Source organism: Amycolatopsis pigmentata (assembly GCF_042684065.1).
In the GTDB taxonomy this organism is placed as follows: Bacteria; Actinomycetota; Actinomycetes; order Mycobacteriales; family Pseudonocardiaceae; genus Amycolatopsis_E; species Amycolatopsis_E pigmentata.
In genome coordinates this window covers 1-56,991 of record NZ_JBHUKR010000011.1, presented here as the reverse complement: position 1 = coordinate 56,991, position 56,991 = coordinate 1, and the positions used below count along the sequence as shown (strand labels likewise).

52 protein-coding genes and 1 pseudogene (1 of these 53 only partly in view) are annotated in these 56,991 nt (G+C 67.9%); 30 read left to right on the top strand and 23 right to left on the bottom strand.

The window, feature by feature from the left end; all coding sequences use genetic code 11:
- Positions 1 to 565 carry the end of a dolichyl-phosphate-mannose--protein mannosyltransferase gene (locus tag ACFSXZ_RS22365; RefSeq protein WP_378267097.1) on the top strand. It extends 989 nt beyond the left edge of the window, so the window shows 565 of its 1,554 coding nt (coding positions 990–1,554); its start codon lies off the left edge, out of view; its stop codon occupies positions 563 to 565.
- A gap of 105 nt (positions 566 to 670) precedes the next feature.
- Here ACFSXZ_RS22365 and ACFSXZ_RS22360 read toward each other — a convergent pair whose 3' ends face one another.
- Positions 671 to 2,404: a serine/threonine-protein kinase gene (locus ACFSXZ_RS22360; protein ID WP_378267095.1), complete on the bottom strand. Its 1,734-nt coding sequence runs from the start codon at positions 2,402 to 2,404 to the stop codon at positions 671 to 673.
- Positions 2,405 to 2,591: 187 nt separating this feature from the next.
- Here ACFSXZ_RS22360 and ACFSXZ_RS22355 point away from each other — a divergent pair, with 187 nt between their 5' ends.
- Positions 2,592 to 4,208 carry a hypothetical protein gene (locus tag ACFSXZ_RS22355; protein ID WP_378267094.1) on the top strand — a complete coding sequence of 539 codons (1,617 nt, stop codon included), beginning with the start codon at positions 2,592 to 2,594 and terminating at the stop codon, positions 4,206 to 4,208.
- 50 nt (positions 4,209 to 4,258) lie between these two features.
- Positions 4,259 to 6,133 (top strand): propionyl-CoA synthetase, encoded by a 1,875-nt coding sequence (locus ACFSXZ_RS22350; protein ID WP_378267093.1) that lies wholly within the window; start codon positions 4,259 to 4,261, stop codon positions 6,131 to 6,133.
- A 16-nt stretch (positions 6,134 to 6,149) separates the two neighbouring features.
- Here the strand turns inward: ACFSXZ_RS22350 and ACFSXZ_RS22345 are convergent, their stop codons facing one another.
- Entirely contained in the window at positions 6,150 to 6,419 is a 270-nt protein-coding gene (locus ACFSXZ_RS22345) for a GntR family transcriptional regulator (RefSeq protein ID WP_378267568.1), read from the bottom strand.
- Positions 6,420 to 6,784: 365 nt separating this feature from the next.
- On the opposite strand from ACFSXZ_RS22345, the gene ACFSXZ_RS22340 reads away from it, so the two are divergent.
- From ACFSXZ_RS22340 to ACFSXZ_RS22325, 4 genes are all read left to right on the top strand, one after another.
- Entirely contained in the window at positions 6,785 to 7,381 is a 597-nt protein-coding gene (locus ACFSXZ_RS22340) for an HAD family hydrolase (protein ID WP_378267092.1), read from the top strand.
- On the top strand, positions 7,324 to 7,512 hold the full coding sequence (locus tag ACFSXZ_RS22335) for an HAD family hydrolase (protein ID WP_378267091.1): 189 nt from the start codon (positions 7,324 to 7,326) through the stop codon (positions 7,510 to 7,512). Before ACFSXZ_RS22340 ends, ACFSXZ_RS22335 begins: the two co-directional genes overlap by 58 nt.
- A 100-nt stretch (positions 7,513 to 7,612) precedes the next feature.
- Positions 7,613 to 8,422, top strand: a complete 810-nt coding sequence (locus ACFSXZ_RS22330; RefSeq protein WP_378267090.1) for an SGNH/GDSL hydrolase family protein — start codon at positions 7,613 to 7,615, stop codon at positions 8,420 to 8,422.
- Positions 8,395 to 8,946, top strand: coding sequence for a TetR/AcrR family transcriptional regulator (locus ACFSXZ_RS22325; RefSeq protein ID WP_378267089.1), 552 nt, complete (start codon positions 8,395 to 8,397; stop codon positions 8,944 to 8,946). The genes ACFSXZ_RS22330 and ACFSXZ_RS22325 overlap by 28 nt, the downstream gene beginning before the upstream one ends.
- On the opposite strand, the gene ACFSXZ_RS22320 is transcribed toward ACFSXZ_RS22325, so the two are convergent.
- The gene (locus tag ACFSXZ_RS22320) at positions 8,921 to 10,345 is read right to left on the bottom strand and encodes a pyridoxal-dependent decarboxylase (RefSeq protein WP_378267567.1); all 1,425 of its coding nucleotides are present in this window, start codon (positions 10,343 to 10,345) and stop codon (positions 8,921 to 8,923) included. The two genes, ACFSXZ_RS22325 and ACFSXZ_RS22320, sit on opposite strands and share 26 nt — an antisense overlap.
- A 207-nt stretch (positions 10,346 to 10,552) precedes the next feature.
- On the opposite strand from ACFSXZ_RS22320, the gene ACFSXZ_RS22315 reads away from it, so the two are divergent.
- Both ACFSXZ_RS22315 and ACFSXZ_RS22310 read left to right on the top strand, forming a co-directional pair.
- Positions 10,553 to 11,038, top strand: coding sequence for a PH domain-containing protein (locus ACFSXZ_RS22315; protein ID WP_378267088.1), 486 nt, complete (start codon positions 10,553 to 10,555; stop codon positions 11,036 to 11,038).
- A complete protein-coding gene (locus ACFSXZ_RS22310; RefSeq protein WP_378267087.1) occupies positions 11,035 to 12,534 on the top strand; it encodes a PH domain-containing protein in 1,500 nt (499 codons plus the stop codon). Before ACFSXZ_RS22315 ends, ACFSXZ_RS22310 begins: the two co-directional genes overlap by 4 nt.
- Here the strand turns inward: ACFSXZ_RS22310 and ACFSXZ_RS22305 are convergent.
- Positions 12,521 to 13,975, bottom strand: coding sequence for a phytoene desaturase family protein (locus ACFSXZ_RS22305; RefSeq protein ID WP_378267086.1), 1,455 nt, complete (start codon positions 13,973 to 13,975; stop codon positions 12,521 to 12,523). The genes ACFSXZ_RS22310 and ACFSXZ_RS22305 overlap by 14 nt on opposite strands.
- A 70-nt stretch (positions 13,976 to 14,045) precedes the next feature.
- Between ACFSXZ_RS22305 and ACFSXZ_RS22300 the strand changes: the two genes are divergently transcribed.
- Positions 14,046 to 15,437 (top strand): NAD(P)/FAD-dependent oxidoreductase, encoded by a 1,392-nt coding sequence (locus ACFSXZ_RS22300; protein ID WP_378267085.1) that lies wholly within the window; start codon positions 14,046 to 14,048, stop codon positions 15,435 to 15,437.
- Here the strand turns inward: ACFSXZ_RS22300 and ACFSXZ_RS22295 are convergent.
- Complete coding sequence (locus tag ACFSXZ_RS22295) at positions 15,404 to 16,477, bottom strand: hypothetical protein (RefSeq protein WP_378267084.1); 1,074 nt, start codon at positions 16,475 to 16,477, stop codon at positions 15,404 to 15,406. The genes ACFSXZ_RS22300 and ACFSXZ_RS22295 overlap by 34 nt on opposite strands.
- A gap of 152 nt (positions 16,478 to 16,629) precedes the next feature.
- Here ACFSXZ_RS22295 and ACFSXZ_RS22290 point away from each other — a divergent pair, with 152 nt between their 5' ends.
- Positions 16,630 to 17,319 (top strand): Crp/Fnr family transcriptional regulator, encoded by a 690-nt coding sequence (locus ACFSXZ_RS22290; RefSeq protein ID WP_378267083.1) that lies wholly within the window; start codon positions 16,630 to 16,632, stop codon positions 17,317 to 17,319.
- Positions 17,320 to 17,378: 59 nt separating this feature from the next.
- On the top strand, positions 17,379 to 18,098 hold the full coding sequence (locus ACFSXZ_RS22285; RefSeq protein WP_378267082.1) for a Crp/Fnr family transcriptional regulator: 720 nt from the start codon (positions 17,379 to 17,381) through the stop codon (positions 18,096 to 18,098).
- Here ACFSXZ_RS22285 and ACFSXZ_RS22280 read toward each other — a convergent pair.
- Positions 18,088 to 19,116, bottom strand: a complete 1,029-nt coding sequence (locus ACFSXZ_RS22280) for a hypothetical protein (RefSeq protein WP_378267081.1) — start codon at positions 19,114 to 19,116, stop codon at positions 18,088 to 18,090. The two genes, ACFSXZ_RS22285 and ACFSXZ_RS22280, sit on opposite strands and share 11 nt — an antisense overlap.
- Positions 19,116 to 19,778 carry an SMODS-associated NUDIX domain-containing protein gene (locus ACFSXZ_RS22275; protein ID WP_378267080.1) on the bottom strand — a complete coding sequence of 221 codons (663 nt, stop codon included), beginning with the start codon at positions 19,776 to 19,778 and terminating at the stop codon, positions 19,116 to 19,118. The genes ACFSXZ_RS22280 and ACFSXZ_RS22275 overlap by 1 nt, the downstream gene beginning before the upstream one ends.
- A 190-nt stretch (positions 19,779 to 19,968) precedes the next feature.
- On the opposite strand from ACFSXZ_RS22275, the gene ACFSXZ_RS22270 reads away from it, so the two are divergent.
- Positions 19,969 to 20,586, top strand: a complete 618-nt coding sequence (locus ACFSXZ_RS22270) for a transglycosylase SLT domain-containing protein (RefSeq protein WP_378267079.1) — start codon at positions 19,969 to 19,971, stop codon at positions 20,584 to 20,586.
- 286 nt (positions 20,587 to 20,872) lie between these two features.
- Positions 20,873 to 21,490, top strand: a complete 618-nt coding sequence (locus ACFSXZ_RS22265) for an NYN domain-containing protein (RefSeq protein WP_378267078.1) — start codon at positions 20,873 to 20,875, stop codon at positions 21,488 to 21,490.
- 5 nt (positions 21,491 to 21,495) lie between these two features.
- On the opposite strand, the gene ACFSXZ_RS22260 is transcribed toward ACFSXZ_RS22265, so the two are convergent.
- Entirely contained in the window at positions 21,496 to 23,022 is a 1,527-nt protein-coding gene (locus ACFSXZ_RS22260; RefSeq protein ID WP_378267077.1) for a purple acid phosphatase family protein, read from the bottom strand.
- A gap of 95 nt (positions 23,023 to 23,117) precedes the next feature.
- Positions 23,118 to 23,801 carry a TetR/AcrR family transcriptional regulator gene (locus tag ACFSXZ_RS22255; protein ID WP_378267076.1) on the bottom strand — a complete coding sequence of 228 codons (684 nt, stop codon included), beginning with the start codon at positions 23,799 to 23,801 and terminating at the stop codon, positions 23,118 to 23,120.
- A gap of 97 nt (positions 23,802 to 23,898) precedes the next feature.
- On the opposite strand from ACFSXZ_RS22255, the gene ACFSXZ_RS22250 reads away from it, so the two are divergent.
- Positions 23,899 to 24,267: a hypothetical protein gene (locus tag ACFSXZ_RS22250; RefSeq protein WP_378267075.1), complete on the top strand. Its 369-nt coding sequence runs from the start codon at positions 23,899 to 23,901 to the stop codon at positions 24,265 to 24,267.
- Between the two features lie 42 nt (positions 24,268 to 24,309).
- On the opposite strand, the gene ACFSXZ_RS22245 is transcribed toward ACFSXZ_RS22250, so the two are convergent.
- From ACFSXZ_RS22245 to ACFSXZ_RS22230, 4 genes are all read right to left on the bottom strand, one after another.
- Positions 24,310 to 25,314, bottom strand: a complete 1,005-nt coding sequence (locus ACFSXZ_RS22245; RefSeq protein WP_378267566.1) for an ABC transporter permease — start codon at positions 25,312 to 25,314, stop codon at positions 24,310 to 24,312.
- Positions 25,315 to 25,316: 2 nt separating this feature from the next.
- On the bottom strand, positions 25,317 to 26,240 hold the full coding sequence (locus ACFSXZ_RS22240; protein ID WP_378267073.1) for an ABC transporter ATP-binding protein: 924 nt from the start codon (positions 26,238 to 26,240) through the stop codon (positions 25,317 to 25,319).
- A 156-nt stretch (positions 26,241 to 26,396) separates the two neighbouring features.
- The gene (locus tag ACFSXZ_RS22235; protein WP_378267072.1) at positions 26,397 to 26,999 is read right to left on the bottom strand and encodes a class I SAM-dependent methyltransferase; all 603 of its coding nucleotides are present in this window, start codon (positions 26,997 to 26,999) and stop codon (positions 26,397 to 26,399) included.
- 35 nt (positions 27,000 to 27,034) lie between these two features.
- On the bottom strand, positions 27,035 to 28,423 hold the full coding sequence (locus ACFSXZ_RS22230) for an FAD-dependent monooxygenase (RefSeq protein WP_378267071.1): 1,389 nt from the start codon (positions 28,421 to 28,423) through the stop codon (positions 27,035 to 27,037).
- 70 nt (positions 28,424 to 28,493) lie between these two features.
- Here ACFSXZ_RS22230 and ACFSXZ_RS22225 point away from each other — a divergent pair, with 70 nt between their 5' ends.
- Positions 28,494 to 29,069 carry a TetR/AcrR family transcriptional regulator gene (locus ACFSXZ_RS22225; RefSeq protein WP_378267070.1) on the top strand — a complete coding sequence of 192 codons (576 nt, stop codon included), beginning with the start codon at positions 28,494 to 28,496 and terminating at the stop codon, positions 29,067 to 29,069.
- On the opposite strand, the gene ACFSXZ_RS22220 is transcribed toward ACFSXZ_RS22225, so the two are convergent.
- The gene (locus ACFSXZ_RS22220) at positions 29,063 to 30,211 is read right to left on the bottom strand and encodes an MFS transporter (RefSeq protein WP_378267069.1); all 1,149 of its coding nucleotides are present in this window, start codon (positions 30,209 to 30,211) and stop codon (positions 29,063 to 29,065) included. The two genes, ACFSXZ_RS22225 and ACFSXZ_RS22220, sit on opposite strands and share 7 nt — an antisense overlap.
- Before the next feature lie 146 nt (positions 30,212 to 30,357).
- Here ACFSXZ_RS22220 and ACFSXZ_RS22215 point away from each other — a divergent pair, with 146 nt between their 5' ends.
- The gene (locus tag ACFSXZ_RS22215; RefSeq protein ID WP_378267068.1) at positions 30,358 to 30,708 is read left to right on the top strand and encodes a carboxymuconolactone decarboxylase family protein; all 351 of its coding nucleotides are present in this window, start codon (positions 30,358 to 30,360) and stop codon (positions 30,706 to 30,708) included.
- Positions 30,709 to 30,720: 12 nt separating this feature from the next.
- Here the strand turns inward: ACFSXZ_RS22215 and ACFSXZ_RS22210 are convergent, their stop codons facing one another.
- Entirely contained in the window at positions 30,721 to 31,410 is a 690-nt protein-coding gene (locus ACFSXZ_RS22210; protein WP_378267067.1) for a class I SAM-dependent methyltransferase, read from the bottom strand.
- A 166-nt stretch (positions 31,411 to 31,576) separates the two neighbouring features.
- Between ACFSXZ_RS22210 and ACFSXZ_RS22205 the strand changes: the two genes are divergently transcribed.
- On the top strand, positions 31,577 to 32,446 hold the full coding sequence (locus ACFSXZ_RS22205) for an MBL fold metallo-hydrolase (protein ID WP_378267066.1): 870 nt from the start codon (positions 31,577 to 31,579) through the stop codon (positions 32,444 to 32,446).
- Positions 32,446 to 32,967, top strand: a complete 522-nt coding sequence (locus ACFSXZ_RS22200; RefSeq protein ID WP_378267065.1) for a MarR family winged helix-turn-helix transcriptional regulator — start codon at positions 32,446 to 32,448, stop codon at positions 32,965 to 32,967. Before ACFSXZ_RS22205 ends, ACFSXZ_RS22200 begins: the two co-directional genes overlap by 1 nt.
- A 46-nt stretch (positions 32,968 to 33,013) precedes the next feature.
- Here ACFSXZ_RS22200 and def read toward each other — a convergent pair whose 3' ends face one another.
- Both def and ACFSXZ_RS22190 read right to left on the bottom strand, forming a co-directional pair.
- Positions 33,014 to 33,556 carry a peptide deformylase gene (def, locus tag ACFSXZ_RS22195; protein WP_378267064.1) on the bottom strand — a complete coding sequence of 181 codons (543 nt, stop codon included), beginning with the start codon at positions 33,554 to 33,556 and terminating at the stop codon, positions 33,014 to 33,016.
- Between the two features lie 57 nt (positions 33,557 to 33,613).
- On the bottom strand, positions 33,614 to 34,843 hold the full coding sequence (locus ACFSXZ_RS22190) for an amidohydrolase (protein ID WP_378267063.1): 1,230 nt from the start codon (positions 34,841 to 34,843) through the stop codon (positions 33,614 to 33,616).
- A gap of 373 nt (positions 34,844 to 35,216) precedes the next feature.
- Between ACFSXZ_RS22190 and ACFSXZ_RS22185 the strand changes: the two genes are divergently transcribed.
- Entirely contained in the window at positions 35,217 to 35,348 is a 132-nt protein-coding gene (locus ACFSXZ_RS22185; protein ID WP_378267062.1) for a hypothetical protein, read from the top strand.
- The gene (locus ACFSXZ_RS22180; protein ID WP_378267061.1) at positions 35,306 to 36,187 is read left to right on the top strand and encodes an alpha/beta fold hydrolase; all 882 of its coding nucleotides are present in this window, start codon (positions 35,306 to 35,308) and stop codon (positions 36,185 to 36,187) included. The genes ACFSXZ_RS22185 and ACFSXZ_RS22180 overlap by 43 nt, the downstream gene beginning before the upstream one ends.
- Positions 36,188 to 36,283: 96 nt before the next feature.
- On the opposite strand, the gene ACFSXZ_RS22175 is transcribed toward ACFSXZ_RS22180, so the two are convergent.
- The 3 genes from ACFSXZ_RS22175 to ACFSXZ_RS22165 form a co-directional block, all read right to left on the bottom strand.
- Complete coding sequence (locus ACFSXZ_RS22175; RefSeq protein ID WP_378267060.1) at positions 36,284 to 37,444, bottom strand: acyl-CoA dehydrogenase family protein; 1,161 nt, start codon at positions 37,442 to 37,444, stop codon at positions 36,284 to 36,286.
- A gap of 123 nt (positions 37,445 to 37,567) precedes the next feature.
- On the bottom strand, positions 37,568 to 38,530 hold the full coding sequence (locus ACFSXZ_RS22170; protein WP_378267059.1) for an RNA polymerase sigma factor: 963 nt from the start codon (positions 38,528 to 38,530) through the stop codon (positions 37,568 to 37,570).
- 109 nt (positions 38,531 to 38,639) lie between these two features.
- On the bottom strand, positions 38,640 to 39,113 hold the full coding sequence (locus tag ACFSXZ_RS22165; protein ID WP_378267058.1) for an OsmC family protein: 474 nt from the start codon (positions 39,111 to 39,113) through the stop codon (positions 38,640 to 38,642).
- Here ACFSXZ_RS22165 and ACFSXZ_RS22160 point away from each other — a divergent pair.
- Positions 39,077 to 39,760 (top strand): alpha/beta fold hydrolase, encoded by a 684-nt coding sequence (locus tag ACFSXZ_RS22160; RefSeq protein ID WP_378267565.1) that lies wholly within the window; start codon positions 39,077 to 39,079, stop codon positions 39,758 to 39,760. The genes ACFSXZ_RS22165 and ACFSXZ_RS22160 overlap by 37 nt on opposite strands.
- Positions 39,761 to 40,279: 519 nt before the next feature.
- Here the strand turns inward: ACFSXZ_RS22160 and ACFSXZ_RS22155 are convergent.
- Complete coding sequence (locus ACFSXZ_RS22155) at positions 40,280 to 40,867, bottom strand: TetR/AcrR family transcriptional regulator (protein WP_378267057.1); 588 nt, start codon at positions 40,865 to 40,867, stop codon at positions 40,280 to 40,282.
- A gap of 55 nt (positions 40,868 to 40,922) precedes the next feature.
- Here ACFSXZ_RS22155 and ACFSXZ_RS22150 point away from each other — a divergent pair, with 55 nt between their 5' ends.
- Positions 40,923 to 41,702: an SDR family oxidoreductase gene (locus ACFSXZ_RS22150; RefSeq protein ID WP_378267056.1), complete on the top strand. Its 780-nt coding sequence runs from the start codon at positions 40,923 to 40,925 to the stop codon at positions 41,700 to 41,702.
- Between the two features lie 439 nt (positions 41,703 to 42,141).
- On the opposite strand, the gene ACFSXZ_RS22145 is transcribed toward ACFSXZ_RS22150, so the two are convergent.
- Entirely contained in the window at positions 42,142 to 42,666 is a 525-nt protein-coding gene (locus ACFSXZ_RS22145; protein ID WP_378267613.1) for a hypothetical protein, read from the bottom strand.
- A gap of 90 nt (positions 42,667 to 42,756) precedes the next feature.
- A pseudogene (locus ACFSXZ_RS22140) lies at positions 42,757 to 42,981 on the bottom strand (helix-turn-helix domain-containing protein); the annotation flags it as partial.
- 418 nt (positions 42,982 to 43,399) lie between these two features.
- On the opposite strand from ACFSXZ_RS22140, the gene ACFSXZ_RS22135 reads away from it, so the two are divergent.
- The 7 genes from ACFSXZ_RS22135 to ACFSXZ_RS22105 all read left to right on the top strand — a co-directional run.
- Positions 43,400 to 44,608 carry a hypothetical protein gene (locus ACFSXZ_RS22135; RefSeq protein ID WP_378267055.1) on the top strand — a complete coding sequence of 403 codons (1,209 nt, stop codon included), beginning with the start codon at positions 43,400 to 43,402 and terminating at the stop codon, positions 44,606 to 44,608.
- A complete protein-coding gene (locus tag ACFSXZ_RS22130; protein ID WP_378267054.1) occupies positions 44,605 to 45,120 on the top strand; it encodes a hypothetical protein in 516 nt (171 codons plus the stop codon). The genes ACFSXZ_RS22135 and ACFSXZ_RS22130 overlap by 4 nt, the downstream gene beginning before the upstream one ends.
- A gap of 114 nt (positions 45,121 to 45,234) precedes the next feature.
- Positions 45,235 to 46,785, top strand: coding sequence for an MBL fold metallo-hydrolase (locus ACFSXZ_RS22125; RefSeq protein WP_378267053.1), 1,551 nt, complete (start codon positions 45,235 to 45,237; stop codon positions 46,783 to 46,785).
- 48 nt (positions 46,786 to 46,833) lie between these two features.
- Positions 46,834 to 48,456 carry a tryptophan halogenase family protein gene (locus ACFSXZ_RS22120; RefSeq protein ID WP_378267052.1) on the top strand — a complete coding sequence of 541 codons (1,623 nt, stop codon included), beginning with the start codon at positions 46,834 to 46,836 and terminating at the stop codon, positions 48,454 to 48,456.
- Positions 48,457 to 48,490: 34 nt separating this feature from the next.
- Complete coding sequence (locus ACFSXZ_RS22115) at positions 48,491 to 49,804, top strand: MFS transporter (protein ID WP_378267051.1); 1,314 nt, start codon at positions 48,491 to 48,493, stop codon at positions 49,802 to 49,804.
- Positions 49,801 to 52,359, top strand: a complete 2,559-nt coding sequence (locus tag ACFSXZ_RS22110; RefSeq protein WP_378267050.1) for a non-ribosomal peptide synthetase — start codon at positions 49,801 to 49,803, stop codon at positions 52,357 to 52,359. The genes ACFSXZ_RS22115 and ACFSXZ_RS22110 overlap by 4 nt, the downstream gene beginning before the upstream one ends.
- Positions 52,356 to 56,991, top strand: a 4,636-nt coding sequence (locus tag ACFSXZ_RS22105) for an amino acid adenylation domain-containing protein (protein ID WP_378267049.1), incomplete at its 3' end; no start/stop codon positions are given. The genes ACFSXZ_RS22110 and ACFSXZ_RS22105, both read left to right, overlap by 4 nt.

Below are 56,991 nucleotides of genomic sequence, written 5' to 3'. Positions count from 1 at the left end.
CTCGATGAACGTGCTGCACTTCCACGAAACGCTGCTGACCCCGAAGAACGACCCGCACCCGTGGGAGTCGAAGCCGTGGACGTGGCCGATGGGCCTGCGGCCGATGCTCTACTACTACGAGTCCGACACCCCTGCCTGCGGCACGAACTCGTGCGTGCAGGCGACGATGCTGATCGGCACCCCGGCCACCTGGTGGCTCGCGCTGCCGATGCTCGGCTGGGGCATGTGGCGCTGGATCTTCCGGTTCGACTGGCGGTACGCCGCCGTGCTGACCGGGTACCTGGCCGGCTACCTGCCGTGGTTCACCAACATCGACCGGCAGATGTATTTCTTCTACGCCACCCCGCTGGCGCCGTTCCTGGCGCTCGGGCTGACCCTCGCGCTCGGTCAGATCCTCGGCAGCGCGAGACGCGGCCTCGAACGGAGAGGCACCGGGCTCCTCGTCGTCTCCCTGTACCTGGGCCTGGTCGTGGCCAACTTCGCGTGGCTGTGGCCGATCCTCAACGGGGATCCCATTTCGAATGCCCACTGGCAGGCCGAACTCTGGCTCCCCTCCTGGCGCTGACGCAGCGCTGAACTTCGGCGGCGTTGCGAAGCAAGGAGTGTTTACTACGGACTATCCGTAGTAAACACTCCTTGCTTCGCAAAACAGCGGATACCGGCGCTGGATTCAGTGGCGTGGGGGGACGACCCGGGTCGAGGCGCGGGAGTCGTAGCGGGGCACGACACGGGTGACGGGGCCGTCGGGGGCCTTGCCCGCACGGGCCAGCCAGCCCTCCACCTCGCGGCGGACCGCGCCCAGGGTCGGGCGCCGGCGAGGCTCGGCGTCGAGCGAGGCCGCGAGCAGACGCGCGTGCGCGGAGCGCTGAGGGAGCCGTGACGGCGGTTCCGACCGGGCGGCGGCCATCAGCGCGGCCATCGGGGTCTCGCGGGTGCCGCGCGGCGGGTGGCCGGCGAGCGCGTAGCTCACCGTGGCGGCGAGTTGCCAGGCATCGGAAGCGGGGCTGGCCGGCGCGCCCGCGGCCTGCTCGGGAGCGACGAAGTCGGGCGTGCCGATCATCATCCCGGTGGCCGTCATCGAGGAGTCTCCCCGGCTGCGCGCGATGCCGAAGTCGATCAGGTGGGCCAGTCCCTGCGGGTCGAGGATGATGTTGGACGGCTTGATGTCCCGGTGCAGCACGCCCTTTTCGTGCGCCGCCTCCAGCGCGCCCGCCATCGTCACCCAGAGGCGCCCCGCGGCGACATCGTCGAGCGGCCCCTGCATGTCCACCGTGCCGGCCAGTGCCTGCCCTTCCAGGTACTCCATGACCAGGGCGAGCCCGTCCGGCTCCTCCACCAGGTCGTACACCCGGACGCAGTTGGGGTGGTTCACCATCGCCAGCGCCCGCGCCTCGCGGCGCATGCGCTCCTCGGTGTCGCGGTCGGGGGCGTGCGCGATCTTCAGCGCGACCGTCCGGCCCAGCTGGTTGTCCGTCGCCTGCCAGACGGTGCCGAATCCACCGTGCCCGAGCCTGCGCACCCGCCGGTAGCGGTCGCTGCCGTTGGCCGAGGACCCGGGCGGCCTGGGTACCGGGCCGGGCGCGGCCGCGAGTTCCTGGGCGGGAGCCACCGCGGTGGGCTTGTACGGCTGCTGGGGCGGAGGCGGCGGCTGTTGCCGTGACGGTTCGGGCTCGGGTTCGGGACGCGGTTGCTCACGTTCCTTCTGGCGGGTTCCCCGGTTGATGACCGACCACGGCGGCGGTCCCACCACCGCCAGCGGGATCAGGCCGAGCAGGCTGACCGGCACGAATCCGAGCCACAGGAACACCGCGGCGTTGGCCTCGACGGAGAGGCTCAGCACCGCGAACAACACGTAGGAACCCCACAGCAGGCGGCCTGGCCACTTCTGGCCCCGCTTCATCGCGCTACGGGCCTGGAAGATCATGAACAGCAGGGCGAGCGCGGGCAGGCCGACCAGGCCCCCGAGGTAATAGCCGTAGGCGAGCACGTCGCCGGACTGGTAGAAGAGCACCTCGAAGCCGTTGCGCCCCCCGCCGAGGTACTTGCTCTGGGTGCCGATGAAGGGGCAGTAGCTCTGCCTCAGTGTCCCCAGGTCGGCCGCGGTCAGGCCGGACCGGACACCGGCGTTCACGTCGCGGTAGACGCCGGAAATGCCGGTGAACAGGAGCCAGGGCAGGAGGAACTCGAACAGCAGCCCGGACCCGCCGATCACCCCGAGTGTGGCCGGGTTGTAGTTGTTCCCGGTGAACTTGCGCATCACGGCGACGATCAGCGCGGCGAGCACCGGGAACAGCGCCACGAGGCCGCCCGCCGCGATCGTCGCCCACACCCAGTCCCCCGGGCAGAACCCAGGCTGGAACAGGTTGTGCGCGAGCGTGAGCAACCAGCTTGCGAATCCGTTCACCGCCGGTTTCCTCCTGCTCGAATCACTTTGCGGACTTCCAGCCTATTGGTCGCCCGTGGGACGCGGGCGCCGCCCGGCGGGTTGCTTTCCCCGGGCTTTTGTCGACCCCCTAAGTCGACCACACGAACGAGTGAACCATGCTACTCTCAGCTCCCGTCTTGGTACGAGCTGTCAGTGGAGGGCCCGGATGCGACCCGCTGAGGGACAGCAGCAGGGTTATATCCGTTACCGACAGCAACAAGGCAGTACACAGGACGACACGACCCGGTATCTGTGTGCCGCGGCCCATCTCGATTCCGCCTTCGCCGACGAGGCGATCCGCGAATTCCTCCTCGAGCCCACGCGGCCGGTGCCGCCGTCCCCCGGCATCCACGCGGCGAGCGTGCTCGTCGAGGCCGTGGCCGCGCGGACGAGGCGCAAGGTGCGCGACGGCGCCCTCGCGGTGCAGGCTCTGACGTTCGTGTGGCTGGCCTGGGGCTCGGCGCTCCTGCACGGCTGGATCGCCGTGGCCGTGATCGCCTCGGTGCCCGCGATCTGGCGACGGTCGGCGACCAGGACCGCCGCGGCGCTCAAGGTGGCCGGTTGTGTCGCCGCGCTCGTGGCCGCGCCCTTCGTGGCCACGAGATTCTCCGCCGACGCGCTGCGTGCGCTCGTGGGCAACGGTTCGTTCAGCTCCGGCTCGGGCGGTGACGTCCAGAGCCTGGCCGCGCTGATCCTGTGCTTCCTGATGCTGGTGACGCTGGTGACCGACCGGCTGATCGTCTGGCAGCTGGCCTACGGCCGGTTCGGCCGCCGCGCCCGGCACCTCCCGCCGAGCAACCCGTTCGACCAGGAACGGATGATCCTCAACCTGAGTCCTCCCGGGTTCCTCCGGCAGATCGTGCGCTACGCCGCGCCGACGCCGGAGCTCGGCGGTGCCGCGCCGCTCGTGGTCTACCGCGGGTCCGATCCGTTCATCGGGGCCGGTGTCCGCCGGGTCTCCTGGTCCGTCGCGCTTCCGCTGGAAAAGCTGCCCGAAGGGAAACCGGACGGGTCACCGTTCGGGGAGCTGACCACCGCCGGACTGTACGAATCGATCCGGATGGCCATGAACTCGTTGCGGCACAACGACTTACTGTCGCCGGGCGAGCGGTTGCGCGGGTTGAGGACGGCCGAAGCGGTGTACGTGCCCGCGGACAAACTGATCGATCAGCTCAACCGGCCGGAGGTAACGGCTTATCTGTCGCATCCGGACGGTCGGCCCAGTCCACTGCTGCCCGCCGAAGAGGTGCTCGCGCGGCGGACGCAGCCGAAGGAGTGGGCCCGCTACTACCTCGGCTTCCACCTCGCGGCCTGGGCCGGCGACCTGACGCTGTCCGGTTTCGTGCAGGCGGCCGCGGGCGACGGCATGTTCACTCTGGAATGGACACAGTACGTCCTGCCGCCGGTCCGCGAGGAGTACCGTGCGATCGACAAGCCACCCGGCGGACTGCTCACCCCGATTCGTGAAGCGGCGTTGCGGTGGCTCAAACTCCCGGCCAGCATCGTCGGCCGGACCGTCCACACGCTGGGCGTCCTCGTGCCCGCCCACCGGGAGCGCGGGGTGTTCAACTCCGACGCCTACGGTTCATTGCGGACACTGCGGGAGATGGGCGCCGACGACAAGGTGCGCGACCATCTGCAACTCTCCGACGTGAGCCGGTACGAGAACATCATGCGTGCCACGCTGGTGCGCGCCGTCGGTACGCATCTGCGGGACTGCGGCTACTCGCCCGAGCGGTTCGAACGGTGGGCGGAAGGCCTGCCCGGCACGAATCTCGCCTGAGCGTTCCTCCCCTTACAGTTACAGGTGTGGCTCGACGAGGAGGGCAGGACATGGGTACCTATTCCCAGGAATACCAGCGCAGCCTCAACGACCCGGAGGGTTTCTGGCTGGACGCGGCCAAGGCGATCGACTGGAGCCGCGAACCGGCCCGTGCGCTCGACGCGGGGAGAGCCCCCTTCTACCGCTGGTTCCCGGACGGCGAACTGAACACCACCTACAACGCGCTCGACCGGCATGTCGAACGCGGCCGTGGCGACCAGGCCGCGCTGATCTGGGACTCCCCGGTCACCTCGGCGAAGCGCACCTACAGTTATGCCGAACTCCGTGACGAGGTGGCCCGTTTCGCGGGCGGTCTGGCTTCACTCGGCGTCGTCAAAGGCGACCGGGTGATCATCTACATGCCGATGGTGCCGGAGGCGGCGATCGCCATGCTCGCCTGTGCCCGGATCGGCGCGGTGCACTCGGTCGTTTTCGGTGGCTTCGCGCCGAAGGAACTCGCGGTCCGCATCGACGACGCGAAACCCAAGGTGATCGTCGCGGGGTCGGCCGGGATCGAGCCGGGCAGGATCGTGGAATACAAGCCGATCATCGACGCGGCCTTGGCGACCACGACGCATCAACCGGACAAAGTCGTCGTGCTGCAACGAGAAGCCGCGCGGGCGGAACTCGGCCCACGCGATGCCGACTGGCACGAACTCGTCAGGACAGCCACGCCCGCCGCGCCCGTACCGGTCGCGGCCACCGATCCCCTCTACATCCTCTACACCTCGGGCACGACCGGGAAGCCGAAGGGCGTCGTGCGGGACACCGGCGGCCACGCGGTCGCGCTGGCGTGGTCGATGGGCGCGGTGTACGGCGTGCGGCCTGGCGACATCTGGTGGACGGCGTCCGATGTCGGCTGGGTGGTCGGGCATTCCTACATCGTCTACGCGCCCTTGCTGATCGGCGCCACTTCCGTGATGTACGAAGGAAAACCGGTCGGAACACCGGACGCGGGCGCGTTCTGGCGGGTGATCTCCGAACACCGGGTGAAGACCCTGTTCACCGCACCGACCGCGCTGCGGGCGATCAAACGGATCGACCCGGACGCGCGGGAACTCGCGAAATACGATCTTTCTGCCTTCCAGACGTTGTTCATGGCCGGTGAACGGCTCGATCCCGAGACCTACCACTGGGCACACGGCACTCTGGGCGTTCCGGTGATCGACCACTGGTGGCAGACCGAGACCGGATGGCCCATCGTGGCCAACCCGCGCGGCTTGGAACCGATGCCGGTCAAGGCCGGATCGGCCAGCGTGCCGGTGCCGGGATACGACGTGCGGATCCTGAGCCAGAGCGGCGAAGAGCTGCCCGCGGGCCGGGAGGGCGCGATCGCGATCAGGCTTCCGCTCCCGCCGGGCAATTTGCCGACGCTGTGGGGCGACGACGACCGGTATGTCGAGTCGTACCTCTCCCGGTACGAGGGGTACTACCTGACCGGCGACTCGGGCTTCTTCGACGAAGACGGCTACCTGTTCATCATGGGCCGCACCGACGACGTGATCAACGTGGCCGGCCACCGGCTGTCCACGGGCTCGATGGAAGCCGTGCTCGCCGCGCACCCTGCCGTCGCCGAATGCGCCGTGATCGGCGTCCGCGACGAGCTGAAGGGGCAGGTGCCGCGCGGACTCGTGGTGCTCAAGGCGGGCGTCGAAATCGACGAGGACACCCTGCGCGAGGAACTGGTCGCCGCCGTGCGCCGGGACATCGGGCCGGTCGCCGCCTTCCGCCAGGTGTCTATTGTGGACTCGCTGCCGAAGACGCGGTCCGGCAAGATCCTGCGCAAGGCCATGCGCGGCATCGCCGAAGGCCGCGACGAGCCGGTGCCCTCCACCATCGAGGACCCGTCGGTGCTCGACGCCTTGCGCGCCGTGCTCCGGCCATAGTCGAAACCGACCACCATCAGCGGGGATGTGACCCGGAAGCTTGTTCGGGCTGCTGCCGGGCCACATAACTGCCTTTGGAACGGATGGTGATGACGAGGCCGCGGTGCTGGAGAAGGCGGGTGGCATGGCGCGCGGTCCCGAGGGAAACGCCGTATTCGAGGGCCAGCTTCTTCTCCGCAGGAAGCGGCGTATGTGGTGTCAACTCACCTGCAGCGATGCGATTCGCGAGATGCTCGGCCATCTTCTCGTAGATGTATCCAGGCGACTCGTCCAGTACATGGCTCATGATCTGGTCCTCCAGGTCAGCCGGCTTCGTCGTGGTCAGCATGTGAAACGGCACCCGGCGCCGGGGCCGTTCCGCAGGCGACAGCGGTCGCGATCGGATGCCACCTACGGCCCGGGGGCACCGGAGGTTCATCCCGGCGCCGGGTATCTGACGTGAACGTAAGTGGTCTGGACGATGAGAACCCGAACTGTCAGCTCGGCTGACCTGTCCGTCGTGGATTGTCAGCCAGGCTGTCCGATACGCACGGCGAGCCAAGACGTGCCAACGATTCATTCGCCATTGTCTGGGACCTTTCCCCGTGGCTGCAGCCAGACGAAATGGTACCTCTCCGGAATCACATCGTCACAGATCGCAAGCTTCTCGGCATGTCTACCTCCGCCGCATCGCCACGCACGTTGGTCCTTTGGGACATCGACCACACGTTGATCGAGACACGCGGCGCTGGTCGGGCGATCTATGAGCGCGCCTTCCTGGCCACCACCGGCGCACCCCTCACCGAGCTCGCTCCCGTCTCCGGCCGCACTGAGCTCGACATCATGCATGACTCCTTGCGGCTCAACGGTCTACACCCAACCGGTCAGGCGATCGCGGATCTCGCCACGGCGCTGGCGCGGGGTTACGAAGACGCCCGAGAAGAACTCGCGACGACCGGCCGTGCTCTCCCTGGAGCGAAGGAAGCATTGGAGACTTTGGCTCGCGACCCGACAATTCACCAGGCCGTCCTTACCGGCAACCTTCGCGAGGTGGCGAGGGTCAAACTAGAGGTGTTCGGACTCGATCAGTACCTCGACCTGGACAGCAGCGCCTACGGCGACGACGCCGCCGACCGTGCGGTACTGGTGAGAGTCGCCCACGGCGGGCGGCGAACCGCACAGGCGGCGGATTCGACGGTGCGCACACCGTTTTGGTCGGCGATACGCCGAACGACGTACGGGCAGGCCTTATGGCCGGAGCCCGGGTGATCGGCGTACCTACGGGGAACAGCACCGAAGAGGAACTACGTGCGGCAGGGGCGACGAACATCGTTGCCAGCCTGGTCGACGTCGTGGCGCTCCAAGAGTTCATGGAAGCTACGGGGCTCTCTCATCCGTAGCGGTCCGCGTCCGATCGGTCGCGAACTTGGAAGTAGACAGTGTCTACGCCAATTTGCTACACAGTATCTCCCGAATGAACGTGGCGTGACGGAGATCTGAATGAACTACCAACGTTTCGTGGCGCTGGGGGACAGCTGTACCGAAGGACTGTGCGACCGCTACCCGGGTACCGAGCGATACCGCGGCTGGGCCGACCTGACCGCGACCGCACTGGCCGCGAACAACCCGGAGTTCCGCTATGCCAACCTCGGTGTCCGGGGCAGGCGACTCGATCAGATCATCGTCGAGCAGATTCCCACCGCGCTGGACCTCAAACCGGACCTGGTCGCCCTCTTCGGCGGCGCGAACGACGTGATGACGCGCAAGTTCCGGCCGGAGGTGGTGGCCAAGCGCGTCGAGGCGGCGGTCCGCATCCTCTGCCGGGCCGTTCCCACCGTCGTGGTCTTCACCCTCAGCGACGTGTCCAACCGGATGCCGGTGGCAGTCCGGCTCTCTTCCCGTCTGGACGCGCTCAACGACGCCATCCGCTCGGCCGCTTCGGCCCACGGCGCCCTCCTCGTCGACCTGCGGGAAGAAGAGGCCGTCCGTGACCTGCGGTATTTCGGGCCGGACCGGCTGCACCTGTCGGAACCGGGTCACCGCAGGCTCGCCGCGCATCTGTTGACCCGTCTCGGCGTCCCGCCCGACCCGGCGTGGCTCGCTCCCCTGCCGGGTGCGCCGCTGAACCCCGGTCTTCGCGCGCACGCCGGATGGCTGTGGCACGAGGTCCTTCCGGTCGCGATGACCCGGACCCGCAACTGGCTCACCGGCCGCTCGCCGGGCGATGGTTTCGCCCCGAAACGCCCCGAACTGCTGCCCGTCATCGCCGACGAACTGAATCCGTGGACAGCGCTGCCCGGCGGCGTCTGATCTCCAGCGCGATCACACTTCTCGGTGTCGAGGGCGTCGGGGCGGTCACACTCCGGCGGATCGCCCGGGAGGCCGGGGTCTCCCACAGCGCACCGCTGCGGCATTTCGACGGGCGGACCGCGCTCTTGTCCGCGGTGGCCGTCGAGGGGTTCGCGGAACTACGAAGGCTTGGCGAAGCGCTGCCGGACGCCGCTCCGCTCCAGCGGTTGCTCGCCGCGTGCCGGCTCTACCTGGCGTTCGCGCTGGACAACCCGGCGATGTTCGAGTTGATGTTCCGGCAGGACCTGATCGACGCGACCGAGCCCGGTCTCGCCGAGCAGAACGCCGCGATCCTCGGGCTGTTCACCGACCTGGTGACCAGCGCGCAGACCGACGGTTGGCGTCCCGGGACCGACCCCAAGGTGCTCGCCGTGTCGTTGTGGGCCGCGTTGCACGGTTTGGCGGCGCTGTGGCGGTGGGGTGGGCTCGCCGACGCGGACTTGGGCGCCACCCTCGACGTCACGCTGGACGCATATCTCGGCTGATCCGCCGGATCGTGGCCCAGGCCTTGGCGATGTGGTCGCTCGTCACCGATGGCGCTCCGATGGCCATGCGGAGGAAGACCCGCCCGGCGACCCTGGTGTGGCTCAGATACAGCTCGCCGGAGTCGTTCAGCCGTTCCAGCAACGCCATCGTCTCCTCATCAGTCCATAGTGGACGGAAGCACACCAGTCCGAACGGGTGGTGCGGGCGCACCTCGAAATCCGGGTCCGCGGAGACCAGCGCCGCGAACTCGTCGCCGAGTGACACCATGGTGCGAAGGTGTTGCCGCAAGCCCTCGGCGCCGTACCAGCGGATGACCGACCACAGTTTGAGCGCGCGGAACCGGCGGCCCAGCGGCACCTGCCAGTCCCGGTAGTCGATCACCTCGCCCGAGTCGCTCGCCTGGTTGCGCAGGAACTCCGGCATGATCGACAACGCGCCCGTCACCGCCTCGCGGTCGGCCACCCACAGCACGCCGCAGTCGAAGTTGGTGAGCAGCCACTTGTGCGGGTTCGTCGCGTAGGAATCGGCGTACTCGGCGACTCCGTCGTTGATCCAGCGCAGTTCCGGGCAGATCGCGGCGACCCCCGCGTAGGCAGCGTCGATGTGCAGCCAGATCCCGTGTTCGGCGCAGACCGGGCCGATCGCGGCCACCGGGTCGATCGCGGTCGTCGAGGTGGTGCCGACGGTCGCGCACACCATGGCCGGCACTGCCCCCGCCGCGATGTCCTCGGTGACCAGCGACCGCAAATGCCCGGGGTCCATGGCCAGCGTCAGCGGGTCGACGTCCACGACTCGCACGTTGTCCGCGCCGATCCCGGTGATCCTCGCGGCCTTCTCCAGTGCGGAATGGGTCTGGGACGAGACATACAGGGTGTATCGCCGGGTGATGCCACCGGCCCGGATCTCGCCGCCACTCGTGCGATGCAACGCCGCCAGCAACGCGACCAGCGCGGAACTCGACGCGGAATCCTGGATCACCCCACCGCCGGTTGAGTCGGTGCGGAACCGGGCCGGCAGGCCGAGGAGTTCGGCGAGCCAGTCCACGACTACGGTTTCGAGCTCCGTCGATGCGGGGCTGGCGGCCCAGACCAGGCCCTGCACGCCGAGCCCGGACGAGAGCAGGTCACCCAGAATGGCCGGGCCGCTGGCGTTGCTCGGGAAGAAGGCGAAGAAGCTCGGGTGCTGCCAGTGCGTGATGCCCGGCATGATCACCCGGGACACGTCCTCCAGCACCTTTTCGTAGGGCTCGCCCTGCTCCGGCGGATGCGCCGGCAGCGCGGCCCGCACTTCGCCGGGCCGGGTCCGCGCCCCGACCGGGTAGGACTCGATCGTGCTCAGGTAGTCGGCGATCCAGTCGACCACCTGCTTGCCGTAGCGCCGGAACTCCTCCGGAGACATGTGCGCCGCCATAGCCCGACCATAGGCAGCGTTTCCCCAGTACACCAGGCTGCACCGGCCCCGCTTCGCAACCCCGGGCCGCGCCGGTTCGTAAGCAAGGTGGATTTACTACGAATCATCCGTGGTAAATCCACCTTGCTCCACTACGAGTCACCCGCGAAAGGGACATTCGTACGGGAGCACGTGGGGCCTGGCATTGTTGACGGGGTGAACGAACTCCTGCGGGCTCCGGCGAACGCGGTCAGCCGACGGGCGGTGCCGTATTGGACGGTCCGGGCGGCGCTGGGGTGGCTGGCCCCGCTCATCGGATGTTCGGTCTGGCTGGTCTTCGGGGCCACGCGGGAAGTGTCCGCCGTCACGCTGGTGGTGATCGCCGCCGTGGCGCTGGCGCACCTGGTCGTGATGCCGCGATGGCGATACCGGGTCCATCGCTGGGAGACCACGCCGGAAGTGGTCTACACGCAGTCCGGCTGGTTCAATCAGGAACGCAGGATCGCCCCGCTGTCCCGGCTCCAGACCGTCGACACCGAACGGGGAGTCATCGAGCGGATCTTCGGGCTCGCCAACCTCACCGTGACCACGGCGTCCGCGCGAGGGCCGGTGCACGTCCACGGACTCGATCTCGCCACCGCGCAACGGCTCGCGGCCGAACTGGCCGAGCGCACCCAGGCGACCGCCGGGGACGCGACGTGACCTCGCTGCCGGCTCGCACGGAAACGGAGGTGGCCTGGAACCGGTTGAGCCCGAAAATGCTCGCGGTGCATCCGGTGCAGGAGGCGATCCGGTTCCTGCCGGTCCTCGTCGGCGTGGTGTTCATCGGCAACGACGGCCGGGGGCACGTGTGGGGCCTGGCCGGGCTGGCCCTCGCGGTCGCGGCCGGGCTGCTGCGCTGGTTCACCACCACCTACCAGGTCACGCCGACGCACGTCCAGGTGCGGCGCGGGCTGTTGCGCAGGCGCGAACTGTCCGTGCCCCGCGACCGGATCCGGTCGGTCGACCTGACCTCGCATCCGATGCAGCGGGTGCTGGGACTGAGCCGGGTGGTGATCGGCACCGGCCGGTCCGATCGCGGCGACGAGGGGGTGACGCTCGATGCGCTGTCCACGGCCGACGCCGCCCGGTTGCGGCGGGAACTGCTGTATCGGTCCACTGTGGACGCTGCGGGCATCGAGGACGTCACGACGCCCGCGCCCGCCATCGCGACCTTGTCCCCCAGCTGGATCCGGTTCGGCCCGTTCACCCTGTCCGGTATCGCCACCATCGGCGTCGTGGTGGCCACGGCCGCCGACGCCTTCCGCGGAGACCGCACCGGTTTGGCCGGATTCGGTCTGCTGCGGTCACTGGTGAGCGGCCTGGCGGCGCAGCCGGTCGCGCTGCTGCTGGCGGAGGTCGCCGTCGGCGCCGCGATCGTGGTGGCCGTGCTGTCGGCGATCGCCTACGTGCTGGCGTTCTGGAATTTCCGGCTCGTGCGGCAGGAGGGCACCCTGCACGTGACGCGGGGCCTGCTGACCACCAGGTCGACCACGATCGAACTCCGCCGCCTGCGCGGTGCGGAAATCAGCGAGCCGTTGCTGCTCCGCGCGGTCGGCGGGGCGCGGTGCCTGGCCATCACCACCGGGCTCCGGGTCGGCCGTGGCGCCGAGCACGGCGGGTCCGTTCTCCTGCCGCCTGCCCCGGTCGCGGAGGCGGAGCGGGTGGCGAGTGAGGTGCTGTCCGACCCTGCGCCGGTGACCGCCAGGCCACGGCGGCACGGGCCACGGGCTCGTCTGCGCCGTCACGTCCGGACGGTCGCCTTCGCCGCGCTGGTCACCGGTGCCCTGGCGGGGGCCTGGTTGACGGCAGCCTGGCCTGCCTGGCCATGGCTGGGGGCGCTGGCGCTGTTCCCGGCCGGCGTGGTGCTGGCCGAGGATCGCTACCGCAACCTCGGGCACGCGCTGTCGGGCGGCCGGCTGGTGTTCCGGCACGGAAGCCTGGTGCGCCGCAGGTACATGCTCGCCGGCGAGGGCGTGATCGGCTGGACCTTCCGCCGGACGTTCTTCCAGCGCCGCGCGGGCCTGGCCACGCTGACCGCGACGACGGCGGCCGGACACCAGCACTATTCCACAATGGACATTCCGGTCGAACGAGCCGTCGAACTCGCGGAAGCCGCCACGCCCGGCCTCCTCGAACCGTTCCTCATTCGACGCTGAGCGAAGGCATGCGGCGGACGCCGAACTGTTCCCGCAGCACGGATTTCGCCGCGTAGTAGCCGCACATCCCGTGCACGCCGGGCCCGGGCGGGGTGGCCGCGGAACACAGGTAGACGCCGTTCAGCGGCGTGCGATAGGGATTCCATCGTGGCGCCGGCCGGGCGAAGAGCTGCCGGAGATCGATCGCGCCCACCGCGATGTCTCCGCCGACGTAGTTGGGGTTGTACGCCTCCAACGCCGGCGCGGGCGTGCTTTGACAGGCGAGCACGGTGTCGGAGAAACCGGGCGCGAACCGCTCGATCTGGCCGCGGATCACCTCGGCCGGGTCGATCGGGCCGCCGTTCGGCACGTGCGTGTAGGCCCAGACCGGCCGCTTGCCCGGCAGGCCTCGCGAAGGATCGGCGCCCATCGGCTCGGCCAGCAGCACGTACGGATCCCGCGGCCGTTTTCCTTGGGCGACCGCGGTTTCGCTCGCATAGACCGCCGCCTGGTCGCCGCACAGGTGCACCGTCCCCGCCTTGCGGAGTTCCGGGTTGGCCCACGGGATCGGCTCGGACACCAGGAAGTCCGCCTTGGCCGCCCCCGGTCCGTACCGATAGGACTCGAGCCGGCGGCGATAACCTGCCGGAAGCAGATCGCCCGCGATGCCGAGCACGCCACGGGGACCCACGTCGAGCAGCACGGCGCGGAACTTCGCCAGTTCCCGCAGGTCGGTGACGGGGCTGCCGAGGTGCAGGATCCCGCCGTGGGCAAGGAAATCTTCGGCCAGCACGCCCGCGATCCGGCTGCTTCCCCCTTCGGGCAGCGGCCAGCCGGTGGCATGCGCGAGATGGCCGAGCAGCAGGATGATCGCGCCTCCCGGCAGGCTGGGCAGCCTGCCGATCGCGTGCCCCGCGATCCCGGCCAGCATCGCGGGCGCCTCCGCTCCGGTGAACAGGTGCCGCGCCAGTGGTGTGCCCTGGGCGAGGACACGTGCGGGAAGCCGCAGCAGGGTCGTGAGGTGGGCGGGAATCCGGCGAAGGTCCGAGAACACGGTGTCCACCACCTCGCGGCTGTGTTCGACCAGCGGTGCCATCAGGCGGCGGTATCGCGGACCGTCCACACCGAGCGCGGCACACGTCTCGTCCAGGCTCCGGTACGCCAGCCCGGCACGGCCGCCGTCGAGCGGATGCCCGTACGAGACCTCGGGCAGGCACATCCGGACGCCGCGGGCGGCCAGGTCGAACTCCCGGAAGAAACGTGCGGCCTGCGCCATCGGGTGCACCGCCGAACAGATGTCGTGGATCACGTCCGCGTCGAACAACGACTTCGACCGCATCCCCCCGCCGAGGTCCGGCGCGCCTTCGCGGATCTCCACCCGTAACCCGGCGCGAGCCAGGATCACCCCGGCCGCGAGCCCGTTCGGTCCGGACCCGACCACGACGGCGTCAGCGGAGCTCACGCTGTCCACGATAGGCGCACACGCGGTCGTGCACCCGGTTCCGCCCCCGAGCGGCGCGTAGCATTGTTCCGTGGAAACGGTGACCCTGGTGGGTGCCGGGATCGTCAACCTGATCACCGCGCTCGAACTCGTCCGTCATGGCTACGAGGTGACCGTCTGCGATCGGGCTCCCGACCCGCGGTCCGATGCGGACTGGACGGCCTACGGCTGCACTCGTGGCGGCGGTGACGGCCGGATGTTCACCCTGACCGAAGCGGACAGCTACCACAACCGCTCCTGGAACCCGGACGGCACCTCGAACCGCCTGCTGGAGCGTCCCGTCTCCGACCACGGCTGGCTGGTGGCCAAACCCGGCAGCCTGACCGGACCGGAGCTGCGCTGGGCGGCGGACTTCCACCGCATTCCGCCAGGCCTCGCGGAGATCTACAACGACGACATCTTCGAGGTGAACCGGACGGCCGGGGACCGATGGCGCGAGTTGGTCTCCGACGAACCACGACTGTTCTCCGACGACACCGGCTACGCCGACGGTATCCTGCGGCTGTACACCGAGAGTGAATATTTTCAGTGGCATCTGCGGCGCAACAACCGGGTCGGGGCGACGCGCCGGGTGTTGTCCCCCGGAGAGATCGCCCAGGATTACCCGGCGCTGTCGGCGGCCTGCGCGGACGGGACGATCGCCGGCGGGATCGAGGTGGTCGGCTTCACGGTCAACATCCACCGGTTCGTGGCACGGCTGGTGGACTCGCTCGAGACGGCCGGCGTCCGGTTCCGGTGGCGCACCGAGATCACCGCGATCCGCTGGGCCTCCGGAGTCGTGGATGGTCTGGACACCGCCGGCGGGGAGACCGTCCAAAGTCACGGCTATGTGCTCAGTCCCGGTGCCTACGGTGACGAACTGTTGAAGGGAACCCAGTCACACCACCGGATTCAGGGCATGCTCGGCGTCTGGTTCACCGTGCCGAACGTCGAGCCGCAGCTGGCGCGCTCACTGAAGATCGCCCGGAAGGGACACCGCGCGGAGGAAACCAACGTCACCCTCGCGAAGGACGCGGACGGCCGGCCGGTGCTGGTGTGCGGGTCCGGCTACGGCTGGACAGGCCTGAATCCCGGGAACATCGACTCGACCGAACTCGACGTGCTCTTCGACTCCCTGGAGGACACGCTGCGCCGGTTCTTCCCGGAAGCGCACGCCGCGGCGCGGGCCGCCGGAACCCTGGACGCGAGCCGCCAACTGTGCGTGCGGCCCTGGACGGCGTCCTGTCTCGGCGTGTTCGAACGCATCGCGACCGCGGACGGCGGATCGCTGATCGTCACCGGTGGGCACAACACGGGTGGCTTCGCGCAGTCGCCGGTGGTCGCCGAAGCCGTGGTCGCGGCTTTCCAGCGGCGGCCGCACATGATGCACGAGCGGTACGACCCGAGGCGCTACGAAGGTTCGGCCAGTTTGAGGATGACGTGATGGTCCTGGCCGTATTTCCGGATCAGCAACTCGTTCACGACCTGGTGGGTCTTCGCCGTCGCGTCCACCGGGACCAGTGAGTACGGCCCGCGCTCGTCGGGCTCCCCGGCGACGTTCCCCTCGATGGTCCTGACCACCAGCCCGCCGACCCCGTTCTCGGCGTTGTCGGCGACGATCCGCTGACCGCTGATGTAGACGTCCTCGTCGTAGGTCACGAACCCCACCCGGTAACGCTTCTCGTCCGGGCCGGAGTCGGTGACGACGGTGATTTCCCAGAACTGCTCCAGGGTCCTGGTGCTGCGCGCCCGCCACAACTCGTCGAACTTGTCGCCGACGAACTGGCCGAGCTGGCTTTCCGGGTTGGTCAGGTACTGCGTGGCATTCCACGAAGTCACGCTGACCGGGTAGAAGGACACGATGACCTGCTTGTCCACCTGGTACATCTGCACCGGCGGCAGCGCCGAATAGACCCGCACCTCGATGTCGCCGCGATGCGCCTCCGGGATGTCCGCGTGCACGAAACCGTGCAGAATCCGCAGGTTGTCCAGGATGTCCCCGATCACGTTCGTCTGCCGCAGCAGGTCGTCCGCGCGTTGTTCGGCGGCACGCGCGTCCGGGCTGAGCAGGAGCATCCGGATCCTGACGCGCTGTTTCAACGCGTCCCGCAGCGCGTCGAGGAAGCGCTCGCGGAAACTCTCCTGCAACAGGTCGGTCCACAGTTCCAGGATCTGGATCTCGCGTTTGGCGTCGGCGGCCTGGCGGACGAACCCGGTGCGGTCGAAGTTGTCACGGACGGATTCGCTCTGCCGGTCACCACGGGCCAGGAACGGGGACACCGCGAACAGCACGACGATCGTGCCGATGAGATCGGCGCCGAGGTTCAGGCTGAGGTTCTTCCCGTAGTCCGGCAGCGAGCTCGACCACAACAGCAGCAACGCCACGACCGCCCCGAGCCCCACGGCGATCCAGAGATAGGCCCGTCGTCGTTGCAGATAGGCCCAGACATAGTTCGGCCGCCGGGGCCTGCTCCCCTCGGTCACCGCGCCGCCCCCCGCTCACTCGTCCACGCTCGTACGGTGTACGGGTATATCACGCTCAGGCCCTCGTGCTGTCGTGAAAACAGGCACGGGCTCTAGGCTATCCGGGCGTAGGAGCTGGTGCTCGCGGCCGATTCGCAGTTTCCTATTCAGACATGGGATCTCAGCCCTGGCCGGTGAACGGTCTGCTCGCCACCTTGTCACCGGCCACCCGCGACGAGCTGCTCGCCCTCGGCACGCGGCGGCAGTATCGCCCTGGCCAGGTTCTCCTGCGTGAAGGCGAGCTCTCCACCCATGTCCTCCTGCTGGTGCAGGGCTGCGTGAAGATCACCGCGACCGCCCCCAACGGTGGGCTCGCGCTGCTGGCCATCCGGATGGGCGGGGAGATCATCGGCGAGCTCGCCGGTCTGGACGGACAACCGCGCTCGGCGACGGCCACCGCGGCGGGCACGGTCCGCGCCCGGGTCATGCCTCAGACCACCTTCCACAACTTCCTCACCCGGCACCCCGACGCCGCGCTGGCGGTCGGCCGGACCGTGGGGGCGAAACTGCGGTGGGCCACCCGGCGGCGGGTCGACTTCAGCGGCTACGACGTTCCCGTCCGCGTGGCCAGGGTGCTGGCCGAGCTCGCGGGGGCCTACGGCGAGCGGACCGGCTCCGGCGTCGAAATCCGGGTCCCGCTGACCCAGCCCGAACTGGCGGCGCTGGTGGGTGCCGCCGAGCCGACCGTGCACAAGGCGCTCGCGAAACTGCGCCGCCGTGGGCTGATCGTGACCGGCTACCGGCAGATGACCGTTCTCGACCTTGCCGAGCTCCGGGCGACGGCCGATTCGGCCGGAGAATGACCTCGCGAATCCCTTCGTAATACGGCTTTCCGGCTCCCGGGAGCGGGCACAGTGGGCGGGTGGGATGGGGGAAGGAGGCGGGGCTGACGCGAACCGATTGGCCAGAGGGGAGCCTGTTGTCCCGGCTGCACCGCCGCGATCGGGACGCCCTGTTGCGGCTGGGCGTCCCGATCTCCTACGCGGCCCGGCAGGCCGTGCTGCGGCAGGGCGAGGAAGGCGACCACGCACTGCTTCTGGTGTCCGGGCAGGTCAAGATCGTGGTGAGTACCCGGCAAGGGCGCGAGGTGCTGCTGGCCGTGCGCGGACCGGGTGACCTGCTCGGCGAAATGGCGGTGCTGGAACGGAGAAAGCGCTCCGCCAGCATCCTCGCCGGAACAGCCGTGGTCGCCCGTGTCATCGGCGGTGCGGAACTGAGAGAGTTCTTGAGCCGCCACAACGACGTCTGCCTCGCGGTGGCCCGCGCGGTCAGCGAACGGCTGCGGTCGGCGGATCGCGACCGGGTGGACTTCGTGGTGTGGCCGGCCCCGGCCCGGATCGTCCGCGTGCTGCTCGAAATCGTCCGCCGGTTCGGCAGGCAGACCCCGCACGGCTGGGATATCGGCGTTCCGCTGACCCAGGCGGAAGTGGCGTCACTGGCGGGTACCGCGCTGAGCACGGTGGAAAAGACGTTCCACGCCATGCAGGAGGCCGGGCTGGTCCGGCAGCGGTACCGGCGGATCGTGGTCACCGATCTCGGCGATCTCGGCCGGTTCGGCGAGCACCCTCCGGTCAGGAACTGAGGTGGATCCACGCGCGCTCTTCGAAACCCTTGGCGGGCACCGTCACGTCGACGGACGCGAATTCCGCGGTCACCACATGGTCGGCGACGACGTCGCGGTACAGAAGATCGGGCACGATGAGGGCGAAATCCGCGCCGGGCCGCCCGTCGAGCGCTTTCCGCAGGACATCGCTGTCCAGCAGACGGTGCACGGCGATGGTCGCCGTGCCGACCCAGCCGTTGGGTCCCGGCGCCACGTGGCCCCGGTGCAGGGCGACGCGCAGCCGTAGCCGTGCCCGTTCGGAGAGGTCGGAATTGACCCGCGCCAGTTCTGTTCGCAAACCCTCGACCAGGCGCGGGATCACCACCGACTCGTCGAGGCCCGGGGGCAGGATCGCGAATTCGCCGTCACCCGACTGCTGGAGGTCGACACCGGTCTCGTCGACCCCCGCGTACGCGCGGGCCCGGGCCAGCACCGCCACGAACCGCTGCTGTGCGCGCAGCGCCTCGGGGGTGCCGAATCGGCTGTAGCGCTGCATATCGGCCGCCAGGCACAACCGCACCGCGGCAGTCCGGTGAGATTTTCCTTGAGAGAAAACAGTTCCCGTCCACCCCTGGGGCGGACGCAGGGTGAACCGCACGGACTCGGTGGCGCGCCGGTGCTTGCGTCTCGCACCGAGGCGCAGGGTGGTCACGTCCAGCCGCGCCGTACCCGTGAAAGCGTCCGCGGTCGCCGGTCCTCGCAGGAGGGCATATGCCTCACCGGTGAGCGGGATCGGTGAGTTTCCCTCGGGATCTCCCAGCGTCCAGCCGAAAACGCCGCCGCCCAGCACGCACACCGCGGCGGACGCCGCGTCCTCGGCGGACAGCCGCAGGTCGGCGGCTTCGATCCGTGGTTCGTCGAAGCGCACCAGCAGAAAGGCGGCGACGTAGGCCGAGTCCGGCGCGAGCTCGAATCCCAGCCGCATCGCGAACACGTCCGGGTCGACCGGATGTGCGGTGGGCCCGACGAGGGTGGCGGGCACGTTCGCCTTGGCCATCACGGGATCGCCGGGACGTCCGGCATCATCCGTTCGCCTCCGGCCAGGAAGGCGCTCTGCGGTGCGATCAGGGCCGCCTGCTTCCGGCCGTGGCGGATATCCTCCCTGGTCACGCCGATGACGCCGGGACAGGACGGATCCGCGGCGGCCTCGGTCAGTTCGCGGGACAGCCGCAGCGCGGCGCTGTCCGCGGCCAGCAGGTCGTACACCTCGAACCGGCGCATCTGCCGGAACGGCTTGCCCACTACCGGTTCCGGCCCCTCCACCACGGTGCGCACGGCGGTGAAGGCCAGGCCCGGCACGTAACCGTCCAATCGCGACAGTCCGACTTCGGCGAGCTCTTCGGTGAGCTCACGGCGAAGGCATTCCGCCGCGTCTTCCCGGTACGCACCGCTGTCGAACCATTTCAGGAAGCGGCGAAGGGACCCGTCGGGCAGATATCCCCGAAGGTCCCATTTCATCACGTTCGGCCGGGGGCCACCGCGCTCCTCGGAGAATTCGAGGGCTTCCAGAATGCGCACGGCCGGGGGAAAATACTTGATCACCCCGCCCGGCGGGCCGAACGCGCCGGGCCGGGACGGCGAATGGAAAAGCACGTACTGCTCGTCGTCGAAGAGCCGGAGCAGAACGCTGAACGAGATCCGGATGCCGCTGACGGCCATGACTCACCGTGGCACAGCCGCTCACCGCGAGGCAAGGTCGACGAGATCCCGGTACGGCGACTCGCGCCGTGGCGGTGCGCCGAACGGGTGGCGCGGAGGCCGGGCCACTCGGCGCGCACGGGGCACCCGGACGGGTGGCTCTCGGCTTTCGGTAACGCGTTCCGTACCGGAAAGGTGCCAGACTGTCGGCGTGAAAAACGCCAGGTGGGGAGTCGTCGCGGTCGCGCTCGTGCTGACAGGCTGCGGTCTGACGCCGTCCAAACCGGCACCGTCGGCCCCGGCGAGTCCCCCGCTTGCCCCGGCGAGCATCACACTCCCCGCCACCCAGGATCCGGCGGCCCTGGCTCCGCAGGTCGTCCGCTACGCCCGGGAAGCCGGCGTCGACCCTCAGTTGCTGATGGCCATCCTGTACAACGAGTCGTACAAGCCGCATGATCCGGACTCCGAGCGAGCGTGGCAGAAGATCAAGCCCGACGCGGCGTTCGGGGTCGCCAACATGCACGAGGCCACCTTCGACCAGACCAAACAGGGCCGTCCGTTCGCGAAACGCGCCTGGCAGGAACTCCCCGACGACCCAGGCCTTGCCATCGAAGCCGCCGCCTGGTACCTGCACGACCTGAATGCCCAACTGCCTTCGTCACACCCGCAGTACACCGGCAACGAACTGCTCGCCCTGGGCTACAACGCCGGTCCCGGCAACATGAAGGCCTTCGCCAAGGGCACCAAGCCGGGCTCCGACTCGCAGTCCTACCTGGACCGTCTCCACGACAACTGGGACAAGGCCGCCCGAGCCCTCAGTCACGCCTGAGGCGAGCCGCCCGGACCACGGTGTCGTACTCCTATGCTTGAATAAGTCACCTCTGACGGTGCGAGAGCGCCGGATCGACAGCTCAGGACCCGAAACGAGCGGCTTGCCTCCTGCCGGGTCCCGAATCGCGACGTGCGGGATCCCCCGAACATCAGCCCGCTCGGTTCATAACCGGTAAAAAACGACGGCCCTCATAGCTGAGGGCCGTCAGGTCGGCACTTCCGCGCCGACGGGGTATGGACCCACTATAACCCAATTTCGTCCGCCACACATCACAAGGAGCACGGTGGCCACGGTCATCGCCTACATCGACGGCTTCAACCTGTACCACGGCTTGCACGAACGATACCGACGTCACTGTCTGTGGCTCGACCTGCTCGGTCTCGTGCAGCGCCTCCGCCCCCGTGATGAGATCATCACGATCAAATATTTCACTGCCCTCGTCGTCAACGCTCCTGACGCCGCTGATCGACAGGGCATCTATCTCGACGCTCTCCGGGCCTACTCCGGCAGCACCCTCGAAATAGTCTTCGGCCGTTTTCAGGGCAAGGCGCGGAGCTGTCGGGCCTGCGGCAGCTCATGGACGCATTACGAAGAGAAGGAGACGGACGTCAATATCGCTGTTTCCCTGGTTGCCGACACCGCAGCGGAGGCCTCGGACATCGCCCTCGTCATCTCGGCCGACAGTGACCTGTGTCCGGCGATCAGGACTGCTCGTTCCCTACCCGTTCAACGGGGCATGATCGCCGCATTCCCCCCTCGCCGAAGCTCCTTCGAAATCCGCGGTCTCATCCCGGCCGCCTTCACCATCGGCCAGGACAAACTGCGGAAGTCTCTGCTGCCCGATCGGGTGACCGATCCCGCCACGGGCGCCGTTTTCAAGCTCCCGGACCACTGGTACTGAACGGATCACCCACGCCGGGGGCGGGTGAGCGTGAACTGGTCCACCGGGACGGTCGCGCCGTAGGGGCCGGTGACGGCGTGGTACGTGACCGCCATCGTGGTGTGGCCGCCCGGCTTGCCGGGGTCGACGTCGAAGGACGCGAAGCCGTAGGCGTGGTCCGGGTCGCGGAACGCCGACCACGGCGCGTCTTCCATGACGTAGATCGGCGGCCGTTTGCCGGTGCTCGGGTCGGCCGCCCCGACGCCGGTGATCACCCGGCACTGTGCGGGCGCGAAGAACAGTTTGTTCGATGGCGCCGAGGTGCCACCGCCGCCGATCACCATGTGCACCGTTCCGCGCGAGGTGTCGACCACGTCGGTGCGCGTGTCCGTGGGAATCGGTGTGCGCGTGTCGTTCGGCTGCTGGCCGCGGATGGGGTGCGAGCGCTCGTAGTGGTGTTCGTGCCCGCAGACCACGAGGTCGACCCCGTATTTGTCGAACAGCGGCACCCAGCTTTCCCGGATACCGAGGTCCGCCCCGTTGAACTTGTCCACTGTGGACACCACGACCTGGTGCATGCAGACCACGACCCAGTCGATCCCCGGGTCCGACCGCGAACGCGAGAGTTCGGCTTCGAGCCAGCGCCGCTGGGCGCCTCCCGAATAGCCGTGCACGTAGGAGTTCCCGCCGTCCTGATAGGCCACGTCGTCGTTGTTCACGCTGATCACCCGCACCGATCCGGCGGTGAAGGCGTACCACAGCCCGCGCGTTTCCGGATCCGAATCCGACGCCGGCAGGCTGAAATAGGCCTGGTACGCGCCGTACCCGATCGGGCCGTTGCCGAGTTCGTTCTCGTGGTTGCCCGCCGCCGGCATCCACGGCCGGTACCGCGCCGAGCGGCTGTTGTTCTCGAACCAGTCCGACCAGGTCCGCACCCGGTCGGTGGCGAGGTTGGCGTAGCAGAGATCCCCGTTGACGAGGTGGAAGAGCGGGGCCGCGCCCTCGACGGCGGCCGTGACGTCACCGGCGAACGGCGAACCGAGGTTGTCGTTGACATACGTCGTGCCCGACAGTTTGCCGAGCGTCGGGGTGCCCTGGTCGCCGAAGCTGGTGAACCGGAACGGGGCGCGACCGCGCGGCGCCGTGCGAACCGTCCCGAGTTCGGGCGCGGCGCCTTCGTGCTGGGCCGCGTACACGTAGTCGGTGTCGGGCCGCAGGCCGGTCAGGCGCGCGTGATGCACCTGGACCTCGGTGCCGGACTTCGCGTCCCGGTAGGTCGTGGTCTCGGCTTCGACGGTGCGCCCGAAGCCGCCGTCCGGGGTTCCGAGGAGCACGCGCGGCCGGGCCACCGAGGCGGTGGAATGCCACGACACGACGGCTTCGCGCGAAGCGTCGGACCCGAACTGGAGATGCAGCCCCGACACCGGCGGTGCACCCAGTGCCCCCGGCCGCCGCCAAAGCTCCGGCGACGCGGCCGCCACCCCGGGTGTGCCCAGCAGTACCGCGCCACCCGCACCCGCCGCCAACAACCCACGCCTGCTGATTCCGCTCATGAAGCGAGATCCTCGGCGGCACGGGTGAACACCAGATGAACGCCGCCCCAGCTTTTCCCGCCCCGGCTGGAAAGGTTTCGCCGGTACCAGCCCGGTTACCGTGCGGAATCCCTCGGGCAAAGCACCTCGTGGAGCCTGACCGGGATCGGCCGCGGAAGAGGTGCGGACGTGCGGGACCCGTGGGCGCTGACCGCGTCGAGCAGGTAGGCGGCCAGACGCCGGGACGCCGCCTCGGTGGATTCGATACCCGCGGCGACGACCCCGTAGTTGGCCCTGAGCAGCAGGAAAAGGTCGTCCGGAACGAAGTCGGCGCGTAACCCGCCGCTCGCCTGTGCACGCCTGGTCAGCTCCGCGAAACCGCGGATGGCGTGGTTCCGCCTTCGCACGATGTCTTCCCCCACCGGAAACGCCGCGACGAACGCGGCACTGAAGCCGCGATCGCAGGCCTGCATGGCACACACCGTTTCGATGAAGAAGCGAAACCCTTGCCACGGATCGGGATCCGCCAACGCCTTGTCCACAATAGACATGCAGGCGGCGAATTCCTCCGCGAAGACCTCGGTGACCAACGCCTCCTTGGTCGGAAAGCGACGGTAGAGCGTGGCGACGCCGACGCCGGAATGCCGGGCGATCGTGGCCATCGGCACGTCCAGCCCTCGTTCCGCGAACAACTCGCGGGCGACCTCGATGATGCGCTCACGGTTCCGCACCGCGTCCACGCGCAGCCCCCGCTCGCCGACGTCGGTTTCGGTCGGCCGCTGAGATATCCCGGTGCTCATCCTTCTCACTTTACCGCAAGTGGATGGCACCCTCCGATTTCTCTGCTAGCGTCGTGGTAGCTCAGTGACCAGCGGAAACGTGTCATCAGGAGGTTTTGTGGACTACCGGACGGTCGTTCGAACGGGAGCCGGCCGAGTCAACGCGCGGGTGCTCGCGCTGCGCTCGTCTCGGCGGTGGGGACCGCTGGTCCGCAAGCACCTGACAGTCGTCACCTACACCGGACGACGCACGGGACGCACGTTCAGCATCCCCGTCGGCTACCGGCGCAAGGGAGACGTCGTCACGATCCGCGTCGGCCTGCCCGACGCCAAGACCTGGTGGCGCAACTTCCTCGGCGAGGGCAACCCGATTTCGGTGGAACTCGACGGAACCGATCGGCAGGGGCACGCGGTCGCCCGGCGCGACGAGAAGGGCCGTGTCACGGTCACCGTCCGCCTGCATCCGAGCGACCGCACGCCCTCCTGATGCCGCATTCAGCCGAGGTCGTGTCGCGTGTGGACAGTCGCATCAGGCGATACGCACGCCTCGCCGCACGGTGTGCACCGGAGCGCGCAGACGCCGGGTAGTGGTCCATACCGCGCCCACGCCCAGAAGTACGTCGAAACCGAGCCCGTACGGCCACACCGGCGAACCGTCCGGAATGGAACCGTGCTGTCGTTGCGGGGTGGGCGTCCGCATCAGGCGGGCGGCGTAGCCGAGTGCGCTCAGCGGGTCGAGGCTGGTCGAGGGCAGCATCTGCTGCGCCTCCGGATCCCACTTCAACGGCGGTTCGGGCGCCGCGTCGGCCAGCACCACGAACGGGTTGGGCGCCAGCAGCCACCACACGTCCTCGGTATGGGGTTCCATGGTCAGCCCCGAATTCTGGCCCGGCATCGTGGACGCCGGTTCCGGCCGCTCGGTGAACGCGACGGTGGCCAGCCCGAACGCGATCAGCGTGCCCCCGGTGAGCGCGAACACCAGCAGGTAGGAAAGCAAGGTGGAGGTGATACCGCGGTCCAGCAGCGCGGAAAAGCCCTGTGCCACCGCGCAGATCACGCCGATGAGCGCGGCGACGACCAGCAGCACGACGGCGGCCCGCCCCACGCCCACGCCTCCTTCGAAGACCGACCACACCACGAAGGGCACTGTCAGCGCGAGAAAAACCAGGCCTGTCCCCCAGGATGCGACGAGCTTGCCCAGTGCGATGTCCACCGCGGACAGCCGGGTGACCTGCACGGTGGCGAGCGTGCCGCGTTCACGGTCCCCGTTGATCGACTGCGCGGTCAGCGCGGGCGCCACCAGCAGCGACAATCCCAGTACGAAGATCATCAGCCCGCCGAACAGCGGAATCCCGGCCGGTCCGTCCGCGTCGACGGTGGCCAGGCCGAGCCGCAGCAACACGGTGAAGCCGCCGACGACCACCAGCCACGCGAACAGCAGCCACCGCCACCGTCCGGTCCGGAGCCGGACTCGGAACTCCTGCTTGGCAATGGTCATGATTCCCTGGTAGCGCAGGGAAATGGTGTCCTTCATGCTCACGATCGCTCCTCGGTGAAAGCCAGATACGCCGACTCGAGTTGACTGCCCACGGGCGCGAAACCGATCACGCGCACACCGTCGGCGACCAGTCCGCTCAACAGGTCGGCCGCCGCGGACTCCGACGCCACCCTCACCCGGACCTCCGACGCCGCGGCCGGCGCCTCGTACGGAACCGCGCGCCGGGTCAGGGCCGCGACCAGCGCCTCGTTGTCCAGCGCCCGCACGCGGAACTCCGATTCCGTCGCGGTGCCGAGTTCGCCGACGCGACGGTCGCTGACCGCGACCCCGCGATCGACGAACACCACGCGATCCGCGATCTCCTCGAGTTCGCTGAGGATGTGGCTGGACACCAGCACAGCCACCCCCTCGGCAGCCTGCGCACGCAGGAGATCGCGTAGCTCGACCCGCGACCGCGGATCGAGGCCTGCCGCCGGCTCATCCAGCAGCAGCACTTTCGGCCGGTGCACCAACGCGCGGGCCACCCCGAGCCGTTGTTTCTGGCCCCGGGAAAGCACGTGCACCGGACGATCGGCGAATTCCGGCAGGTGCACCAGTTCCAGCAGTTCACTCACCCGCGCCCGGGCCTGGTCCCGGGGGATCCGGTACGCCTCGCAGAAGAACTCCAGATACTCCCGGGTGATGAGCTGGTCGTAGACGCCGAAGGTGTCCGGCATCCAGCCCATCCGGGCTCGCACCGCCTCGGCGTCGGCGACCGGGTCGATTCCGGCGATGCGCACCTCACCGGAATCCGGGGCCAGCAAAGTGGCCAAAATCAGCAGAAGCGTCGTCTTCCCCGCTCCGTTGGGGCCCACGAGAGCGGTCACTTCGCCGTACGGCACGTCCAGGTCCAAGCCGCTCAGGGCCTCGACCGTCGCGAATCGCCGGCGCACGCCCCGGGCGAGAACACCCGTGTCCGCCATCAGTACTCCTCCGTGTCAATTTGTCTGCTGTGCTTGACGCGCGGGATACCGATGCGGTTCTCCGGCAACAGAACTTCAGGTCTGCACGACCACGACGAACAGGAATTTCTGCCTTCGAAGGAAGAAACCTTTTCCGAAAAGTCCCGTGCGGACAACCTATTCGCGGGGACGGTACGCGATGAGCTGCGCGGCGGTGGTGGAGGCGCGACCAGGCGGTTCCCAGGCCCAGGTACGGACCTCACGGAAGCCGGCGTTCTCGGCCGCGCCCGCGAGCGCGGCCGAGCCGCCGGGCAACCACTTCGCGTGGGCGGAGAGCAGGATCCGTCCTCCCGGCCTGAGCACCCGCTTCAACTCGGTGAACGCGGCAGGCCAGTCGGGCCAGAGCATGACGTTGTTCACCGACAACACCACATCCACACAGGCATCCGGTTGCCCGGTGTTCGCGGCGTCACCCCGCGCCAGTTCGACGACGCCACGGTCGATCAGCGCGGCACAGCGCTTCCGGCACGCTGCCAGCATCGTGTCGGAAGGGTCGACGCCGACCACGTGACCGGCACGCGTCCCGGCGGCATGCAAACCGACGCCGGGACCGGGCCCCAGGACGAGCACCGCGTCCTCCGGTGACAAGTGGGCGAGTTCGGCCAAGTGCCGTTCCGTGGCCGCGTTTCCGCGTGCCATCAACCAACCGCCCATGCGGCCGAGCACGCCCCGTGGATGGCCGAAACCCCGGTCCGCCAGTCGATCCCCGAAACCTGCCATCCCGGCAGAACATCACAACCGCGCGGGGCGCGGAATCAGGGTTTCCCCCGATTTTCGCGTGTGCCCACATATCCGTCGGGGCGGATGGCGAACTCGTCGCCGTCGGAAGCGTCGTACGCGGCGAAGGCGTGTCCCTGTGCGTCCACCAAGAAATCTCCCGGCACTTCCTGTCCCGGCCGGATCACCGCATGACTGTGCGCCTCCGCGGGGGCCGCACCACCGAACACCAACCGAGTCGCATGTGGACCGCGGAACAGGTCGAACAGGCGGATTTCCTTGCCGTTCCCGTCGGTCAACGGGGCGTCCGGGGCGCGGTCACCCGGCACGAGCCGGCCCTGCGTGGTGCGGTAGCTGATGTCGAGTTGCCAGGTGTCCGCACCACGCCGGTGGGCATCCTCCTCACCGTCGGTGTATTTGCGCAGCAACTCGGTAGTCAACCGCAATACCCGCATCGCGACCCCGCGCCGTTCGGTTTCGTACGTGGCAAGCAGTTCAGGCGAGCCGTCGGCGAGTTTCCAGCCCAGGTTGTAGGCATCCTGGACACCCGTGTTGAGCCCTTGACCACCGGTCGGCGGGTGCACATGCGCGGCATCGCCGGCCAGGAACACGCGGCCGACCCGGAACCGCTCGGCCAGCCGCACGTTCTGCCGCCAGAGCGTCGACCAATCGAGCCTGGTCAACCGGACGTCGGCGCCCACGGAATTCAGCCGGGCACGCAACGCCTCGAGCGTCGGTGCGTCGCCGTCTCCCATCATGGCGAACTGGAAAAGATCCGTACCGGGCAACGGGCTCAGCAACACTCCGGACGCCGGATCCGCCTCGGTCGTGAACCAGTGGCCGTGACCGGGATCCAGTTCGGCGGCGACATCACCGATCAGCATGGTCATCGACTCGTCGGTGGTGCCCTCGAAGGCGATCCCGAGCGTCTTGCGTACGAAGCTGGCCCCACCGTCCGCGCCCACCAGATAATCGGCGCGGACGACCTCGCCTGTCGCAAGTGTCGCGACAACCCTGTCGGCGTCCTGCTCGAAGCCGGTCAGTCCCGCATCCAGTTCGACGCGGACCCCGAACTCCGCCAACCGGTCACGCAGGACCGCCTCGGTCCGCGACTGGCCGAGCACGTACCCGTTCGGGTACGGCACGTCCGGCAACGACTCGCTCAGCTCGGCAGGCCACCGGTAAGTCACGAACCTCCCGTCGAAATACACGCGGGTCGCCACCCGAGGCCCTCCGGCGGCCAGCACGGCATCGACGACTCCCAAGTCGTCGAACACTTCGAGGGTGCGCGGCTGCAACCCGTCGCCCCGCGAACCGGCGAAGTAGGAGGCCGCCTTGTCGACCACGCGCACTCCGACTCCGCGACGCGCGAGGTCGATGGCCAGGGTCAACCCGGTGGGGCCGGCGCCGGCGATCAGTACATCCATTACTGAATCTCCATTCACTGAATTTAGATTCATCATGATCCTTGCTAGCGTGCGGTGTCAAGGAGGTGCCGTGAATCGGAAGGCACAGGCGGCCGAGACCGCGGCCGCACTGAAATCGGCGGCGAAACGGTTGTTCGCCACCCGCGGCTACCTGAACACGAAGATCACCGACATCACCACGGAAGCCGGCCGCGCGGCGGGGTCGTTCTACAACCACTTCGCGAGCAAGGAAGAACTACTCGAAGCCCTCCTCGCCGACCTCGACGCGGCGAGCGACGACGAAGTGGCACGCGAAGAGCACAACGCGGACTTCACCGATCCCGCCGCCGTGCGCTTCCATGTCGCCGTCTACTGGAAGGTCTTCCACGAGCACGAGGCCACGATCCGCGCGCTGCGTCAGGCATCACTGGTCAGCGAGGAATTCGAGCGCAAACTCAACGAGTCCGTGCGACGCCAGATCACAGAGCTCGCCGGGCACCTCGGCTCCGTGGCCAAGCTCCCGGCCCCGCCGGGAGTCGCCATGGCGATGATGTTGGCCTTCATCGACGGCTTCGCCCAGACCCGCCGCGACGATCTTCCGGACGAGGACATCATCGAAGCTCTGACCAGGTTCGTCTACCGGGGCCTGAACGGCTTCGACTACTGACGGGCGCCCGCCACGGCCAGCCCCGCGACGGCCAGCACGACGGCCAGGCCGAGGAAGCCCGTGCCCAGCGTGGTCACCGCGATCGCGCCGACGAGCAACGGTCCGCCCGCGTCACCGATTTCGCGACCGACTTCGGCGGCCCCCATGGTCCGGCCGAGCCGTTCCGGCGATGTGACGGTGGCGAGGTGAGCGAAGCCGAGCGGTGTCGTCAGGCCCACCCCGACGCCGATGGTCACCGCCGCGGCCACCACGCCGACCGCCCCGGGGACGAGCGCGGCGACCACCATCCCGGCGGACGCCAAGGCAAGCCCTCCGGCCATGCCCCAGCCGTCGCGCAGACGCCCGGTGTCACGGGCGCGGCCTGCCCACGGTTGGACGAGGGCGGAACACAGGGCGAGCAGCGACACCGCGGCACCGGTGACCAGGAGCGGAAGCCCCGCGGCGGCACCGGTCACAGGCAGGAAGCCGACGCCGACCGCGAGTGCCGCGGTGCTCGCGGCCAACGCGCAGGTGGGACGCAGGAAACCGGGACTGGCGAGACGACGCGCCAGGTCGAGCACGGTCTGGCGGCTACGGGGCAACGGTGGCACGGCCGGCACGCCGAGCGTCACGCAGCCGGCGACGACGAACGCGAGCGCCGCGAGTGTGCCGAAGAGCAGCGGAAATCCGCCCACGGTGATCAGGGCACCGCCCAGTAACGGCCCGAGGGTGTAGCCGACACTCTTCCACGCCCCGTAGCCACCGAAGGCCCGGCCCTGCCGCTTCACCGGTGACAGTCGCGCCACGAGCGCGCCGGCCGCCGGGGAGAACGCCGCCGCGGCGGCCCCTTGGCCGAGCCTGGCCAGCCCGACGGCAGCCGGGTTTCCGGCGACCACGAAGGCGGCGGACGCGAGCGAAAAGGCGAGCAGCCCACCCAGCACGACGGGACGCGCGCCGACACGGTCGGCCAGCGAACCGAAGACCGGCTTGAGGATCACCTCCGCGCCGTCGTAGACGGCCAGCAAGAGTCCCAAGGTGAGAAGAGAAGCGTGTTCACCGCGGGTGTAGGCGCCGAGGCTCGCCGCGATACTGTGCGCGCCGAACGCCGTGACGAATCCGGCCGCGTACAACGGCCACAGCCGCGTCGGGGACTCCGTACTCATCGGCGCTCGTCCTCCCTGCTTCGGGGGAACCGCAACACATCCGGTGGACCGACGCAACCGCGTCACGGGTACGGGCGACCAAGGCCGTCGCCGAAAGGGACCAAGGACCGCATCCGCCTGACGGCGGGCCCACGCATCGTGGAGACATGACGAACTATGGCGCCGCGGTGCGGGAAGAACTCCGCCTCCCGACACGCGAGTTGCGGCACGCGATTCCGCAGGTGTACGCCGGTTACAAGCAACTGAACGACGCCGCGCTCGCCGACGGCGCGCTGACCCCGAAGACCAAGGAACTGATCGCCCTGGCCATCGCGGTCAGCAAGGAATGCGACGGTTGCATCGCCGCGCACGCGCACGGCGCCGTCCGCCAAGGCGCGACCCCGGCGGAGGCGGCCGAGGCCATCGGCGTCACCTTCCTGATGAACGGAGGCCCGGCCACCGTGTACGGCGCGCGAGCGTATTCCGCCTTCGTCGAGTTCTACGACAGCAAGGCTTAACGGGTCCGTCGATCAACGGCGAACGGATGCGAGGAGACCGACCGAAGGGAGTGCGGCGGCCGCGATCCGGCGTTCCTCGGCTCGCCGGATGGCGTTGAGGGCATCGGCAGCGTGGGTCACCGGCTCGATCCAGCTACCGCCGCGGCCGTCGACCAAACGCCACAACATGGCCGTGTCCACTGTGGTCATCTCGGAGCCGACGCGGCGCAAAGCGGCGAGCATCGCGGAACCTCGGTGAAGGAAGTCGTGGCCTTCGACCCAGGCGTCGAGCAGATCACCCGAGGGGAGTTCGGCATCGAGTAGACCGGCGGCGACGAGCAGGGCGCGGTTGTCGTAGAGGAAGTCGGCGGCCGTGTGGGTCACCCGTTCCCAGGCGAACTCTTCGATGACGATCTGTCCGCCCGGGGCGAGCAGTGTGGCGGCGTGGGCCAGGATGTCGTCCAGATCCTCGGCGTGATGCAAGGAGCGGGTGAACAGCACCACGTCGTATTCGCCGGACACGTCGTGGACGTCGGCCTGGATGACCGCCACCCCGCGTTCCGTGGCCGCGGCCGCCATCTCGGCGCTCCGGTCCACGCCGGTGACGTCGTAACCCAGGTCCAGCAGAGCCGCGGCAAGGGCTCCACGGCCGCAGCCGGCCTCCAGGACGCGGGCCGGGGGCTCCGGCAGGAGCGGCTTCAGCTGCGCAAGCGTAGGGGGCACGGCAATGGTGGTCAGCTCCCTTCGGGCCACCATAGGCCGCGTCTTGCGGGATGAGCGACGGATTTTGGAGCCGCGTCGGCGTCGAGGGCCCGCGCCGACCGGTGACGCGTGAGGCCGTCCCAAAATCGTCTTGTCTCGGATCGTCTCAAGTCATACGATCTGCTTCATGGGACCTCTCCCCGCGCCTGCCGTCTGGACGGAACCTCTTCCCGAGGCCACCCCGCCCGCCGGCATGGCCTTGTACCAGTTGCCCACCGCCACCTTCGAGACCAGGGCGATCTTCGCGTTCCGAGGCGGTTCGTTCCGGGACAAACGTCATTTCGCGGCGACCGCGATCCTGGTGCGGCACCCGAAGGGCGATTTCCTGATCGACGCGGGCTTCGGGGCCGGGGCCGCCGCACACCGGCAAGCGCAGCCCCGGCTCGCGCGCGTCCCGTATCAGGCGATCAGCACCGCGCGCGAGCAACTCGACGCGGCAGGCTACGACGTCAATACGCTTCGCGGCGTGCTGTTGACGCATACCCATTGGGACCACGTCAGCGGCCTTGACGAACTTCCCGTGCCTATTTGGACCAACGAGGGCGAACTGCGGCACGCGAAAGAACGTTCCGACGGGAAGGTTTTCCGCGAGGTCTCCGCGGGCCATCAAATTCATCAGTACGACTTCGATGGTCCGGCGTATCTCGGTTTTTCCTCGAGTTTCGACGTCTACGGCGACGGCTCGGTGGTCATTGTTCTCGCCGGAGGACACACGCGCGGTTCGGTGATCATCTTCGTCACGCTGCCGGACGCCAGGCGTTATGCCTTCATCGGTGATCTGGTGTGGCAACTCGACGGCATCCGGCAGCGCGTCGATCGGCCGTTGCTGACGCGCACGCTGGCCGATGTCGATCCCGGCCGGGTGCGGGCGGGCTTGCTTCGCGTCATCGCCTTGGCGGACCTCATGCACGTCGTCCCTTCCCACGACCGCACCGCCTACGACGGGATCCCGCGACTGCCGGATCGGCTGATGCCCGTCACCCCAGAATCCGCCTGATGAAGCCGAACGAAGTGCGGGATCGCCGAAGGCGAAGTCGGCCGCGCGCGGACGGGGACGACCAGGACACCGCCCGCGCGCAACCCTCGATCGACTCGGAGATCACCTGGCTTCTGCACCGCGCGGCGCAGCGCATGCGCGCCGCCACCGACGAACAAGCCGAACAGCACGGCATCCGGCTTCGCGATCACATCGTGCTGAGCGCCATCGCCAGGTACCCCGATCTCACGCAAATCGAATTGGCGAAGTCGCTCGGCCTGGACAAGACAACGCTGATGCTCCAGTTGGACCGGATGGAGCGAATGGGTCTCGTGGTACGGCATCTCGACCCCCGTGACCGCCGGAGAAGGATCCCGGAATGCACCGGGTTCGGACACGCCGTCCGCGCGAGAGTCGCCGAAGCGAGCGCGAGCGTCGAGGCGTCCGCGCTGAGCGATTTCACTGAGGACCAGGTGCGCCTCTTTCGGCAGATGCTCTTCACGATCATCGGGGACAGTGAAGACAAAGGGTCCTGCCTGTAATTCCAGTCGGTCGACCACCCGCGACAGGGCGCCAAACCCGGCGTTCCTAGTGTGGCGAGCGCTTGAGCTCCGGCATGGCGTCCTCGTCGAACCATGAGGCCGCGCGCAGCGTGGCCATCCACCGCTCCCGCTGGGCGGCGGTCAACCTGTCGATGAACAGCACACCGTCGAGATGGTCGGTCTCGTGCTGGATGCAGCGCGCGAGCAAGCCGTCGCCGACGACCTGGACCGGGTCGCCCTGCACGGTGTAGCCCTTCGCCACCACGTTCATCCGGCGCGTGGTGTCGAGGTAGACGCCGGGGATGGACAGGCACCCCTCGACGCCTTCCTGCTCCTCCTCGTCCGGGAAGTCGACGACCGGGTTGACCAAGTGGTCCGGACCACTACCCTCGGAAATCTGCGGACTCCAGACGAAGACCCGGAGCCCGACCCCGAGCTGAGGCGCAGCGAGCCCGGCACCTCCGGTGTCACTCAAGGTCTCTCGCAGGTCCCGGACGAGAGCACGCAGCTCACCGTCGAAATCGGTCACCGGTGCGGCGGGCTTCCGCAGAACCGGATCACCGAGTTGCCTGATCGGAATTACGGTCACCTGAACCCCTGTTCCTCGTCGTTGGTCATCATGCGCGCTCATTCCCTCCAGTAACGGTCACGGCCGCCTCTCTTTGTCGAACCACGTCCGCGCCGCGGTGACCAGGGCCTCGATGCCGGTGGACAAGGTCGGCTCGATGTCCGGGGCGAATTCGGGCGAATGGTTCATCGGGAGGTGGTCGAACTGGCGCCGGGTGAAATCGATGCCGCCGAAGAACCAGTACACCGTGGGCGCGCCCGCGGCCGTACCGAAGACGCCCATGTCTTCGCTGGGGTTGATCGGCGGCATGGCCACCAGCCGCTGCGCACCGAACTGCCGCGTGAAAGCCGCCACGATGGTCTCGGTCGCCTCCGGATCGCACACCAGCACCGGCGCGCCCGCGGCCCATTCGAACTCGGGTTCACTCGGCGCTCCGGAAGCGGCCGCTTCGGCCCGGACGATCCTTTCCACGGCGGCGCGGACGGTGTTCCGCGTGTGGTCGTCGAACGTGCGGATGTTGATGCCCAGTTCGGCGGTGTCCGGGATGACGTTCTCCTTCGTCCCGGCCCGCAAGCGCCCGACCGTCACCACGGCCCGCTCACTGGAGGCGACCTCGCGTGCGACGATGCCCTGCAGGCGAACCACGACGTGCGCGGCCATCACCACCGGATCGACCGTGCCCTCCGGCGTCGATCCATGGCCACCGCGACCATGCAGGGTGACGCTCACCGAGTCCGTGGCCGCCATGAGCGGTCCACTGCCGTGGCCGATCATGCCGGCCGGCAACGGGCCGACATGCTGGCCCAGCACGATGTCCGGTTTGGGGAAGCGCTCGAACAGCCCGTCGTCGACCATGGCGCGAGCGCCCAAGGCCAGTTCCTCGGCCGGCTGGAAGACGGTCAGCAGCGTGCCCGACCAGTCCGCGCGGGTACCCGACAGCCAGGTGGCCGCGCCGAGCAGGCACGTCACGTGCATGTCGTGTCCGCACGCGTGCGCCACCGGCACCTCCGCGCCCCCACTGTCGACCGCGCGCGCGGTGCTCGCGTAGGGCAACCCTGTTGCCTCCGTCACCGGGAGCGCGTCCATGTCCGCGCGCACCATCACCACCGGCCCCGGACCGTTGCGCAACACCCCGACCACACCCGTGCCACCGACCTCGGTGGTGACGTCGAAACCCAACGGGCGCAACGCGTTCGCCACGATGTCGGCGGTCCGGAACTCCCGGAGTGAGAGTTCGGGATGCTCATGCAGGTCGCGATAGACCTCGCCGAGCCGGTCGGCCAGTTCGGCGTGGGGTTGCTGCGCCAAAATCCTGTTCTCCTCAGGTGCGTGTGACCGGATGCCCTGCGCCGGCACGACATGCGCCCCGCACCAGGGGGTGATCACCATTTCACTGAAGCACCGGGCGCCTCACGTTGTCCAATGCCGGTTGAGCATGACAGAAACCAGCCCGGTACCGGCCACCCCCTGCACGCGCGGGACAGCCAGGATCGCGGTGAACTTTCATCGCGAGGCCCGCGGAGATACGTCTCGCGGCGGCGCGCCTTGATCGAGCGCTCGTCCCGGCCATGGTCACCGCGGGCTCCGAACTGGTGGCCTTCCTGCCTCCTCCGGTCGATCGGCGGGAGGCGCGGCCGATCGGCCGAGGCGCCGGCGTGCTCACGAGGCCAAGGTCCCTCCCATGAAGATCAAGAGACTCTTCGTCGCGGCACTGGCCGGAGCGGTGCTGATCCCCCTCGCGCCGGGCATCGCGGCCGCGGAAACCCTGCGATGGCGGCCGCACCCCGGGGCGTCGGCTACAGCGCGGGCGTGACGTGCAAGGACGACTCGACCCAACCGGATCCCTTCTTGCCGAAAAAGGAGAAGGCCCGCTTCGAGGCCGAACGTGACGGCCGGAACCATCAGCGTTGTGTCACCGAAGACCCGGAGTTCGTGCGGAACCTCACCACGGCGAACATCGCCCGCGACATGGACCGCATCCGGATCGCCCTGGGCGAGGACAAGATCGGCTATTACGGCGTGTCCTGGGGCACCGCCCTTGGCGCGCAGTACCGCACCCTGTTCGACGCCCACGTCGACAAGATGCTGCTCGACTCGGTGATGGCACCGACCCTGATCACCTCTGCGCGGCGCGACTGGCCCGCATCGGCACGGGACCTCGCCGGGCTCCGTGACGGTTCCACACTCAAGGCCTTGCCTGGTAAGGAAAAGTCCACGTTCGGCTGGGACGCCGGCCAGCCCGGCTTCAGCCCGTTCCAGCAAACCTCGGTGCTGTGCGACGACTCCGGCAGCACGCGCGACTTCGACGAGATCTGGAACGCCCGGCTCCGGCTGATCGAGCAACTGCCCATCTCCGGGCAGTACGGCACCGAAGCGCTCCCCTGCGTCGGCTGGCCGATTCCCGCGCAGCCGTGGCAGTTCGCCAGCGGAACCAGTCCCCTGCAACTGGTCGGGCACCTCTACGAGCAGGTCACCCCGATCGGCTGGGCCCGGGAGATGCGACAGCGGATCGGTGGCGCCCTGCTGACCGTCGAGGACGACGTCCACGGCTCGCTGAGCACCCTGCCGTGCGGGGCCAAGGCCGTGGCATTCTTCGACACCGGCAAGGTCTCGAACGACTCCTGTCCCGGTGCTCCCGTTTCCCCCGCCTGACCAGGCAAGGCAGGCGCCCTTGGCTGCGATTCCTTCCGTCGCAAGGAAATACGCAACCAAGGGCTTCAATGGCGATCGACCAGCCGAGCGGCGAACTCAGAGAGTGGGGTCGTTGGCCGGAATGCCGATCACGGTGCGGCCGGCCAGCTCGTAGTTGGCCGGGGACAGGACCATGTGCTGCGCCGCGGCGTGGCCGTCACGGAAAAGCCTGCCCAACCGGCTCGACTCGTACAGTGAGGCCGAGCTGCCCAACTCGTACATCGAGGTGAGCACGGCACGCGCGGTCTCGGCCGCGTAGGGCAACGCGCCCCGTACGGCACCGCGTTCCTTCTCCGTCGCGGGGCGGCCGGCCGCGGCGGCGGCGTCCAGCCCGCCGAGCGCGGTCAGCAGCAACGCCAGGGCGGCATCGACCCGTGCGCCGGCCTGCCCGATGGCGGCCTGGACCCGGGGCTGATGCGTGAGCGGCACGCCGTCCGGCCCGGTCCTGGTGCGCGACAGCGCCGCCACCTCGTCGATCGCCGCCCGGGCCATGCCCAGCACCACAGCCGCGCCTCCGGAGGTGATCTGGTTGATCACCGGCACGTGGTAGAGCGGGCGGTCGATGCGTGCCCGCGCATCCGGCGCCACCATCATGTCGGCGTCCACCGGCAGGTCCTCGACGGTCACCGTGTTGCTGTTCGTGCCCCGCATGGCGGTCGAGTGCCAGGTGTCCCGCACGGTCACCGACGAGCGGGGAACCACGCAGAAGCGCCAGTCCGGACCGGACTCGGTCATGCGCGGCTGCCCGCCCTCCAGGACGAGAGCCAACAGGCCGAGCCACTGAGCCGAATCGACCCCGCTGACGAGCTTCCACTCGCCGGAGAGCCGGAACCCGTTTTCGCTCGCTACCAGGTAACCCGGCTGGCTCGAGTGCGCGACCATTGGGTCTGGACCATTGGCCCAGATCCTTTCCACGCTTGCCTCGCTGAGAAAAGCGGCGCCGAAGCCGGCATTGAGGTTCCATACGATCCAGGCCGTCGGGCCATCGATCCGGGCGAGCCGCTCGATCAGCGTCATGGTCGTGGCCACGGGCAACTCGAACCCGCCGAGTTCGCGTGGTGTGGTGAAACGGAATGCCCCGTTGATGCGCAAGTGGTCGACGAGTTCGTCCGGAAGCCGGCGGAGATCTTCGGCTTCGTCGCGGTACTTCTCGATGGCCGGACGGAAGAACTCGGGCAGGTCCTCGGGGGCCCGGGAAGGTTGCGGGTAGGAAAGCATGTCGTCTCCGAACTAGGGGAATGGCCGGGTCAGCGGGAACGCACCGCGGTGGCCGGGTGCGTACTCGCCCCCACCAGATGCACCCTGGAGAGCGAGAGTTCGAAGACTGAACTGTGGCTTGCGTCACATCACGTGGGCAAGCTCCGGGACCTGACGGCGAACGTGGAAGAGCCGGGCCTGCTCCACCCAGCCGGAGCGTAGGTGCAACACCCACGCCGCGCCGGGCGGGCAATGGAACGGATCCTCCGGCGGACTCCGCAAAGTGAACTCGCAGACGGCGATGTCACCGCTGGCGACGACGTTGCTCAAGCGATGATCCACCCCGTCGAGGAGATCCTGCTCGAGCCCGCGGACAACCTGGCCGTACCCCTGGGCCCCCAGGCCACCGGGTCCGGAGACCGCGACGGTGGGCAGCCAGGAGGTGGCCAGTGCGGACGCGGCCTCGCCGTGCCGTACCGAGGTGAGCAACTCCTCGGTGTGGCGGCGTCGCTCCTCGGTGACCGCCCGGATATCGCCGTGCGCGGTGTCGGCGGTCGCCAGCAAGGCCCGCGCCAGCTTGCCGCGGGCCTCGTTCAACCGGCTGCGCACGGTCCCGATCGGCACTCCGCAGGCCTCGGCGATGTCCTGATAAGCCGTCACATCACTGAAATAGCGCAGCATCAGCACCAGGCGCAGCGGGGGCGACAGTTCTTCCATGGCCTGCCAAACCCAGTCCCGTGTGGCGTGCTGCCCCAGCAATTCCGTGGGATCCGGTTCCGCGGACGGAAGCAGCGCCGCAAGACCGCCGTCCAAAGGTACGTGCGTCGGCGAGCGGTAGCGCATGCGGCAGGCGTTGCGGACCACCGTGCGCAACCAGGAACCCACCGCCGCGGGGTCACGCAGGTCGCCGATCCGGCGCAGGGCGATCATGCTCGCCTCCTGCACGGCGTCCTCGGCATCGGGTCCGTAGCCGACCAGGCTGATGGCGACGGCCAGGAGCATCGGACGGTGGCGGGCCAAAAGACTGCCCAGCGCGCTCACGTCGCCCTTCTTCGCGGCGTGCACCAGGTCCGCGTCGGTGGGAGCACCGAGGCAGGAAATCCCCATATACAGAATGGTAGCGACAACGGCGGATGCGCGTTATTGGACCAGATGCGCCACCGGCACAAAAGGCGGTACCGAATTCGAGTCCTATTGCCGGGGTGCCCGCGCTGGCCTACTGGGCGCGGACGCGAGGCTCATGGTGGATCGGGAAGTTCACCGAGCGCGCGATGAAGCACACCGAACCGACTTCGCCGTGCAACTCGATGGCCTTGTCCACCATGGCAGCGTCGGCAACGATCACTTCGGGGTGAAGGGTCACCTCGGTGAATTGGCCTCCGCCGCCGGTGGCGTCCATGGTCATGACCCCGTGAGCGTGGTCTTCGTAGTCGAGGACGGCGACGCCACCCACGGCGCAAAGGTGGAGGTACCAGAGCATGTGGCACTGCGCGATGGAGGCCACCAGCAATTCCTCGGGGTTCCACCGGGCCGGGTCCCCACGAAAAGCCGCGTCCGAGGACCCGGCGATGGGCGTCTTTCCGGCCGCCAGCACTTCATGAGCACGGCTGAAGGAGCGGTAACTATCGGTGCCCGTGCCAAGGTTTCCGGTCCATTCGATCGCGACGTCATAGGTGTGCGTGTCGGCCATCTGGCCAGAATAGGGAGGGCTCGACCGCCGGGCCGCACCGACGTCGAGCGGCCCCAGGGCAGCGCTCGCACGAAGCCGGGCAAGCCTACGTCACCCGCAGTGACCTGCTGCCAAGCGCGGCGGGGGCGGTGCTCGACCGCGAGCTGACCGACATCACCTTCGTTGCGCACAGCTGGGGCGGTTATCCGGTCACCGGCGCCACGCACCGGCTCGCGGGCCGGGTCTCGAAGGTGATCTTCTACAGCGCGCTGGTCCCCGCCCGCGGTGTGCCGCTGGTGGACGAGAACGCGGACTACGCCACGATGATCCGGGACGCCATCGCGGCGAGCCCGGACGGCACCGTCGGCTTCCCCCGGGAGCTGGCCGATCTGCTCGCGCCCGACGCACCACAAGCCACTCGCGACCTTCTGTTCGACTTGCTCGAACCCACTCCCGGCGCCTATTACACCGACGCCCTCGACTTGCCCGACCTCACGACCCTCGACGTGGACCTGACCTATCTGCTCGCCGAGAACGACCAGGTGCTGGCGCGGCCGGGCGCCGAGTTCGCCGCGCGCCTCGGACTGACCCCGGTGATCGTGCCGGGACCCCACGACGGCATGCTCACCCACCCTGACGAGATCACCAAAGCGATCTTGCTCAACTGACGGCGTGCCTGGGCGTAGGTCCAGACCAGTCGCCGTTCGAGGGTGCCCGGCGTGGATCGCCGGGCAGCTGTACCCACGCCGCAACGACCAACACCTTTACGTTCTCGCGCTGCCTCCGAGCTTCGCCTACCTTGGCGGAATGGGGCGCAAGGGCATCCGGGATGGCGGGCCAGCGAGAAAGCCCGGTTTCCGCCCGGAAGACGTCGTGGGGCTTCCCGTCCGACAAGCGCTTGTCGACCTCGGACATGAGGGGTTCGACGCCGAAATAGCCAGCGCGAACCAGGCGCATCCGGTCCTCGGTATCTGGGTGAGCAACCGGTGTGCCTCGGCAGCCTGATCGAGTCGCAGCACGTCGTGTACGACGGGATGCAGGCGTCGCTTCGCGGCGGCGTCGAAGTGCGCGGAGCGGACGGCGATGGGGACGGTGTTGAGGCTGAACGTCGCGAACGAGCGTGACTGCTGTCCAGTGGTCGTGCACCTGTCGGAGCTCATCAGCGACGTCAACTCCATGGAGAGCGTTCACGGCCGCGCGGTCTTCTGGGAGATGCCAGCGATCGCTGCATCGGCGATGCGATTCCGCGTCGCCGGGTCGACCCCTGCCTTCGCGAGTGCTTCCAGACCGCGATGCGTGGTGACGATCAGGCCGCCGAGCGCCTCCGCGTCGGCTCCCGGGTCGACGAGCCCGGCGCGCTGGGCCTGCTCGATGAGCTGGCGACAGCTGTCCAGCAGGGTCTCGTACGTCGCCAGCGAGCGCGCGGCGACCGCGTCGTTCTCGGAGGCCAACTCCGCGGTGCCCTTTGCGAGCAGGCAGCCGTACCGGTTGGTGATCTCCGGTGAGTGCAGCCACGCCCGGAGCCGGATGAGGGCTTCGTCCTCAGGTCCGTCGATCCGGGCTGCGGCCATCGCCTCCGATCCGGCGCAGTAGTCGTCGAACACCCGCTGGAAGAGCGCCTGCTTGTCACCGAACGCTGCGTACAGGCTGCCCTTGCTCAGCCCGGTCGCTCGCGACAGGTCGTCGACGGAGGTGCCGTGATAACCGGTCTCGGTGAACTGTTGCCGAGCAGCATCCAGCACGTCGGCTTCATCGAACTTCCGCGGCCTGGCCATGGGCCGAGCGTACGCAGTTCTGGACAATCGGTCCAGAATATGTATTCTGGACCGCATGTTCAAAACCCTTACGCCTTCCGATCCCACCGAGTTCGCCGGCAAACGGGTGATCGTCACCGGCGGCTCCCGCGGCATCGGAGCTGCCATCGTGCAGCGGCTGCTCGACGGCGGTGCGAGCGTCGTCACCACGGCACGCAGCGCCACCGACGAGACGCCGAAGGGCGCCACCTTCATCCCGGGCGACATCAGTACCCTCGCCTGCGTCCAGGCATTCGCCGCGGCAGCGCTCGGTGAGCTCGGCGGCATCGACATCGTCGTCAACAACGCCGCTGCCGCCCGCGCCCACCTCGGGGGCATCTCGTCGATCCCCGACGAGGAATGGCTCGACGCCCTCGACCTCAACTACCTGTCCGCCGTGCGGGTCACGGGTGCGCTCCTGCCGGCTCTGCGCGAATCCGGTGCCGGCAGCGTCGTGGTCAACATCTCCTCCGGGTCGGCCGTCCTGCCGGCGGCACCGTTGGCCCACTACGGCGCCGCGAAGGCGGCCCTCAACGCCTACAGCAAGGCGCTCGCCTCCGAGCTCGCCCCGGTCGGCATCCGCGTCGCCACCATCATGCCCGGCAACGTCCTCACCCCCGGCGCCGACGCGATCCGTCAGAACTTCGCCGACGCCATGGGCGTTCCCCTGGAGGCCACGACGTCAGCCGTCCCCCTCGGCCGGCCGGGAGACCCGCGCGACATCGCTGAAGCGGTCGCCTACCTCGCCTCCGACCGCGCCCAGTGGGTCACCGGAGCGAACCTCGTCGTCGATGGCGGCGAACTCCCCACTTTCTGACCATAGAGCCGTCACCAGTGCGTCACTGACGCACTTCTCGGCCGTCGCACGCAGACACTCCTCGGGTGGATGGCCCATGAAAGGCAAGCCATGAACACCACACCCTCACCCTCGACCGGTCGGCTCGCTGGCCGTCGGGCACTCGTCACCGGCGCCTCCCGCGGCATCGCTGCCGGAATTGCCCGAGGCCTTTCCGCTGCCGGGGCCTCCGTCGTCCTCACTTAAAGATCTTTCGGTTTTTGGGTGATCTTGGTCAGCGGGAAAGGCCTGTATGGTCAAGGAAAGCGAAGCACAGCTCGTAGCTGCTGCCCTTCAGTCGGGTCAGTGCGGCAGCCTGCGCGTCGTCCAGCGTGTCCGGACACAGGTTGGCCGGCCGACGCGATCTTCGAATCGCTCGAGCCGCACCGACGGGGTGCCGCGAGCCGTTGTCTCGGAAAGGTTACCAGTTCGTACACATTTCGCCGCGGGCATTGGGGGCGGGTGTCGGGACGTCTCCGCAGGCGCGAAACAACATGTTGGGTCCGGTCTCGTGGGCGCGTGAGGTGCCCGTGCTGGTCGTGACCGGGAATGGGCCGCACTGTGTCCAGCTGCGTGCGCTATCGGTGCTCACGTCCAACCAGACTCGGTCACCGAAAGCGGCGTTGGTGATTCTCGCCCAGGTCGCGAACTTGCCGTCGGTCGCCTTACCCGCTATCAGTTCGATCGTGGGCGAGTGGTCGGGGGCCTGCGGGTGGACCGCCGGTCGCACCGCCTGACCGTCGCCGTCGTTGGCGGGCCAGGGCCAGTCGCGACAGACCGCATCCTCGGTCGGCTTCAAAGTGATGACATGAACGCCGAACTGGCGGCCGATGAGTACGCCGCCGGTACCGAACACCAACGCTGTGGCCAGGAACGCCGTCGCCAGTAGCAGCCGGTGGTGGCGGTGCCGCCAGGTAGTCGGCCGCGCGGGAGGCGAATCAGTCAAGAGTGGTTGGGCGGATGCGTCGTCGGGCGCACCGGTCGTCGGCCGACGCGCGCGGCTGGCTTCTTGCCACAGGGGATGCAGTACGTCGGCGTCTCGGCCGGCGAGTGCGCTCAGTCGTTCGACGACTGACCACGGCGGGACGGCTCGCCCTGCCAGATATCGCGACAGCGAGGAATCGCTGACGTGGACTTCCGCCTCAAGATCCTTCAGACTCCTGCCGGTTCTAACCTGGAGTTGCCGCAATTTCGTGGCGAGCCGAGTGACCGGGTGATCTCCAGAGTCTCTGCCGGAGGTATTGCCCTTCTGTGACGGCATTCGTCCCCTCCACGCGTCCCAAACCAGGCTGCCCGCCCCACCGCCGGACCGCAACCATGCAGGTCATCGGATTGTTCATCCCCGGGACGTCCCGGAAGCCCGGGACAAGCTTGTCTCAAATCGATCGTGAATGCCAACCTCGGTCACGGCCGCATACGCCGAGGGGGCCCTCCGCTTGTTCCTCCCCCGTATGCCGAGGCCGAATCAATCCGGTGAGTTTCGACCGTGGGGGTAAAGGGTGCTCGACCATCTACCGGGCAAACGAGAAACACCGTGTCCCAGGCGGTCGCTGGTCGCCGGCATCATTGTCCTGGCGGCGCTTGTGGCGGGAGTTCCGACCACAACGTCGGCATCGGCGGTTACGCCATCCACATCGAGTGACGCGACCTGCGAGCCCGGCGACTTGGCTTTGCAGCACATGCATTCGCACAACGACTACGACCACTCCACACCGCCGCTGTGCACAGCGCTGGGCTACGGCGCGGCCAGCGCCGAGGCTGACGTGTACTACGACGGCCCGAGTGCACAACTGCTTCTCAAACACGGTCCGAACGACCCTGTGCGGGGCACCCTGATCGACAAGTATCTGGCCCCGCTGTGGCAGCGGTACAACGAGCGACCGGCCGGGCGGAAATGGTTGTACCCCGGCTGGCCGCGTCCGTTCACCCTGGTGGTGGAAATCAAGGACACCGCGCCGGCCAACGACACCGCGATCGATGCCCTGCAGGTCGAACTGGCCTCGTACCTGCCCATGCTGACCACGGTGTCCAACGGCAAGGTGACCGAGGGCATGGTGACTGTGCTGCTCACGGGCCAGGCGAACGCCAACAGCGTGCGCACCAATCCCGTGCAGGACACCTTCGTCAACCTTACCGACGACACCTTTCTCGACGAGGCCGCGAGCCACACGCTCCCCAACCTGTCCATCGCGCCGCTGGTGAATGTCGAGTGGTGCCACGTCGATGCGTACCTGCGTGTCCACGCATCGAGCTACCAGCCGGACCCGAACTGCAGGACGGTCAGCGAGACAAAATCCTGGAAGCGACTGGACAGCCTGAACCTCCAGTCGTACGCGGCCGTGGCCGACAAGCTCGCGACGATGGCGCACGATCAAGGTCTCAAGATCAGATGGTGGGGCGTGCCGGACGAGTCCGAAACCGACGGGATTTGGACGACCAACCGGAACTACCTTGACAACGAAATTCTCAACGGCCTCGACTACGTCTCGGCCAACAGCACTGAAAGCAGCTCGGCGGCTCCCGATTTCGGCGACGTCTCCGACGAGCTGATCAGTCTCGGGGATGGATGTTCTGGCGCGCAGGAATGCGCGCTGGGCGCGAAGGCCACTGTCGCGGTCAATCAGGACGGTGGCCAGTTACAGGTAAGCGGCACCCTTTGGGCCACCGATCCCAGCGAATGCGCCTCGCTGCAGTTGAAGTTCTTCCTGCCCGGCCACACGATCGACAGCACGGTGAAGGTTCCGCAGGTCTGTGGCACCACGCCGAAGCCATGGGGCGTCACCGTGGCCGGGGCACCGGGTGCCTACGCGGCAGTGGGCCTCGATCTGCAATCCACCCAGCTCTACCACGACACCCACCAGATCACCCACGACTTCTATTACCTGTGACCGCCACCTGCCGCACTTCATCGGAAGGAGATGACATCATGTATCGGTTTAGCCGGATGGGGTCTTCCGCCGCGGTCGCACTGGCAATCTTGGCGACAGTCGTCTGGCCTGCCGGGTCCGCGACCGCCGCACAGCACATCGCGAGTCCGCACGCAGCGCCCGATCCGTCCTGTGCGGGGGGCGACGACTGGCTGGACTATGCCTACGTCGTCGACTCGACCCGCGGTGCCATCGTGGATGGATTGCTGTGCAAGGACCACGTGACGACGGGTGACTACTGGGCGGTTCGAGTGACCGACAATTCGGCAGACAGCAAATGTGCCCACGCCGGAGTCATCTGGCGACCGGCCAGTGGCAACCCTGTCGGCGACTATGGCATGTACGTCTGCGGCGCCGGGACCTCGGCACTGTTCACGAGCCCGGTACGAAACTGGACGCTGTATCATTCCACGGAATTGGCCGCCTTTGTCGACGCCGGAGCCAGCTCGTCCGCACCGGTGTACGTGTTCTGACCGATTACGGGTCACGCGTTGTCGGGCTGCATCGTTCCGTTTGAGCTACCTGGTTCGTGTGACGACGATTCGAGGGAATCAGTGAACGAACAAAAGATGTTTCTTCGTCCCAATGTGCGCGTTGAAGGCCTGATCGACAATTTCTGTGCGTGGCTGCACAGCTTCGCACCCGTTGCCGGTGCGATGAACACCGCCAAACTACACCTGCCACTTCTCGACTCCTTCGTGGAGAATCCGAACGACCACGCACGGGCCGTTGCGGACCCGGCGATGAAGGGCGGCTATTTCCTGGACGTCGACGTCGCGCGGATCGACGAGGTACGCGATCTGCGCCACACGATAACCGAGAACAACAAAGCCGCCATCGCGCTGGCGAACGCGATCGCCGAGGCCGAACAGCTCCTGCGGGACGAGGCGACGGGCTATGGCATGTCCGAGCTGTACGCCAGGCTTCCGGAGGAAGTCCGTGGCTGCGCCGAACTCGTGTACGACCTGGATCACCATCCGCAACTGCGCTTCATGGAGGCATTGCTCTACCGGACACCGGTGCACCGGCCGGCACGCGAGTCCATCGACCTCTCGGTGGACGACGGCTCGTCACCGCCGTTCATCCTGAGCACACCCCGCCTGCCTGCCGCCGGTCACCTCCAACTGCCTCTGCGGCTGGCTGACCCGGCCATCGACACGCTGTTCGCGTGCGAACGCGCCGGACGGCCGGCAGACGAACTGGCCGACCTGCTGGGCGTCGGACCCGACCAGCGGGACCTGCTGCTGTCCCTGCTCACTCCCGAACGCCCCCTGGTGGAGGGACGGCACGTCACCGAAGGCGCCCGCATTCGCTACTTCGGGCACGCCTGCATCCTGCTGCAGACCCCGTCGGTGGCCATCCTGGTCGATCCGTTCATCAGCTCGGACACGGCCGCAGGCGACCGGCTCACCTACGCCGACCTGCCCGACCGGATCGACTACGTGCTGATCACCCACGGGCACCAGGACCACATCGTGATGGAGACACTGCTGCATATTCGCAACCGCGTCGACCTCGTCGTCGTTCCCCGCAGCGGCAGCGGTTTCCGGCAGGATCCGTCGATTCGCCTGTTCCTGGAGGCGGCTGGGTTCCACGTTCGCGAAGTCGACGACTTCGACGTGGTGCCCTTCGCCGACGGGAGCATCACCGCCACTCCGTTCCTCGGTGAACACTGCGATCTCGACATCCGGGCCAAGACGACGTACTGGGTCGACCTTGCGGGCAAGCGGGTGTTCGTCGGGGCTGATTCGTCCGGACTGGACCGGGAGCTCTACGCGCGCATCCGGGCCGTGCTCGGCCCGGCCGACATCGGCTTCGTCGGCATGGAATGCGACGGAGCGCCCCTGACCTGGCTGTACCGGCCGCTGTTCACCCGGCCGATACCGCGCAAGCTGAGCGAAACCCGGAAGCTGTCCGGTTCAAACGCCGCCCAGGCGCTTGGCATCGTCCAGGAACTGGGCATCACGCAGGCGTTCGTCTACGCCATGGGTGAGGAGGACTGGCTGCAACACGTGATGGCCACCAGTTACACGCCCGATTCCTACCAGCTCCAAGAGGTCGACGAGTTCCTGTTGATGTGCAAGAGAGAAGGAATCGAAGCCGAACACCTGCTTCGCCACCGTGAACTCAGCTGGTAGGCGAACACGACCGAGGTGAATTGTCACCGACCGAATGGGGGCCCGGCAGTGTCGACCGACGAGCGAATTCGTGACATCGTCATCCTGGGGGGCGGAACGGCGGGCTGGATGGCAGCCGCGTATCTGGCCAGGGCGCTGGGCGCCGGCGTTTCGATCACCGTTCTCGAGGCACCGGCAATTCCTCGGATCGGTGTCGGCGAGGCGACAATCCCCAACCTGCAGACGGCCTTCTTCGACTTCCTCGGTATACCGGAGGAAGAGTGGATGCGGGAGTGCAATGCCAGCTACAAGATGGGCATCCGGTTCATCAACTGGCGATCGGCGGGCCGGTCGACGCCGAGCCCCCGTGCCTGCGGCGACGGCGGCGCTGACGACTTCTACCACCTCTTCGGCCAACTGCCCGTCCACGAGGGCCTGCCGCTGTCCCACTACTGGCTGCACCGCCGCAGATCCGGCGAGACGACCGAACCCTTCGACCGGTTGTGCTATCGGGAGACTCGTGCCCTGGACGGCAACCGGGCGCCACGCTGGTACGACGGCCGCCGCGCGGCGAACTACGCATGGCACTTCGACGCCCAACTGGTGGCGGACTACCTGTGCAGATTCGCGACCCGACGCCACGGTGTCCGCCATATCCAGGGCGTGATGGACCACGCGTCGATCGACGACCGCGGCCACCTCGAGTCGATCACCACGACCGACGGCACGGCCATCGCGGGTGACCTGTTCGTCGACTGCTCCGGGTTCCGCCGCCTGCTGATCAACGGGGCGCTGGGCGAGCCGTTCATCGACATGAACGAGTACCTGTTGTGCGACCGCGCCGTCGCCACGGCCCTGCCGCACGACGACGACCAGCACGGCGTCGAGCCGTACACCTCGTCGATCGCGATGAGTTCCGGCTGGACGTGGAAGATCCCGATGCTCACCCGGTTCGGCACCGGCTACGTCTACGCAAGCCAGTTCGCGAGTCAGGACGAGGCCACCGAGGAATTCTGCTCGCTTTGGGGCCTGGATCCCGAAACGGTGCCGCTCAACCACATCCGGTTCCAGGTCGGGCGGAACCGCCGCGCGTGGGTCAACAACTGCGTCGCAATCGGTCTCGCGTCCTGTTTCGTCGAGCCGCTGGAGTCGACCGGTATCTATTTCATCTACGGCGCGCTCTACCAACTCGTGAAGCACTTCCCCGACCGGACGTTCAACCCGGTGCTCACCGAGCGGTTCAACAAGGAAATCGCGACCATGTTCGACGACACGAGGGACTTCATCCAGGCCCATTTCCACTATTCACCACGGATGGACACGCCGTTCTGGAAGGCGAACAAGGACCTACGGCTCGCGCCGCAGTTCGTCGAGAAGATCGCCATGTACAAGGCCGGCCTGCCGGTGAACATGCCCTCCGTCGACGCGGACAGCTATTACCACAACTTCGACGAGGAGTTCCGCAATTTCTGGACGAACAGCAACTACTACTGCGTTCTCGCCGGCCTCGGGCTGCTCCCGGATGACGTCCCGATCCTCGCGCACCGCGACGCGGCCGTCGCGGCGGCGGAGCTGGAGTTCGCGCGGATCCGGCGGGAGCAGGACGAACTGGCCGGCTCCCTGCCGAGCGCGGTCGACTACCTGCGCCGGCTCCATGGCGCCAACTGCCCGAGGACGGAAGCGGGCGCGTAACAGAGCCGATGTCGCCGACCGGAGGAGCACGCGAATGACGGCGTCGAGCGGTCCGTCCGCTCTCGGGCTGCTGCGCGACCGACGATTCGCCAAGCTCATCACGTCCTCGGCCGTCAACGCATTCGCCAACCAGGTCGCGCTGCTGGCGATACCGCTGGTCGCGGTCCTGACCTTGAAAGCGAGCCCGTTCCAGGTGGCGGCCGTCACGGCGTTGTCGACGGCCGCGTTCCTGCTCGTCGGGCTGCCGGCCGGCGCGCTGGTCGACCGGCTCCGGCCCCGGGCGGTGATCGCGGTCGCCGACGGGACGAGATCGCTCGTCGCGCTGACGGTCCCGGTGGCCTGGTGGGCCGGTCACCTCTCGATCTGGCTGCTGTACGCGGTCGCGTTCACGATGGGGATCGCGAACGTGTTCGGCCTGGTGGCGCGGCAGAGCTACCTGCCGCTGCTGGTCACCCGCTCCGATCTCACCGAGGGCAACGCGAAGCTCGCCGGTATCGAGCAGGTGTTCCGCCTCGGCGGTCCGGGCCTGGCCGGACAGGTGATCGCGGTCCTCACCGCACCGTTCGCGCTGGTCGTGACATGCGCGTCGCTCGCGTTATCCGCGGCCGCGGTGCTGTGGATACCGGAGAGCGCGCCCACCCGCCGGTCCGTCCGGGGCCGTCGGCGGCTGATTCACGAGGTGGGCGTCGGTCTGGCGTTCGTGTTCGGGAACAGGTTGCTGCGGGCCATGGCGATCAGCGTCGGATGGTCGAACTTGTTCGGCCTGGCCTACAGCTCGATGATGACGATCTACCTGGCGAACTGGCTGCGGCTGACTCCCGCTGTCATCGGGTTGGTGATGAGCGTCTCCGGTGCCGGCGGCATTGTCGGCGCGCTCGTCGCCCGCAGGCTGTCCCACCTGGTCGGCCAGGGGCCGCTGATGTGGCTGTCGATGCTGGTGGGCATGCCGTTCCTCGTCGTGCTTCCGTTGGTGCACAACGTGAGTTGGGTCTGGGCGGCTGCCGTCGCCTACGCGATCGCCGTGTGCTGCATGGTGGTCATGAACATCGTCCAGGGCACCGTCCGCCAGACGATCACCCCGCCCGCTCTGCTCGGCCGGGTGAGTTCGACGTTCCGATTTCTCACGTGGGGTACGTCGCCGGTGGGCGCGGTGCTCGGCGGTCTGCTGGGGTCGTCGATCGGGCCCCGAGCGACATTGCTGGTGGCCGCGGTGGGGACGTGCGTCGGTTTCGTGCCGATCTTCCGGTCACCGCTGCGCCGCATGCGTGAAATCCCCGCTGCCGAAGGCGTTTCGCGGTGCGATGCCCGCCATCGGCAACCCGAATCGGCCCTACAGGAGGAGTTATGAGCGAGGCCGGCGCTGACGGTGTCGTCGGGACCGAGTCAGACCTGGGTTTCTGGCGCCGGACGCTGGCGGGCGTACGCCCGCCGGACCTGCCGACCGATCGCGCCCGGCTCGACGGGCGCGACAGCGGTAGTGGGTCGGTGCCGTTCACGGTGCGCGCCGACATCGTGGCCGGGATCCGGCGCGTGGCCGCGACCCACGACTGTTCGGTGTTCGTGGTGCTGCTGTCGGTCTTCCAGGCACTGCTGAACCGCTACACCGGACAGCCGGACATTGCGATCGCCACGCCGGCCGAGCCGTCGGGCACCCGGGCGAACACCCTGCTGATCCGGGCGGACCTGTCGGGCGATCCTGTCGTCGGCGACCTGCTCGCGCGGGCCACGAAAGCCACTCTCGACGCGTTCGCCCACCGGAGCGTGCCCTTCGAGAGCCTGCCCGCGGACGTGAGGGCCGAGTACGATCTCGCCCGCACCCCGCTGTTCCAGCTCGACTCGGTCCCGGCCGAGCCGGCGACGGCCTTCGATCTGGCGCTGACTTTCGTCGAGCAGGACGGCGGCCTGACGGCCGGCTTCCGGTATAGCGGCACCCGGTTCGACCAGGCGACCGTGCGGCGGATGGCCGGGCATTACCAGACGCTGCTGGCGAACGTGATCGCTGATCCGCCGGTCCGATTGAGCGATCTGGAGTTGCTGACGCCCAGCGAGCGAGCGCAATTGCTGGTGGAGTGGAACGACACCGAGGCCGACTTTCCGCGTGACGTGTGTGTGCACGAGTTGGTCGGAAGGCAGGCCGCCGCCCATCCCGACGCGGTCGCCGTGGTGTCCGCGATGGAGTCGCTGACCTACGGCGAGTTGACCGCTCGCGCCAACCAACTGGCGCGGTTCCTGGCCGGGCGTCGTGCCGGGCCGGACGTTCTCGTCGGTGTCTGCCTTCCGCGCTCGCTGGATCTGGTGGTCGCATTGTTGGGCGTGTTGCGGGCGGGTGCGGCCTACGTGCCGATGGACCCCGAGTACCCGGCGCAGCGGCTGGCGTTCCTGCTTTCCGACGCGGCCGCACCCGTGGTCCTGACCCACAGCGGACTGCGGGATCGGCTGCCGGCCGGAGATGTCGTGCTCATGGACGAGGACTGGTCGAGCATCGGTGCGTTGCCGGACACCGATGTGGCGACCGGGGTCCGGCCGGACAACCTGGCCTACGTGATCTACACGTCGGGTTCCACCGGTGAACCCAAGGGCGTCCAGGTCGAACACCAGGGTCTGGTGAACCTCGTGGACTGGCACCGACGCACGTTCGGCATCGGCCCGGGAAAACGGACAACCCTGGCCTCGCCGATGGCGTTTGACGCGATGGCCTGGGATTTGTGGTCCGCGCTGGCTGCCGGTGCCACGGTTTCGATCCCCTCCGCGCAGACCGTCGAAGATCCACAACAGTTGCAGCGGTGGATCAATGACGAGTGCTTCGACGTGACATTCCTGCCGACTCCGGTCGCTGAGGCCGTCCTGGCACTGCCCTGGTCCCGACCGGCACCCGGGTACCTGCTCACCGGTGGTGACCGGCTCACCACGATACCCAGGGCGAATTTGCCGTTCGTCCTGGTGAACAACTACGGCCCCACGGAGACGACCGTGGTGGCGACATCCGGCACGGTGTCGTACGGCAGGCCCGTGCACATCGGCCGGCCGGTGCAGAACGTCGTCGTGTACGTGGTCGACCACGCCGACCATCTCGTGCCGATCGGCGTCCCCGGCGAACTCCTGATCGGTGGTGTCGGCGTCGCGCGCGGCTACCTCAACCGGCCCGAGTTGACCGCACAGCGGTTCACCGCGGACCCGTTCTCATCCGATCACGGCGCCCGCGTGTACCGGACCGGGGACATCGTCCGGTGGACGCCGGACGGAAACCTGGAGTTCGTCGGCAGGCGGGACGATCAGGTGAAGGTGCGGGGCTTCCGCGTCGAACCAGGCGAGGTGGAGTCGGTCCTGGCTGGGCGGCGCGGTGTGGCCTCGTGTGCGGTCACCGTGCGGGAGGACCTGCCCGGTTCCCGGCGGCTGGTCGCATACTGCGTGCCGGCAGACGGCGTTTCGCTCTGCACCACGGCGTTGCGGGAGTGGTGCGAGCACAGCCTGCCGGCTCACCTCGTGCCCAGTGTGTTCGTGCTGCTGCCCAAGTTGCCGCTGGCGGCGAACGGCAAGGTGGACCGGACGGCGCTTCCGGCCCCGGACGGCATCCGGCCGGACCTGAGCAACGGGTTCGTCGCACCACGTAGTCCCGCTGAGCGGACGGTCGCCAAGATCTGGTCGGACATCCTGTGGGTCGACGAGATCGGCGTCCACGATGACTTTTTCGAACTCGGCGGGGACTCGCTGCTGGCGGCCCGGGTCATCTCGCGGGTCCGGGACGAACTGGGCATCGACATCGCGATACGCACCCTGTTCGACTCTCCGGTCCTCGGCCGGTTCACGACGGCACTGGCCCACGCCACACACGACATGATGGCGCGTCGCAGCAATTCGCCCGCCGGGCCCGAGAAAACCGAATCGTTAGGCGGCCAACTGTGAACAAGCCCATGGCGGAAACCGGTGACGGCAATCGCGACGAAATCGCGACGGACTTGATGGGTGAGGTCGCCCGGTTCTTCGAGAGCGATTCCGGCGACATCACCGCCGAGGGTTTCCGGTCGCTGCTCGCGTCTGTTGCCGAGCCGTCGAAATCGGTGATCCGGCCGGTGGACCGGCGCGGCACGGCCGGGTTGCCGTTGTCGTTCGCGCAGCAGCGGTTGTGGTTCTTGGATCGGCTGGAGCCGGGCAGTCGTGAGTATTTGATTCCGATGGCCATGCGGTTGCGTGGTCGTCTGGATGTGGGTGCGTTGCAGGCTGCCTGCGATGGGTTGATTGCCCGGCACGAGCCGTTGCGGACGGTGTTCGACGATGTCGGGGGTGTCGCTGTGCAGATCATCAAGGAGCCGTCGCCGTTTCCGCTGGAATTCGTCGATCTGACCGGTTCGGATGGGGGGCGGGATCTGGAGGAGGTTCTCGCGGCTGAGCTGCACCGGCCGATGGATTTGCGGTGTGGTCCGTTGGTGCGGGGTGTGCTGGTCGTCGTGGGTTCTGAGGATTTCGTGTTGGCGTTGACGTTGCATCATATTGTGGCTGATGGTTGGTCATTCGGGGTGCTGACGCGGGAATTCCGGGAACTGTATGCGGCCGCGGTGGAGGGCCGGGCGGCCACGCTGGATGTGTTGCCGGTGCAGTACGTGGATTTCGCGGTGTGGCAGCGGGAATCGTTGCAGGGTGACGCACTGGCCGGACAACTGGATTTCTGGCGCGCGGCGTTGGCGGGGATTGAGCCGCTGGAACTGCCGAGTGATCGGCCACGGCCAGCGGTGCGCAGCGGGGCCGGAAGCGCTGTGACGTTCCGGGTTTCTCCGGAGGTGACGGCGCGGGTGCGCCGGCTGGCCGCTGAGCATGATGCGTCGTTGTTCATGGTGCTGCTCGCGGTATTTCAGGTACTGCTGGGCCGTTACAGTGGCCAGTCGGATGTGACCGTGGGATCACCGGTGGCGAATCGCGGCCGAGCCGAGATCGAGGGCTTGGTGGGATTTTTCGTGAACACTGTGGTGCTGCGCGGTGATCTGTCGGGGAATCCGGTGTTCAGCGATTTCCTGGTGGAGGTGCGGGAGCGGGCGGTGGACGCGCTCGGCCATCAGGACCTGCCGTTCGAGCGGCTGGTGGAGGAGCTGGCGCCGGAGCGCGACCTGGGCCGGACCCCGTTGTTCGACGCGATGCTGGTCTTGCACAACGCGGAAACGGGTTCGTGGGAACTGCCCGGCCTTCGCGTCGAACCGGTGCCGGTGGAATCGTCGGTGGCGAAGTTCGACCTGACGTTGAGCATGGTCGAAGAAGACGGCGGGCTGAGCGCCCGATTCGTGTACAGCATCGATCTGTTCGACCCGCCCACGATCGAGCACATGGCGGGGCACTTCGTGACCTTGCTGGACAGCGCGGTGACCGATCCCTCACGGCGGCTGCGCGAGCTGGAGATGTTGACCGCCGGCGAGCGGCGGCAACTGGCCGAATGGAACGAGACCGAAGTCGATTTTCCCCGTGATCGGTGCGTGCACGAATTGATCGAACAACGGGTCGTTGCCGACCCGGATGCGGTCGCGGTGGTCTTCGGGCCGGAATCGTTGACCTATCGAGAACTGAACGCCCGCGCCAACCACCTGGCCTGGCACCTGGCACAGCGTGGCGCCGGGCCAGGCGTGGTGGTCGGAGTATGCGTCGAACGATCCTTGGACCTGGTCGTGGCCCTGCTGGGCGTGTTGAAGGCCGGTGCGGCATACGTGCCCCTGGATCCAGACCACCCCACCCAGCGAACGGCGTTCATACTCTCCGACACCGCCGTTCCCATCGTGGTCACACAGACCACCACACGTGACCGGATACCGACCGGCGAGGTCGTGATACTGGACCAAGACTGGAACACCATCAGCACGACACCGGACACCAACCCCGCGACCGGCGTTCGCCCGGACGACCTCGCCTACGTCATCTACACATCAGGTTCCACGGGCGAACCCAAAGGCGTCCAGGTCGAGCACCGTAGCCTCGTCAACCTGACCGTGGCCGCGTCGTCGGATCACGGTGTCGAGCAGAACAGCAGACTGCTCCAGTTCGCCTCCGTGAGCTTCGACGTGTCGGCGTGGGAGATCTTCACGACACTGGTCGCCGGTGCGACCTTGATCGTCGCGTCCCCGGCCGGTCTGCTGCCCGGAATCACGCTCGAGTCGACGATCGCCGACTACGGCGTCACCGTTCTCGGCCTGGCGGCTTCTCTGTTGACTCGCATTCCGGCCGACGGCACGGCTCGCCTGAAGACGCTGTGCGTCGGCGGCGAAGCCGTGGCGCCCCAAGTGCTCGCCGAACACGCCGCGGGCACAACACTGATCAACGCGTACGGCCTCACGGAGACGACCGTGTGCGCGACACTGTATCGCCAGAATGGCACCGTCGACGGCACCCGGATTGGTCGCCCGGTCGGGAATGTTCGGGTGTATGTGGTTGACGATACCGATGGGTTGGTGCCGGTTGGTGTGGTGGGGGAGTTGCTGGTTGGTGGTGTGGGGGTTGCTCGGGGTTATGTGAATCGGCCTGAGTTGACGGCGCAGCGGTTTTCGGTTGATCCGTTTTTGTCGGATCCTTCGGCGCGGGTGTATCGGACCGGTGATTTGGTGCGATGGCGTCGGGACGGGAATTTGGAGTTCGTGGGTCGTGGTGATGATCAGGTGAAGGTGCGGGGTTTCCGGATTGAGCCGGGCGAGGTGGAGTCGGTGCTGACCGGGCATCCGGGGGTGGGTTCGTGTGTGGTGGTGGTGCGGGAAGACGTTCCTGGTGACCGGCGGTTGGTCGCTTACTGCGTGCCGGTGGAGGGCCGGGATGAGGGTGTGGCTGGGTTGCGGGAGTGGTGTGAGCGCAGTCTGCCCGGCTATATGGTGCCCAGCGGGTTCGTGTTCCTGAAGGCGCTGCCGTTGACCGGGAGTGGGAAGGTCGACCGGCGGGCGTTGCCCGTTCCGGATGGCCGCCGTCCGGGGTGGGAGGGCCGGTTTGTGGCACCACGGAACGGGGCGGAGCGGGTGGTCGCCGGGGTGTGGGGCGAAGTGCTGGGTATTGACCGGGTGGGTGCGCACGACAATTTTTTCGCGTTGGGCGGGGATTCGATCCTGAGTATTCAGGTGGTGGCGCGGTTGAAAGGGCTCGGGGTCGACCTCACACCGCGGATGATGTTCCAGCATCAGACGGTCGCCGGTGTGGTAGCGGCCGCCGGGCCGGCCGTGCCGGTGATGGCCGAGCAGGGCACTGTCACCGGTGAGGTTGCTCTCTCACCGGTGCAGCGCTGGTTCGCCGAATGGGATCTCGCCCGGCCGCACCATTTCAACCAGGCCGTGATGCTGGTCGTGGAAGACCTCGACCTCGACCGACTGCGGGCGGCGGTGGATGTCGTGGTGGATCACCACGACATGTTGCGGGCGCGATTCCGTCGCCATTCCGATGGCTGGATCCAGTCCATCGCCGGTGATGCCGGTGCGGGGGTGGTCGGCAAGCGGGATCTATCCGGCGCCGCCGAGGTGCAGAAGGCGTTGCGGGAGATGGCCGACGAGGTCCAGCGAAGTCTGAATCTGGCGGCGGGCCCGGTGCTTCGCGTTGTGCTGGTGGAATTGGGGGCGGACCGAGGACAGCGGCTGTTGATGGTGGTCCATCACCTGGTCGTGGACGGTGTCTCTTGGCGAGTGCTGCTGGACGACCTCGGCCGGGCCTATGAGGACAAACCACTGCCACCGAAGACCACCTCGTTCCGGGAATGGTCGGCCCGCCTGGCCGGCCACGCGAGCTCGATGGACCTGACCTACTGGGACCGAAAACAACCGGCCGCCGCCCCGGTCCCGCGGGAGGGGACCGGAACCAACTCCTTCGGCTCGGTCGACATCGTCGAGGCCTCATGGGACACCGAAAAAACCACCGCGCTGGTACGCGACGTGACCCGGGTATTCGGTACCAGCGTCAACGACGCGTTGGTGCTGGCCGTGGCCTGGGCGATGCGGGAATGGACCGGCCAAACCTTGTGCCTGCTGGAAATGGAAGGCCATGGCCGGGAAGAGATCTTCGACGATGTCGACCTTTCACGCACGGTGGGATGGTTCACCACCATTTTCCCCGTCACGATCGACCTGGGAACGGCCACCGATCCGGTCGAGTGCCTGACCACGGTCGCCACACAACTCGACGAGATCCCCGGCAAGGGACTGGGTTACGGCATCGGCCGCTACCTCACCGGAAAAACCCCAGCCCGGCAAACCCCCGAAATCAGCTTCAACTACCTGGGACAACACGACTCACGAGTACCCGGACTCGGCCACTACGCCCACCACAACGAACCCACCGGCGACACCATCGACCCCACCGCCCCCCGCAAACACCTCTTGGACATCACCACCAACATTCGAAACCGGCAACTCCACCTCACCACCCGATACTCCAAAAACGTCCACCAACCAACCACCATCCACAAATTCGTCGACGCGGTACTCGCGGTGCTCGGCCGACTGGTTGAGACCGCCCTACAGGAGGGCGATCGACACCGGTTGGCGCCGTTGCAGGCGGGGATGCTTTTCCATACGTTGAACGATGATTCGC

Bases quoted from the DNA above. Each gene is read 5' to 3' on its own strand.
- ACFSXZ_RS22355 (WP_378267094.1), top strand. From the start codon at position 2,592: ATGCGACCCGCTGAGGGACAGCAGCAGGGTTATATCCGTTACCGACAG.
- ACFSXZ_RS22350 (WP_378267093.1), top strand. From the start codon at position 4,259: ATGGGTACCTATTCCCAGGAATACCAGCGCAGCCTCAACGACCCGGAG.
- ACFSXZ_RS22345 (WP_378267568.1), bottom strand. From the start codon at position 6,419: ATGAGCCATGTACTGGACGAGTCGCCTGGATACATCTACGAGAAGATG.
- ACFSXZ_RS22340 (WP_378267092.1), top strand. From the start codon at position 6,785: ATGTCTACCTCCGCCGCATCGCCACGCACGTTGGTCCTTTGGGACATC.
- ACFSXZ_RS22330 (WP_378267090.1), top strand. From the start codon at position 7,613: ATGAACTACCAACGTTTCGTGGCGCTGGGGGACAGCTGTACCGAAGGA.
- ACFSXZ_RS22320 (WP_378267567.1), bottom strand. From the start codon at position 10,345: ATGTCTCCGGAGGAGTTCCGGCGCTACGGCAAGCAGGTGGTCGACTGG.
- ACFSXZ_RS22290 (WP_378267083.1), top strand. From the start codon at position 16,630: ATGGGATCTCAGCCCTGGCCGGTGAACGGTCTGCTCGCCACCTTGTCA.
- ACFSXZ_RS22280 (WP_378267081.1), bottom strand. From the start codon at position 19,116: ATGGCCAAGGCGAACGTGCCCGCCACCCTCGTCGGGCCCACCGCACAT.
- ACFSXZ_RS22275 (WP_378267080.1), bottom strand. From the start codon at position 19,778: ATGGCCGTCAGCGGCATCCGGATCTCGTTCAGCGTTCTGCTCCGGCTC.
- ACFSXZ_RS22260 (WP_378267077.1), bottom strand. From the start codon at position 23,022: ATGAGCGGAATCAGCAGGCGTGGGTTGTTGGCGGCGGGTGCGGGTGGC.
- ACFSXZ_RS22255 (WP_378267076.1), bottom strand. From the start codon at position 23,801: ATGAGCACCGGGATATCTCAGCGGCCGACCGAAACCGACGTCGGCGAG.
- ACFSXZ_RS22245 (WP_378267566.1), bottom strand. From the start codon at position 25,314: ATGAAGGACACCATTTCCCTGCGCTACCAGGGAATCATGACCATTGCC.
- ACFSXZ_RS22240 (WP_378267073.1), bottom strand. From the start codon at position 26,240: ATGGCGGACACGGGTGTTCTCGCCCGGGGCGTGCGCCGGCGATTCGCG.
- ACFSXZ_RS22235 (WP_378267072.1), bottom strand. From the start codon at position 26,999: ATGGCAGGTTTCGGGGATCGACTGGCGGACCGGGGTTTCGGCCATCCA.
- ACFSXZ_RS22230 (WP_378267071.1), bottom strand. From the start codon at position 28,423: ATGGATGTACTGATCGCCGGCGCCGGCCCCACCGGGTTGACCCTGGCC.
- ACFSXZ_RS22220 (WP_378267069.1), bottom strand. From the start codon at position 30,211: ATGAGTACGGAGTCCCCGACGCGGCTGTGGCCGTTGTACGCGGCCGGA.
- ACFSXZ_RS22215 (WP_378267068.1), top strand. From the start codon at position 30,358: ATGACGAACTATGGCGCCGCGGTGCGGGAAGAACTCCGCCTCCCGACA.
- ACFSXZ_RS22205 (WP_378267066.1), top strand. From the start codon at position 31,577: ATGGGACCTCTCCCCGCGCCTGCCGTCTGGACGGAACCTCTTCCCGAG.
- ACFSXZ_RS22200 (WP_378267065.1), top strand. From the start codon at position 32,446: ATGAAGCCGAACGAAGTGCGGGATCGCCGAAGGCGAAGTCGGCCGCGC.
- ACFSXZ_RS22185 (WP_378267062.1), top strand. From the start codon at position 35,217: ATGAAGATCAAGAGACTCTTCGTCGCGGCACTGGCCGGAGCGGTGCTG.
- ACFSXZ_RS22180 (WP_378267061.1), top strand. From the start codon at position 35,306: ATGGCGGCCGCACCCCGGGGCGTCGGCTACAGCGCGGGCGTGACGTGC.
- ACFSXZ_RS22175 (WP_378267060.1), bottom strand. From the start codon at position 37,444: ATGCTTTCCTACCCGCAACCTTCCCGGGCCCCCGAGGACCTGCCCGAG.
- ACFSXZ_RS22170 (WP_378267059.1), bottom strand. From the start codon at position 38,530: ATGGGGATTTCCTGCCTCGGTGCTCCCACCGACGCGGACCTGGTGCAC.
- ACFSXZ_RS22165 (WP_378267058.1), bottom strand. From the start codon at position 39,113: ATGGCCGACACGCACACCTATGACGTCGCGATCGAATGGACCGGAAAC.
- ACFSXZ_RS22155 (WP_378267057.1), bottom strand. From the start codon at position 40,867: ATGGCCAGGCCGCGGAAGTTCGATGAAGCCGACGTGCTGGATGCTGCT.
- ACFSXZ_RS22150 (WP_378267056.1), top strand. From the start codon at position 40,923: ATGTTCAAAACCCTTACGCCTTCCGATCCCACCGAGTTCGCCGGCAAA.
- ACFSXZ_RS22135 (WP_378267055.1), top strand. From the start codon at position 43,400: ATGCATTCGCACAACGACTACGACCACTCCACACCGCCGCTGTGCACA.
- ACFSXZ_RS22115 (WP_378267051.1), top strand. From the start codon at position 48,491: ATGACGGCGTCGAGCGGTCCGTCCGCTCTCGGGCTGCTGCGCGACCGA.
- ACFSXZ_RS22110 (WP_378267050.1), top strand. From the start codon at position 49,801: ATGAGCGAGGCCGGCGCTGACGGTGTCGTCGGGACCGAGTCAGACCTG.